This window comes from Flavobacterium melibiosi, assembly GCF_048158545.1.
GTDB classification, from domain to species: domain Bacteria; phylum Bacteroidota; class Bacteroidia; order Flavobacteriales; family Flavobacteriaceae; genus Flavobacterium; species Flavobacterium melibiosi.
The window spans coordinates 1-57,671 of the sequence record NZ_JBLNKU010000010.1 but is presented as its reverse complement, the minus strand read 5'-3'; the positions used below and the strand labels follow the sequence as shown (position 1 = coordinate 57,671).

37 protein-coding genes (1 of these 37 running past the window's edge) are annotated in these 57,671 nt (G+C 36.1%); 13 read left to right on the top strand and 24 right to left on the bottom strand.

The annotated features are described in order from the left end of the window. Together secDF and ACM55F_RS12815 are read left to right on the top strand one after the other, a co-directional pair. Positions 1 to 273: the end of a protein translocase subunit SecDF gene (gene secDF / locus ACM55F_RS12820; protein WP_416854194.1), read on the top strand. Its footprint begins 2,697 nt before the window's first position; the window shows 273 of its 2,970 coding nt (coding positions 2,698-2,970); its start codon lies beyond the left edge, outside the window; it ends in the stop codon at positions 271 to 273. A 451-nt stretch (positions 274 to 724) separates the two neighbouring features. Then, complete coding sequence (locus ACM55F_RS12815) at positions 725 to 2,872, top strand: T9SS type B sorting domain-containing protein (RefSeq protein WP_416854193.1); 2,148 nt, start codon at positions 725 to 727, stop codon at positions 2,870 to 2,872. Positions 2,873 to 2,979: 107 nt separating this feature from the next. Here the strand turns inward: ACM55F_RS12815 and lgt (ACM55F_RS12810) are convergent, their stop codons facing one another. The 5 genes from lgt (ACM55F_RS12810) to ACM55F_RS12790 all read right to left on the bottom strand — a co-directional run bounded on the left by lgt (ACM55F_RS12810) (position 2,980) and on the right by ACM55F_RS12790 (position 8,043). Beyond that, the gene (lgt, locus tag ACM55F_RS12810) at positions 2,980 to 3,912 is read right to left on the bottom strand and encodes a prolipoprotein diacylglyceryl transferase (protein WP_416854191.1); all 933 of its coding nucleotides are present in this window, start codon (positions 3,910 to 3,912) and stop codon (positions 2,980 to 2,982) included. Between the two features lie 65 nt (positions 3,913 to 3,977). Beyond that, on the bottom strand, positions 3,978 to 4,226 hold the full coding sequence (yidD, locus tag ACM55F_RS12805; protein ID WP_416854190.1) for a membrane protein insertion efficiency factor YidD: 249 nt from the start codon (positions 4,224 to 4,226) through the stop codon (positions 3,978 to 3,980). An 81-nt stretch (positions 4,227 to 4,307) separates the two neighbouring features. Continuing rightward, the gene (gene cysS, locus ACM55F_RS12800) at positions 4,308 to 5,786 is read right to left on the bottom strand and encodes a cysteine--tRNA ligase (RefSeq protein WP_416854189.1); all 1,479 of its coding nucleotides are present in this window, start codon (positions 5,784 to 5,786) and stop codon (positions 4,308 to 4,310) included. 123 nt (positions 5,787 to 5,909) lie between these two features. Beyond that, positions 5,910 to 6,581, bottom strand: a complete 672-nt coding sequence (gene folE / locus ACM55F_RS12795; protein ID WP_416836955.1) for a GTP cyclohydrolase I FolE — start codon at positions 6,579 to 6,581, stop codon at positions 5,910 to 5,912. 241 nt (positions 6,582 to 6,822) lie between these two features. Further along, entirely contained in the window at positions 6,823 to 8,043 is a 1,221-nt protein-coding gene (locus ACM55F_RS12790; protein ID WP_416854188.1) for a pyridoxal phosphate-dependent aminotransferase, read from the bottom strand. Between the two features lie 125 nt (positions 8,044 to 8,168). On the opposite strand from ACM55F_RS12790, the gene ACM55F_RS12785 reads away from it, so the two are divergent. Next, positions 8,169 to 9,512: a PDZ domain-containing protein gene (locus ACM55F_RS12785; RefSeq protein ID WP_416854187.1), complete on the top strand. Its 1,344-nt coding sequence runs from the start codon at positions 8,169 to 8,171 to the stop codon at positions 9,510 to 9,512. A gap of 36 nt (positions 9,513 to 9,548) precedes the next feature. Here the strand turns inward: ACM55F_RS12785 and ACM55F_RS12780 are convergent, their stop codons facing one another. After that, a complete protein-coding gene (locus ACM55F_RS12780; RefSeq protein WP_416854186.1) occupies positions 9,549 to 9,938 on the bottom strand; it encodes a DUF1573 domain-containing protein in 390 nt (129 codons plus the stop codon). Between the two features lie 161 nt (positions 9,939 to 10,099). Here ACM55F_RS12780 and ACM55F_RS12775 point away from each other — a divergent pair, with 161 nt between their 5' ends. Beyond that, complete coding sequence (locus ACM55F_RS12775) at positions 10,100 to 12,733, top strand: valine--tRNA ligase (protein ID WP_416854185.1); 2,634 nt, start codon at positions 10,100 to 10,102, stop codon at positions 12,731 to 12,733. 75 nt (positions 12,734 to 12,808) lie between these two features. On the opposite strand, the gene ACM55F_RS12770 is transcribed toward ACM55F_RS12775, so the two are convergent. Both ACM55F_RS12770 and ACM55F_RS12765 read right to left on the bottom strand, forming a co-directional pair. Next, entirely contained in the window at positions 12,809 to 13,603 is a 795-nt protein-coding gene (locus ACM55F_RS12770; protein ID WP_416854184.1) for a hypothetical protein, read from the bottom strand. Between the two features lie 143 nt (positions 13,604 to 13,746). Next, complete coding sequence (locus tag ACM55F_RS12765) at positions 13,747 to 14,001, bottom strand: HIT family protein (protein WP_416854183.1); 255 nt, start codon at positions 13,999 to 14,001, stop codon at positions 13,747 to 13,749. A gap of 430 nt (positions 14,002 to 14,431) precedes the next feature. On the opposite strand from ACM55F_RS12765, the gene ACM55F_RS12760 reads away from it, so the two are divergent. Then, positions 14,432 to 14,809, top strand: coding sequence for a hypothetical protein (locus ACM55F_RS12760; RefSeq protein WP_416854182.1), 378 nt, complete (start codon positions 14,432 to 14,434; stop codon positions 14,807 to 14,809). Positions 14,810 to 15,006: 197 nt separating this feature from the next. On the opposite strand, the gene ACM55F_RS12755 is transcribed toward ACM55F_RS12760, so the two are convergent. From ACM55F_RS12755 to lgt (ACM55F_RS12705), 11 genes are all read right to left on the bottom strand, one after another. Beyond that, entirely contained in the window at positions 15,007 to 17,325 is a 2,319-nt protein-coding gene (locus ACM55F_RS12755) for a TonB-dependent siderophore receptor (protein WP_416854181.1), read from the bottom strand. 601 nt (positions 17,326 to 17,926) lie between these two features. Next, complete coding sequence (locus tag ACM55F_RS12750) at positions 17,927 to 18,928, bottom strand: FAD:protein FMN transferase (protein ID WP_416854180.1); 1,002 nt, start codon at positions 18,926 to 18,928, stop codon at positions 17,927 to 17,929. Between the two features lie 263 nt (positions 18,929 to 19,191). Beyond that, positions 19,192 to 21,390, bottom strand: a complete 2,199-nt coding sequence (locus tag ACM55F_RS12745) for a PepSY domain-containing protein (protein ID WP_416854179.1) — start codon at positions 21,388 to 21,390, stop codon at positions 19,192 to 19,194. 212 nt (positions 21,391 to 21,602) lie between these two features. Further along, entirely contained in the window at positions 21,603 to 22,085 is a 483-nt protein-coding gene (locus ACM55F_RS12740; RefSeq protein WP_416854178.1) for a DUF2271 domain-containing protein, read from the bottom strand. Positions 22,086 to 22,174: 89 nt separating this feature from the next. After that, positions 22,175 to 23,683, bottom strand: coding sequence for an ankyrin repeat domain-containing protein (locus tag ACM55F_RS12735; protein WP_416854177.1), 1,509 nt, complete (start codon positions 23,681 to 23,683; stop codon positions 22,175 to 22,177). A 279-nt stretch (positions 23,684 to 23,962) separates the two neighbouring features. Next, complete coding sequence (locus ACM55F_RS12730) at positions 23,963 to 25,114, bottom strand: PepSY-associated TM helix domain-containing protein (protein WP_416854176.1); 1,152 nt, start codon at positions 25,112 to 25,114, stop codon at positions 23,963 to 23,965. Between the two features lie 64 nt (positions 25,115 to 25,178). Next, complete coding sequence (locus tag ACM55F_RS12725; protein ID WP_416854175.1) at positions 25,179 to 27,551, bottom strand: TonB-dependent siderophore receptor; 2,373 nt, start codon at positions 27,549 to 27,551, stop codon at positions 25,179 to 25,181. A 199-nt stretch (positions 27,552 to 27,750) separates the two neighbouring features. Further along, a complete protein-coding gene (locus tag ACM55F_RS12720) occupies positions 27,751 to 28,230 on the bottom strand; it encodes a DUF6265 family protein (RefSeq protein WP_416854174.1) in 480 nt (159 codons plus the stop codon). Positions 28,231 to 28,438: 208 nt separating this feature from the next. Next, on the bottom strand, positions 28,439 to 30,730 hold the full coding sequence (locus ACM55F_RS12715; protein ID WP_416854173.1) for a DNA topoisomerase 3: 2,292 nt from the start codon (positions 30,728 to 30,730) through the stop codon (positions 28,439 to 28,441). Positions 30,731 to 30,976: 246 nt separating this feature from the next. Further along, entirely contained in the window at positions 30,977 to 31,627 is a 651-nt protein-coding gene (locus ACM55F_RS12710) for a YdeI/OmpD-associated family protein (protein ID WP_416854172.1), read from the bottom strand. A 289-nt stretch (positions 31,628 to 31,916) separates the two neighbouring features. Next, complete coding sequence (gene lgt / locus ACM55F_RS12705; RefSeq protein ID WP_416854171.1) at positions 31,917 to 32,744, bottom strand: prolipoprotein diacylglyceryl transferase; 828 nt, start codon at positions 32,742 to 32,744, stop codon at positions 31,917 to 31,919. 500 nt (positions 32,745 to 33,244) lie between these two features. Between lgt (ACM55F_RS12705) and prfA the strand changes: the two genes are divergently transcribed. The 3 genes from prfA (at position 33,245) to ACM55F_RS12690 (ending at position 36,326) form a co-directional block, all read left to right on the top strand. Next, positions 33,245 to 34,321 carry a peptide chain release factor 1 gene (gene prfA / locus ACM55F_RS12700; RefSeq protein ID WP_416837691.1) on the top strand — a complete coding sequence of 359 codons (1,077 nt, stop codon included), beginning with the start codon at positions 33,245 to 33,247 and terminating at the stop codon, positions 34,319 to 34,321. A 164-nt stretch (positions 34,322 to 34,485) separates the two neighbouring features. Further along, entirely contained in the window at positions 34,486 to 35,313 is an 828-nt protein-coding gene (gene pyrF, locus ACM55F_RS12695; RefSeq protein WP_416854170.1) for an orotidine-5'-phosphate decarboxylase, read from the top strand. A gap of 218 nt (positions 35,314 to 35,531) precedes the next feature. Beyond that, positions 35,532 to 36,326 carry an ABC transporter substrate-binding protein gene (locus ACM55F_RS12690; RefSeq protein ID WP_416854168.1) on the top strand — a complete coding sequence of 265 codons (795 nt, stop codon included), beginning with the start codon at positions 35,532 to 35,534 and terminating at the stop codon, positions 36,324 to 36,326. On the opposite strand, the gene ACM55F_RS12685 is transcribed toward ACM55F_RS12690, so the two are convergent. Further along, the gene (locus ACM55F_RS12685; protein ID WP_416854167.1) at positions 36,321 to 36,470 is read right to left on the bottom strand and encodes a hypothetical protein; all 150 of its coding nucleotides are present in this window, start codon (positions 36,468 to 36,470) and stop codon (positions 36,321 to 36,323) included. The two genes, ACM55F_RS12690 and ACM55F_RS12685, sit on opposite strands and share 6 nt — an antisense overlap. A gap of 108 nt (positions 36,471 to 36,578) precedes the next feature. On the opposite strand from ACM55F_RS12685, the gene ACM55F_RS12680 reads away from it, so the two are divergent. Continuing rightward, positions 36,579 to 37,364: an alpha/beta fold hydrolase gene (locus ACM55F_RS12680; protein ID WP_416854166.1), complete on the top strand. Its 786-nt coding sequence runs from the start codon at positions 36,579 to 36,581 to the stop codon at positions 37,362 to 37,364. 224 nt (positions 37,365 to 37,588) lie between these two features. On the opposite strand, the gene ACM55F_RS12675 is transcribed toward ACM55F_RS12680, so the two are convergent. Continuing rightward, positions 37,589 to 38,311 carry a DUF4197 domain-containing protein gene (locus tag ACM55F_RS12675; protein WP_416854165.1) on the bottom strand — a complete coding sequence of 241 codons (723 nt, stop codon included), beginning with the start codon at positions 38,309 to 38,311 and terminating at the stop codon, positions 37,589 to 37,591. A gap of 136 nt (positions 38,312 to 38,447) precedes the next feature. On the opposite strand from ACM55F_RS12675, the gene ACM55F_RS12670 reads away from it, so the two are divergent. Next, entirely contained in the window at positions 38,448 to 39,104 is a 657-nt protein-coding gene (locus ACM55F_RS12670) for a VOC family protein (protein WP_416854164.1), read from the top strand. A gap of 330 nt (positions 39,105 to 39,434) precedes the next feature. Here ACM55F_RS12670 and purU read toward each other — a convergent pair whose 3' ends face one another. Further along, positions 39,435 to 40,289 (bottom strand): formyltetrahydrofolate deformylase, encoded by an 855-nt coding sequence (gene purU, locus ACM55F_RS12665; RefSeq protein ID WP_416854163.1) that lies wholly within the window; start codon positions 40,287 to 40,289, stop codon positions 39,435 to 39,437. 254 nt (positions 40,290 to 40,543) lie between these two features. Continuing rightward, complete coding sequence (locus ACM55F_RS12660) at positions 40,544 to 41,251, bottom strand: DUF4197 domain-containing protein (protein ID WP_416854162.1); 708 nt, start codon at positions 41,249 to 41,251, stop codon at positions 40,544 to 40,546. Positions 41,252 to 41,541: 290 nt separating this feature from the next. On the opposite strand from ACM55F_RS12660, the gene ACM55F_RS12655 reads away from it, so the two are divergent. Then, complete coding sequence (locus ACM55F_RS12655) at positions 41,542 to 44,994, top strand: methylmalonyl-CoA mutase family protein (RefSeq protein WP_416854161.1); 3,453 nt, start codon at positions 41,542 to 41,544, stop codon at positions 44,992 to 44,994. Between the two features lie 108 nt (positions 44,995 to 45,102). Here ACM55F_RS12655 and ACM55F_RS12650 read toward each other — a convergent pair whose 3' ends face one another. After that, complete coding sequence (locus ACM55F_RS12650; protein WP_416854291.1) at positions 45,103 to 45,321, bottom strand: hypothetical protein; 219 nt, start codon at positions 45,319 to 45,321, stop codon at positions 45,103 to 45,105. Positions 45,322 to 46,671: 1,350 nt separating this feature from the next. Here ACM55F_RS12650 and ACM55F_RS12645 point away from each other — a divergent pair. Together ACM55F_RS12645 and ACM55F_RS12640 are read left to right on the top strand one after the other, a co-directional pair. Further along, on the top strand, positions 46,672 to 50,661 hold the full coding sequence (locus ACM55F_RS12645; protein ID WP_416854160.1) for a T9SS type A sorting domain-containing protein: 3,990 nt from the start codon (positions 46,672 to 46,674) through the stop codon (positions 50,659 to 50,661). A 1,355-nt stretch (positions 50,662 to 52,016) separates the two neighbouring features. Beyond that, on the top strand, positions 52,017 to 57,671 hold a 5,655-nt coding region (locus ACM55F_RS12640; protein ID WP_416854159.1), incomplete at its 3' end, for an HYR-like domain-containing protein.

The following is a 57,671-nucleotide window of genomic DNA, read 5'->3' as shown; positions in this document are numbered from 1 at the left end:
GCTGGTAAAACAAAAGGGACTTTTGCTGAGATTGTAAATCAATCTATTAATACAACGATGTCTAGAACAATCAATACTTCATTAACAATGATTGTGGTTTTATTAATCATGTTTGTTTTTGGTGGGGAATCTATCAGAGGATTTATCTTTGCTATGTTAGTTGGTATCATTGTAGGAACGTATTCTTCATTGTTTATCGCAACACCGGTACTTGTAGATACAATTTCAAAAGAAGATAAAAAAATGATTGAAAAACAACATTTAGAAGTTTAAGATATATTCAACTTATTATAATTGAGAAAAGATCCAACGAAAGTTGGGTCTTTTTTTTGCTTTAAAATATGAGTCTTTATGTCGAATGACTATACAAATAGTACAGTAAATTAAATTGTAGTATCAAAGAAAGCGAAGATGTCAAGCGCGAACTATTAGTTCCGCCAAAACTTAAAAAAGCAAAATCTCAAGAAAGTTTCATCGTATCATAATTAATGACCTTGCACTTCCTAACAAGTGCATATTAAATGTTTTTGAAATGGGATTTCTCATAAAAAGAGCAATATTTCCGATTTATAAATCTTTTGTAATATCATATAATTAGTTGCTGTTTCTAAAATTAGATATTTATTGAAAGTTTATATTATCAAAGTTTCAAATTTTATATATTTACTAAATATTTGTTAAAGCACACTACTTTTATTTTAGATCAAATTAAAACCGACATATAATGGAAAAATTTATCAAGTCTTTCGTCTTTATTTTTTTGATTACTATTTTGTCTGATTTAAGTGTTTACGCTATAAATAGTTTGAATACTATTGAAGTTGCGGGTTGCGTAAAGTTAGTTTCTCCTGCTTTTGTACCGCCCCCGCCTCCTTTGGTCTATCACCGTTATTACTGTTTAAATGACACAGCCGTTCCTTTAACAGCTACAGGAACTAATTTGAAATGGTATACCGCTGCGACCGGAGGGACCTCGTCTTTAACTGCCCCTACGCCTTCAACCGCTGCAGCCGGAGCAACTTCATACTATGTTTCTCAAACAGTAGCAGGAGAAGAAAGTACGCGATCGTTAATTGTTGTTAATGTTAACAAACAATTTGATTTGTTCTGTGCCGGAGTGACTGTAAATTCTGTTAATTTTGATTTTGCAAACGTAGGGCAAGCAAGATTTGATTATAGTTATACTGTAGATGGAGGTCTGCCAGTGACGGGAACACAAATGGCTCCTTCAAGTTTTACAGTTACTGGTTTGTCTGAAGGACAGACGGTCGTTTTAACTGTAACTGCTGTGGGTGCGCCTTCTTGCGTTTTAAATCCAACACTTGTAGCTAGTTGTAAAACACGATGTTCTACAGTACCAGTGCCCAATTTCCCCGCTATAGCTCCTTTTTGTTCAGGGACTTTAGCACCTATTTTACCACCAACATCACCAAATGGAATTACAGGTACTTGGTCACCAGCAATAATAAATAATACAACCACCGGCAGTTATGTATTTACTCCAAATCCAGTACTATTTCCCTGTGCAACCACTCAAACGCTACCCGTAACGGTTACACCATTGGTAACACCAACTTTTGCAGCTATTCCAACGACTGTTTGTCAGGGTGCAACAGCACCAATTTTACCGAGCAGTTCAACTAATTCTCCTGCGATTGCTGGTACTTGGAGTCCGGCCACAGTGAATACGGCCGTTTTAGGTCCGGTATCTTATACTTTTACACCCAATCCGGGTCAATGTACTTCAGCTACATTGACAAGAGTTACGATTACCATTGTACCAGTTGTTACGCCTAATTTTGCGAATATTCCTCCTTTTTGCTCTGGAACTACTGCGCCAATTTTGTCTAATACATCTCCGAATGGAATTGTTGGTACATGGTCACCTTCAACAATCAATAATACAACAGGTAGGAATTATTTATTTACTCCAAATGCAAATCAATGTGCCACGACTCAAACCTTGAATGTAGTGGTAACGGCAAAAACAGCTCCAAACTTTGCAGCTATACCTGCTTTTTGTACTGGAACTACAGCGCCAATATTATCAACTACCTCACCAAATGGTATAACCGGTACCTGGTCTCCAGCAGCAATAAATAATACAGCAAGTGGGAGTTACGTTTTTACACCAAATGCAACTGAGTGTGCAACTCCCCAAACATTAGTCGTAACGGTTAATCCTCTTATTGAACCTGGTTTCTTTGATTTAGCTATTTGTTCGGGTAGTGCAGTACCTATTTTGAATAATGTATCTCCGAATGGAATTACCGGTACTTGGATGCCATCAAATATTGATAATACTACTAGTGGAGCTTATGTATTTACTCCAAATCCAAATCAATGTGCAACCACAAAAACTATTAATGTCACCGTTAACGAATCCACTCTGGTAAATGTGGATTGGACTGTTACAGATGCGTTTTCTAAAAATCAAACAGTGACCATTAATGCAACGGCAGCAGGAGAGTATTTATATCAATTAGATGATGGACCATTTCAAGAAAGTCCTATTTTTGAATATGTTTCTTTAGGGACACATTCGATTACTGTGCAAGACAAAAATGGTTGTAGCCCTCCAATAACAAGGAATAATGTTTTAGTGATTGATTATCCTAAATTTTTCACACCAAATAGTGATGGCTATAATGACTTTTGGAATATTTTTAGTTTAGATGTTCTATCGGGTTCTAAAATTCTAATATTCGATCGTTATGGTAAACTTTTAAAAGAAATTAGACCGAGTGGTCCAGGTTGGGATGGAACGTATATTGGACAACCAATGCCTGCAAATGATTATTGGTTTACTGTTGATTATACGGAACTCGACATTCCAAAAAAATTTAAGTCCCATTTTTCATTAAAAAGATAAAATAAAAAAGCTTCCAAATTTTGGAAGCTTTTTATTTTAATGTATCCCCTCTAAAATAAGTCGATTTTGTGTCAACTTATTTTAGGATGACTCATGATAAAAAGGGTTTAATGTTCTACTTTAACAGGCTTTTCGGCTGTGAAAATAAAATACAATCCTATTAGTATAAAAGGAATGCTTAGCCACTGTCCTGTAGAAAGCAAACCAAGTTCATTTTCAAAGCCACCTTGACTTTCTTTTACGGATTCTACGACAATACGTACAGAAAATAAAAGGACTAGAAATATACCAAATAAATAGCCAGATTTTAGTCTTGCCTCAGTTTTCCAATACAAGAAAAACAAAATTGCAAAAACAAAAATATAGCAAAATGCTTCATATAGTTGTGTAGGGTGCTTAGCAGGAACTTGTTCTAATAATACTGCAAACTTTGGATCAGTTGCAATAGCATTGTAAGCCTCATTTGGATTGGCTATTTGAGTAGCATTTACAGCATCTCTTGGACTAAATTTATCACGGATAAATCGAATTCCAAATGCAGATGTTGTTTCTTGTCCTACAATCTCCGAATTGAAAAAATTTCCTAGTCTTACAAAAATGGCTCCACTGGCAACAGGTATAACGACTCTGTCTAAAATCCACAATTGAGGTCTTTTTAATACGTTTTTGCTGTAAAAATACATTGCGATTATTATTGATATAGCAGCACCATGACTCGCTAAACCTTGATAACCTGTAAATTCAAAAGTAGGAGAGAATCGAAATGGGAGAATTATTTCCATTAAGTGATTGCGATAATATTCCCAATCATAAAAGAAAACATGGCCCAAACGTGCTCCAATTAACGTAGCAAGCACAGTCCAGATAAAAAGGGAGTCTAATTTTTCTATGGATTCGCCTTCACGCTCAAAGATGTTTTTCATAATGTACCAGCCTAATCCAAAAGCGATTACAAACATTAAGCTGTAATACCGAATTATAAAAAAACCTAAATCGATACCTTCTGATGGATTCCAAACGATGTTTAAAGCGTGTGTCATTATTGCTGAATTTTTTATTTGTTGTAAAAATAAAGATTTAAAGTAAATTTCGTATTTAAAAAAAGTTAATGTTTATGATTGCACTTTTTCTCGGGAACAGGATCGTAACCACTTTTTCCCCAAGGATGACAACTTAAAATTCTTTTCGCTCCTAAAAAACTGCCATAAAATAGTCCGTGTGTTTGTAGTGCCATTATCATATAAGAAGAACAGGTAGGTTCAAATCTACATGCTGAAGGCGTAAAGGGTGATATTGCGGTTTGGTAAAACCGAACAAGCAGTACAAACGGGAAAATTAATATTCTCGATAGCATGATTTAGGTTTTCGGATTTAAAACTTCAATATTCAATTTTTTAGTTTTCTAATCGGCTTTCTGCCATCAGAAATTTACTGTCTAGATGCTAAAAGTAGTACCTTCTTTTCCATCTTTCAATTGAATGCCTAAAGCAATTAATTGATCCCGAATCTGGTCAGAAAGAGCGAAATTTTTATTGTCTCTGGCTTGTTTTCGCATTTCAATCAACATATTTACAGTACCTTCTAATTTATCATTAGTATTGTCTGAAACTTTCTCATCTTCTAATCCAAGAACATCAAATACAAAACCAGTAATCGTAACAGTAAATGTATTTAAGTCTTCGGCAGTTAAGGTTTCTTTTCCTTCTTTTAATAAATTGATAAAACGAACGCCTTCAAATAATTGTGCAATTAGAATAGGGGTGTTAAAATCATCATTCATAGCATCATAGCAGGATTGTTTCCAGGCAGCAATGTCTATTGTAGAGTTTGGACTGGCGTTTAAATCTTTTGCAGCATCTATAGCCTCCATTAATCTTTTGTATCCTTTTTCAGCTGCAACAATGGCATCGTCAGAGAAATCAAGAATACTTCTGTAATGTGCTTGTAGCATAAAGAAACGTGCTACTGATGCCGAAAAAGCTTTGCTTAAAATAGTGTTTTCTCCAGTCAATATTTCTCTTGGTAAAATATTATTCCCGGTAGATTTAGCCATTTTTTTGCCGTTTAGTGTCAGCATATTGGCATGCATCCAGTAATTCACAGGCGTTTGACCTGTGCAAGCTTCATTTTGGGCAATTTCACATTCATGATGAGGGAATTTTAAGTCCATTCCACCTCCATGTATATCAAAATGATTGCCTAAATATTTAGTGCTCATAGCGGTACATTCAAGATGCCATCCGGGAAAACCATCGCTCCATGGCGAAGGCCATCGCATAATATGTTGTGGCTCGGCTTTTTTCCAAAGTGCAAAATCTTGTGGATTTCTTTTGTCAGATTGTCCGTCAAGATCTCTGGTATTAGCAAGCATATCTTCAATATTTCGACCGCTTAATCTACCATAATGATTGGTTTCATTGAATTTTACCACATCAAAATAAACAGACCCATTGGCTTCATAACCAATTCCTTTGTCGATAATAGTCTTGATAATTTCAATTTGTTCAATGATATGACCTGTTGCCGTTGGTTCAATACTTGGGGGCAAAAAGTTAAAAGCATTCAAAATATCATGGAAATCGACCGTGTAACGTTGTACTACTTCCATCGGTTCCAGTTGCTCCAAACGTGCTTTTTTTGCAATTTTATCCTCACCTTCATCCACATCATCCACAATATGACCTACGTCAGTAATATTACGAACGTAACGCACTTTATAATCCAAATGCAAAAAATACCTAAATATAACATCAAAAGACATGAATGTTCTCACATTACCCAGATGTACATTGCTGTAAACCGTGGGTCCGCAAACATACATTCCAACATTGCCTTCATGAATAGGTGTAAATGTTTCCTTTTCTCCCGAAAGTGAATTGTATATTTTTAGAGTTTGACTTTTATATAATGGCATTTGTATTTTTTTTGAAGCTTTTTCCTGCTGTTCGCTATATCTTTTTATGGCTAAAAAAGCCATAAAAAGGATGCCGCTTCCATCAGGGCTAGGGCTTTATCGGTTAAATGAATTTATTTGAATTTAGAACTTTGTCTCTAATTTAATATAATCCAAAAACTCTCTCTTAGTTTGAACATCTTTAAATTTTCCTCCAAATTCGGAGGTTACTGTGCTGCTTTCGATATCGCTGATTCCTCTTGAATTCACGCAAAGGTGTTTAGCGTCAATTACACAAGCCACATCTTCAGTACCTAATGCCATTTGTAATTCTTGAACGATTTGCATCGTCAAACGTTCTTGTACCTGAGGTCTTTTAGAATAATATTCTACAATTCTATTCATTTTAGAAAGTCCAATTACTCTTCCATTAGAAATATAAGCTACGTGAGCTCTTCCTATAATTGGTAATAAATGATGTTCACAAGTAGAGTAAAGTGTAATGTTTTTTTCGACTAGCATTTCGCCGTATTTGTAATTGTTGTCAAAAGTAGATGCTTTTGGCTTTTTTGTAGGATTTAATCCTCCAAAGATTTCTTTTACAAACATTTTAGCAACACGATTTGGAGTTCCTTTCATGCTGTCATCTGTCAAGTCCATTCCAAGTGTAATCAGAATATTTTCAACGTCTTTTTTAATTTTTTCTATTTTTTCTTCATCTGAAATAGCAAATGCATCTTCTCTTAATGGATTTTTTGCACTTGTACTAATGTGATTGTTTCCTATCTCGTCTTGAAATTCTTCGTTATTTATCATCAAAAAGGTACTATTATATTGGGTATGTAAATTTAAGGGGTAAAGATAATTAATAAAAACTAAAGAATTTCTATCGTTTATACTATTTAATGATGACTTTATAGCCATTATCGGGAAAGCAGGATTTTCTAATTGCTTCAAAAAAACAAAGGCAATAACTTTTTGGTTACTGCCTTTTGTAATTTATTTAAAATCTTTTGGTTATCAATACAATAACAAAAAAGTATTTTTTAATTTGTAATTATTCTACTTCAATCAACTTTTTCAATCGAGTTGAATTATAAACCGGAATGGCTTCTTTTAGAATGCGAACGGCACTAATCAAATCCTCTTTTTTAAGAACATAAGCAATACGTACTTGATTTAATCCCATTCCTGGTGTCGAATAAAAACCGGCAGCAGGAGCAACCATAACGGTTTCGCCATTCAAATCATAACTTTCTAAAAGCCATTGTGCAAAATCATCCGTATTGTCAACAGGAAGTTGTGCAATACAATAAAAAGCAGCTTTAGGTTTGGTAACGATTACGCCTTCTATTTTATTTAATTCGGAAATTAAGGTATCTCTACGTTCTTTATATTCTGAAATTACTTCAACAAAATAACTTTTAGGAGTATCGATGGCTGCTTCACAGGCTATTTGTTCAATTGTTGGAGGACACAAACGGGCTTGTGCAAATTTCATCGCTGCTGAAATTACCTCTTTATTTTTTGTAACCATGCATCCAATTCTGGCGCCACACATGCTGTAACGTTTGGATACAGAGTCGATCATGATGACATTTTGTTCCAGTCCTTCAAGATTCATTACAGAATAATGAATGTCTTCATCATATATGAATTCTCTGTATACTTCATCTGCAATTAGGAACAAATCGTATTGTTTAGCTAGTCTGCCCAATTGTAAAATTTCTGATTCGGAATACAAATAACCAGTTGGGTTGCTTGGATTGCAAATTAAAATTGCTTTCGTTTTTGGAGTGATTAGTTTTTCAAATTCTTCAATTGGAGGCAATGTAAAACCACTTTCAAAAACAGAATTTACAGGGACTACCGTAGCACCGGATTCTGCCGAAAAAGCACTGTAATTAGCATAAAATGGTTCTGGAATAATGATTTCATCTCCCTGATCCATAATACTTCCTAATGCAAATAAAAGTGCCTCAGATCCACCAGTAGTTATCATGATGTCTTCAAAAGATACTTTTACATCCTGATTGGTGTAAAATTGTGCTAATTTTTTTCTATAACTTTCATAACCAGCAGAAGGCCCGTATTCAATAATAGTTAATTCAATATTTTTAATGGCTTTGATGGCTGCTTCGGGACTTTTTATATCGGGTTGACCTATATTCAAATGGTATACTTTATGACCCTTTTTCTTAGCCATTTCGGCAAAAGGAGCCAATTTTCGTATTGGGGATTCAGGCATTTGTTTGCCTCTGTTTGATATTTCTGGCATGATTTAATTATTGAAATGCAAATTTGCAAATTTTTTTCCAAATTTACTGTAATTAGTAAGTCTATTTGGTATCAAAAATGCATAATTATGTTGTATTTTTAGTAACTTTATAGAAACAATTTTTAATGAAAAAGGCAATTATTTTGTTTTTTCTTCTTTTCAGCTCCTTGACTATTTTAGCTCAGGATGGATTTCAATTTAGCAAAAAGAGTGATAAAGTGAGTATTCCTTTTAAGTTTATAAATAATTTGGTATTCATTCCCATAAAAGTAAATGGCATAGAATTAAATTTTTTATTGGATTCCGGTGTTGAAGAAACTATTCTGTTTAGTTTGAAAGATGATAAAAAAGAAATTAAATTTTCTAATGTTGAAAAAATCACGTTGCGTGGTTTAGGAAGCGAAGATGCTATTGAAGGATTAAAATCTACTAATAATATTTTAGAAATTGAAGGGTTAAAATCCAAAAATCACTTGTTGTATGTTATTTTGGATGATGAATTTAATTTATCATCACATGTGGGAATTCCAGTAAACGGAATTATTGGCTATCATTTTTTTAAAAATAATTTAATAGAAATAAATTATGAAAGAAGAAGGGTGATTATTCATAGGGATAATGAGAGAAATAAAAATAAAATTGAAAAAAAATTCAAGAAAGTTGCCATTACAATAGAAAGATCAAAACCTTATATAATCAACACTATAACTATAGACTCAGTTTCTTTTCCTGCAAAATTATTAATAGATCTGGGTAATAGCGATGCGATTTGGCTTTTTGAAAATCGATCTAAAGCAATTAAGATCCCCTCTAAAAATTTTGAGGATTATTTGGGGAAAGGGTTCAGCGGTGATATTGAAGGGAAAAGAGCCCGAATTGTAAAATTTAAAATGTCGGAATTTGAATTTCTTAATCCACTTGTTGCTTTTCCCGATTCTAGTTCAATAAGAAATGTAAAAATAGTTCCAGGAAGAGTGGGTTCTGTGGGAGGCGAGATTTTGAAAAGATTTTCGGTTATTTTCGACTACACCAATAATTTATTGTATTTGAAGAAAAACAAAGAATATTATGATCCCTTTAATTATAATAGGAGCGGAGTCGAAATTCAGCATTATGGATTACAATGGGTGGAAGAAACAGTACACCTTCAAACTGTTCCTATGGTAATTGTGGACGATCCATTTGGTAAGACTATTAACGGTTTTAAATATAAATTTAAATTAAAACCGATTTATGAAATTTCATATATCAGGAAAAATTCACCAGCTGCATCTAGTGGTCTGCAAAAAGGAGATATAATTGTTTCAATTAACAAAAATCCAGCTTACAGATATTCGCTGCAGGAAATTAATTCTATTTTTAAACCAGAAGAAGAAAAATGGATTACATTAGAAGTTAAAAGAAATGGTCAAATTCTAAAATTCAGGATTCAGTTACAAGATATTCTAAAAAAAAGCGCTTTTGAATGATTCAAAAAGCGCTTCTTATTTTATTTTAAATAGACTTTAATTTGTAATCACTTCCCCTTTTATCTTCAAAGCTACTCTTCCGCCTTCATAATTTACTGCATTTGTTTCTACAGTAATTGTTTTGCGTATAGGCCCAGGAGTCATGTTGTATTTAACTTCAATTTTTCCAGTTTTTCCAGGCAAAATAGGTTCTGTTGGTTTGGTTGGCACGGTGCATCCGCAAGTAGATAATACATTGGTAATAATTAATGGAGCATCCCCGGTATTTGTAAATTGAAATACTCTTATTCCATTATCACTTCCTTTGGAAACCTTTCCATAATCAATGGTATTGTCTTTAGCTGCAAATTCAATTTTAGCTCCAGATTGGGCAAACCCAATACTGCTTGCAAATACAATTGCTATTAAAGTTATTATTTTTTTCATTTTCATTTTTTTAAATTCTGTTTAGTAAAAGTACTTTGTTTTAATTAACGTACAAATTTTTATTTCTCTTTTTATAGTGTACTTAATTATTTACTTTTGTTCCCAATTAGAATTACAAATATCAGACCAAAGTTTAATTTTGGTTTTAACAGTTGCTTTTTATGACAATTCCTGCACAATTTGACGCCAAAACTATTGAGAATAAGTGGTATGACTACTGGATGAAGAATAATTATTTCCATTCGGAGCCAGACCATAGAACGCCATATACCATTGTAATTCCACCACCCAATGTTACCGGGGTTTTACACATGGGGCACATGTTGAACAATACCATTCAAGATGTATTAATTAGAAGAGCGCGTCTTAAAGGGTTCAACGCCTGTTGGGTTCCTGGAACAGACCATGCTTCGATAGCTACTGAAGCTAAAGTTGTAGCGAAATTAAAAGCAGAAGGAATCAATAAAAATGATTTAACGCGCGAAGAATTTTTGGCGCATGCTTGGGAATGGACTGATAAATATGGAGGAGTAATTCTGGATCAATTGAAAAAACTAGGGGCTTCTTGTGATTGGGAAAGAACCAAGTTTACGATGGATCCTGATATGTCAGCATCGGTAATTCGTTCTTTTGTAGATTTATACAACAAAGGTTTGATTTATAGAGGGTACCGAATGGTAAACTGGGATCCCGAAGCGAAAACTACTTTGTCAGACGAAGAAGTAATTTACGAAGAACAACAAGGAAAATTATATTTCTTAAAATATAAAATCGAAGGAAGTGAAGACTTCCTGACGATTGCAACCACACGTCCGGAAACTATTTTTGGAGATACAGCGATTTGTATTAATCCAAATGACGAACGTTTTGCTCATTTGAAAGGTAAAAAAGCGATTGTGCCTATTTGCGGAAGAGTGATTCCTATTATTGAAGATGAATATGTTGATATCGAATTTGGAACGGGTTGTTTGAAAGTAACTCCTGCCCACGATATGAATGACAAAACGCTAGGGGAGAAGCATAATTTGGAGATTATTGATATTTTCAACGAAGATGCGACTTTGAATAGTTTTGGATTGCAGTATCAAGGACAAGATCGTTTTGTAGTTCGTGAGGCAATTGCCAAAGAATTAGAAACGATTGGCGCTTTGGCCAAAACAGAAATTCACTTGAATAAAGTAGGAACTTCTGAAAGAACCAAAGCAGTTATCGAGCCTCGTTTATCAGACCAATGGTTCCTGAAAATGGAAGATTTGGTAAAACCGGCTATTAAATCTGTTTTAGTAGATGGCGAAATTAAATTGCATCCAGCACGTTTTAATAATACGTATGCACATTGGTTAAATAATATTCGCGATTGGAATATTTCCCGTCAATTATGGTGGGGACAACAAATTCCTGCGTATTTCTATGGGGACGGAAAAGAAGATTTTGTAGTTGCTGAAAACATTGAAGAAGCTTTAGTTTTGGCTAAAAAAAGAACCAACAACTTACAACTTACAATTTCAGACTTAACTCAGGATGTTGATGCTTTAGATACTTGGTTTTCTTCTTGGCTGTGGCCAATGTCCGTTTTTGGCGGAATTATGGATCCTGAAAGCGAAGATTTCAAATACTATTATCCAACCAATGATTTAGTAACGGGTCCGGATATTTTGTTTTTCTGGGTAGCGAGAATGATTATTGCGGGTTATGAATATACGGGTAAAAAACCATTTACAAATGTGTATTTGACTGGTTTGGTTCGTGACAAACAAAGACGTAAAATGTCTAAATCATTAGGGAATTCTCCTGATCCTTTGGATTTAATCGAGAAATTTGGCGCCGATGGTGTTCGTGTAGGGTTGCTTTTGAGCGCTTCTGCAGGAAATGACATCATGTTTGACGAAGAGTTGTGCAACCAAGGAAAAGCGTTTACCAATAAAATTTGGAATGCCTTCAAACTGATAAAAGGATGGGAAGTTTCGGATGCAATTCCGCAACCGGAATCTTCAAAAGTGGCGATTGAATGGTATGAAGCCAAATTGCAACAAACACTTTTGGAAATTGAAGATAATTTTGAAAAATATAGAATTTCCGATGCTTTAATGGGAATTTATAAATTGGTTTGGGATGATTTCTGTTCTTGGTTTCTGGAAATGATAAAACCGGCATACCAACAGCCAATTGATAGCGTGACGTTGGAGAAAGCGAAAGAAATGCTTGAAAATAACATGAAATTATTGCATCCGTTTATGCCGTTCTTGACGGAGGAAATTTGGCAAATTCTTGCCGAAAGAACTACGGAAGAAGCGTTAATCGTTTCCTCTTGGCCGGAAATAAAACCTTTTAATGCGGGTTTAATTGTTGATTTCGAAAACACAATTGAAGTGATTTCTGGAATAAGAACGATTCGTAAAGACAAAAATATTCCGTTCAAAGACACGATTGAATTGAAAATTGTGAATAATGATAAAGTTTCGACCTATTTTGATTCGGTTGTGACTAAATTAGGAAACATAACTTCGTTAGCATATGTTTCGGATAAAGTGGATGGTGCGTTGTCGTTTAGAGTAAAATCGAATGAGTATTTCATTCCAATTACCGGAAATATAAACGTTGCCGAAGAAATTGCAAAACTAAATGCGGAGTTGGTGTATACGCAAGGTTTCTTGAAATCAGTTCAAAACAAACTGGCAAACGAGAAATTTGTGGCTGGTGCGCCTGAGAAAGTTTTGACAAACGAAAGACAAAAAGAAGCAGATGCTTTATCTAAAATTGAAACCATCGAACATAGTTTGGCTGGACTGAAATAAAAATTGGATTCTTTTTGAAATATAAAAATCCCAATTCTGAAATTTCAGGATTGGGATTTTACATTTAATGGAATATTAATAATAAGAATATATTTTTTCGACAAGATAAACAGTATCAGTATAATAACTGCGCTTTTCTACTGGAAAGCCATCTGAATTATAATTGTATTTATAGTGGTCTGATTCGGTATGTATTATATTGTTAGTGTTACTAATATCTTGAATGTTAAAATGCCTATTAAAAGTATTTGTAAAAGAACTTGTGAAAAATAATTTATCGAATCCCATTATGTTTTTATAGATATTAGGGCTATTGTCATATTCGTAAACAATAGATGAAACTCCTCCATTAGCAGTGAATTGTTCTCTTTTTGTAATGTTTCCACCACTAAAATAAATTTTCACTTTACTAAAAGGTGTTCTTAACTCCCAATTATTGTTAGAATAAGTATAGATATCAATATCTACACTATTTTCAGACACATATGTGTAAACTAATTTATTTAGATTCATCGCCAGGGAAATAGTTCCACTATTTGTTTCTTTATAAATAACAGTTTTTAGCTTGCTATTTTCATACGTATATTCGGTACTAACATAAAGTACATTATTTATATAACCATCTTCCTGGGTAATTAAATCTCCTGTGTAGGTATAAATAATTTTATAAACTCCCATGTAAAGACCAGCTGAAGCCTGAGTGATTTTATCTCCTTCATAGGTAAATGTAGTCGTAGTGCCATTTGAGGGGTTAATCTCTTGTATTGTTTTGAGCAATGGCTTTTCTTTAGTTGGGATTTCAGTTTTATTTTCTGAACAAGATGTAACAGCTAATAATAAAGCTCCAATTAAGAGTATTAATTTATTCATTTAATTTTATTAAAAGCAATGTAAACATTTATCTATTTTGTAATCAAGAGTTTTACAAATATAACATAAAAAGATAAGGCAAATATTGGTGTTAATCTTAAAAACCACTGCAAGTGAAATCTAATTTAAATAATTTCCATTTGTTATAATCCAGCTTTTATTTTTTCTATGACCTCGTTATATTCGGCATCAGATAGAAGTGTTTTTTGTGGATTCATTTCAAAAACACTTCCAAAGCCATATCCATCTTTGTATTTTGGAACAATGTGCATGTGTAGATGAGATAATGTATCACTATAAGCTCCATAGTTAATTTTGGTTGGATTAAATGCTGTTGCAATTGCTTTTCCCACCGTTGCTACATCACGCATGTAGGCATTATGTTGTTCATCGCTCAATTTATAATAGGATCTTTATAGACTACATTACAGCGACCTAAATAGGATTGTTCTTTAAATATGTATAGTTGAGACACTTCTAAATCACAAATTTTTATCATTAATCATTGTTTTGACAGTATAGACATTCTGAAATAGGTGTTGGCATAATTTTTTATGTAAATAATTAATGGTTGTTTCAAAACTAGTGAAATAGTCATTTAAAATTAAACGTGTAAAAACATTTCTTGTGATAAGAAAAGAAATACAATCTATTTCCTAAAAACCATCCATGAGATTTTGTGGTAGTTATACTATAATATTTTATCGATAAACGTCACTAATATTGCGATTTAAAGAGTATTTCTTCCTTTAAACGATTTTTGTGTATTTACTGATATATTGTTAATATGTTTGATGAATAATTGTCAAATACCACATTAATAAAGAAATGAAAAAAATATTTAGTCCAGCTTATAGACAAGATTATGTTGAAGGATATTCGATTGGTTTGAACCCATTTCAGCAATTTAAAAGCGTAAAAAAAAATGATGCTTTTATTGCTGGGTTTAATTCTGGTAGATCGGATTATGAAAGAATGAACGGATATATTAGTGATGGAATTCCCCAGCGTATTGTTACTGATAAAGTTTTGGAAGATTTTCTTATAGCAGGTTTACTTGGGATACCTATAGATGCTGATGGGTATACTTTACATCAAATCGATATGATAGAGAAATGGTATCAAAGTGGTATTGAGAAATATGATCCGAAACAAAATAGTACCCTTTTTGAAATACTCGAAAATAACGGAATTGAATTCAATTAAATTTTTTTACAGTTTTATTTTTTTTTTTAATAAATAGATCTTTTTGTATAAATGAAAAATCCGTGTGAACACGGATTTTTTTATAGTAAGTTGGTGTGTTTTTAACGAAACAAAATCAAAAACTTTTTCTGCTTTTCAAAAAAATGAAAGAGGCAGAAAAAGTCTTAAAAAAATTAAACTAAGCTGAAAATTTTATATTATAGCTTGTATTTTAAGCTTACCATTACTTGACGTGGCGCAATTGGGTTCACACTGTAATTTTCATGAACGGTATAGTTCAATTCATCAGTAATGTTAGATACTTTGCACAAGATCGATACTTTTTCCCAATCGTAACCTACAGAAGCATCAAAGGTGGTGTAACCTTCTAGTGGAATATCTCGGTCTTCGATAGTAACAGTATATGTTTTTGGAGTAGTAACAGGTTTGTTTTCTGTCCATACATAACGGTCATTCCAACCTCCTGTTCGGTCGCCAATATAATTTCCGATAGCTCCAAAAGTTAGTCCTTTTAATACCCCGCTAGGCAATTTGTAGAAAAAGCTTAAATTGGCGGTATGTTTTGGAGTTCTTGCTAAAAGATCTCCCACTACAAGACTCCCGCTTGTTCCTGAAGATTTTGAAATTTTGGTTTCATTAAAGCTATATCCAGCATTGATGTTCAAACCTACAACTGGTCTGGCAGTAATATCTATTTCAATTCCTTTTCCTTTTGTTCCTCCTACCAATTCTTTTAAATTGGTGTTTACGTTTGGCGAAATTCCATCTGCTCCAAACTGAACTGTTTGAGCCAAATTGCTGTTTTGGATTTGATATACCGTTACATTGGTGCTCAATAGTCCTTTCCAGAAATCTTTTTTGATACCAGCTTCATATTGGTCTATGATAGAAGGGTCTAATGGTGTTAAATCTACCGTTGTTCCAGTATTAGGAGTAAAGGAGTTCGAGTAACTAGCAAACAAAGACAAATCTTTATTAGGTTGAATTACCAATCCTGCTTTTGGAGAGTAGGCTCTGTTTAAGGTTTTGACTCCTGTTGTAGGGATTGCATTTTCAAGAGTAGTTGTGATAGCGTCAACTCCATTAACTTTTCCTATTACTTCTTTGGAGGTTGTAACATCACTTTCTTGCCATGACCAACGCAGTCCTGCCAGAACCTTGATATAATTGTTAATCGAAATTAAATCTTGCGCATATACACCAAAACGCTCTGTATCTGTGGTAGCTAGTTGTGTTGCTCTAGTAGGGTATGGCACATTCAAGCTTTGTGTGCTATAATCATAATTAAAAAGATTTATTGCAGTACTTTCGGTAGTAATAGCCGTTGTACCTGTTGGGGTAGCAAAAAAGCCATACGTATAACTTGGTGCAGAAGAATTTTCATAATCTACTCCTGTGAATATTTGGTGCTTGATACTTCCTGTATTGAAAGTTCCTTGCAAACTCAATTGATCTGCAAATATTTTTTCGGCAGCATCAGCTTGTGTTAAACCACGTTTCCAATTTCCATTGGCATCAATCGTGTTTAACTGTGCAGTTGATTTTTGAGTTCTATGGTACGATTGAAAAGAAGAATTGAAGCCTAATTTCCAGTTGCAGTTAAAATCGTGATTAAACAATATCGAAGCACTTGCAGATTTGGTGTTTCCTGTTGACCACAGCGCTCCAAAATAGGTGTTGCGTGGAATATCTAAAATGGTTTTGCCAAAAATTCCTGTACCAAAATCGGGTGTCCAATCAGCACTTAAATAATCTCCTTGTGCAGTAATTTGAGTTTTGTCTGAAATTTTAAACAAAACCGAAGGATTAATGTAAATACGTTCGTTTTTTACAAAATCTCTAAAACTTTCTGAATTTTCGTAGGAAGCATTAAATCTATAGGCTATAGATTTGTTTATTGGTCCGTAAAAATCAATCGCTGGTTTGTAAAAGGCATAGCTTCCCATTTGCATGGATAGTTGGCCACCCTCTGTAAATTGTGGTGTTTTAGTAACCAAATTCAAGATTCCTCCAGGAGTTACGTTTCCAAATAATAATGCTGAACCTCCTTTTAGAAACTCTACTCTTTCTAAAGAAGATACTTCTGGGATAGAACCTGCATTATAACGAAAACCATTTTTGAACATGTTGTTGGCAGACATGTCATATCCCCTTGACCACAATGACTCTTGAGCTCCACCACGTGCGGAACCTACATAAACACCATTGGCATTTTTTATCACATCGCTTAAACGAATAGCTTGTTGTTGCTCAATAATTTCAGCACCAATAACCTGTACGCTTTGTGGTATATCCATTGGTTTTAAACCTGATCTTAATACAGATACTGGCTTTTTCTCTTTATTAGCTGTAACAATAACTTCTTTAAGTACTTCTCTTTTTTTGTTTTTTACAGTGTCACTTACTGTATCGAAAGTTTCATCATAATTTTTATTATCAGAAGCATTTGCTGACTCTTGTGCTAAACAGGACAAACTAAATAATAGGGTTAATGTTGGGAGTAAAATATATTTCATGATTGTTTATTTGGAATAATTAAAAATAACGATGCAAATATAAAACCGAAGTATGGATTTGCAAAACTTATTTAGATTAAATATTAATAAAAATAAAAATAGTGTTTAACGTGTTGTATTTTAGTTTTTTACATTTTTATAAAACTACTTTTTTGTAGATAACTTCATTTGTTTCAAGTCTTTTTCTTGTTAATATTGCTTTTTTGATCCTTCAAATTCTGAAATTCTGTCTCTAGAAAGAGTTTGAAGATCTTTTATGTTAAATTTTGTTAAATGAATAATGCAAATGTCAGCGCTGTGAGATAACTTTTGGTGCTGTATATTTTCAAGCGGAATACTTGATTTGTGTAATTCGTATGAAAATACGAAGCTTGTTTTTGCCACAAAGGCACAAAGACGCAGATTTCAAATCAAAGAAGTGATTTTTAAGGTATACCATTATGAATTCAAAATAGTCAAACTTAAAGGATCTGATGTGTTTTAAATGGTTAAAAACTATAATGGTTGGACTAATTTATAGGTACAAACGGTATTAATTACTTCGTGTCTTTGTGACTTAGCGGCAATATTATTTAATTTCTTAGTGTAAAGATTAAAGTAATTAAAGCCGAGCCTTAAATTTTTTGATTCGGAAGTTTTTTGATTTCACCACTTTTCCATTATCCGTAATCATTAAACAACTATAATCGGGATATTTGTTGAGCAGAAGAAGTCCTGCTGTTTTTCCTAATACCATTAACGAAGTACTCAAACCGTTTGCCTTTTCAGCATTCGGTCCAAAAACGGTCACACTACATAATCCTGTAGCGGGATAACCCGTTGCTGGATTGATGATATGCGAATAGCGTTTGCCATTAAAAACAACAAATTTTTCATAGCTGCCCGAAGTCGTTACCGCATCTTGTTTTAATGGTACAACAGCTAAAAGTTTTTCAGGATGAAAAGGATTTGTAATGCCGATATTCCAAGCTTTCCCATTAGGCTGTTTTCCCCAAGTGCTCATATCTCCTGATCCGTTTATAATCCCGGCTTTGATGCCTTTTGCAAGCATCATATCCCGGCATTTATCGGTGGCATAACCCTCTCCTAATGCGCCAAATCCAATTTTCATCCCTTTTAGTTTCAGAAAAATGGTGGATTGTACACTATCCAAGATTATATTTTTGTAGCCCACTTTTTCAACCGATTTCTTAATGGCTTCTGCCGAAGGCATCTCCGTCATGGAGCCGTCAAATTTCCAGATTTTATCCATTGCTGCAAAACTGATGTCAAAACCGCCATTGGTCACTTCAGAAAACCGAATCGCTCTTTGCGTTAATTCAAAAACTTCTTTATCCACTTTCACTGGCCGAATACCCGCATTTTGGTTCACTTCAGACACCTGCGAGTCCGGTTTCCAGTCGGATATCAAATTTTCGATTCGTGTAATTTCGGCAATAACTGCATCTATGTTTTGCTCTGCCGATAATGAATCTTTGGCAACAATGGTAATGTCAAATCGACCACCCATAAGTAAGGTGGTTCTTTTTCGTAAGATTTGTGCGTAACTTCCTTGACTCACAAAAAGTATCGCAATCAGCAAAAAGAAGTATTTTCTAGACATAAAATTCAGTGTTAAAATAATTTGGGCGTGACCCTCCGTAAAAACTTCGGGTCGTGCTCTACGTTCCCGCTTTTTTATGAGAGGCAAAAAAAGCCTCTCATAAAAAGAGCTCCACTGCCATCACTCACGCGGAGCAATATGCAACTCATTAATATTTACACAAAAAGTATTATTTTTTCTTATAATTTTATCCAGTTTCGGCTCCCTCTCCTTCGGAGAGTCCCGTCCCGTCTCGACGCTTCGGGATCGGGAGGGGAGAGAATTTAATAACAATCCGTCAGCACTTGTCCATTAGCTTTATAGTCGGCAATTCCCATAGTTGCTCTTGCAAGACAGACAGCATCAAGTGCAATTTCTACGTCCTTTTGCATGGCAAGCGAACCGCAAATCATTATAACGCCTCCTTGTGTTAGCAAATCTATAAAAAAATCAGCATCTCGTTTGATTAAATCCATTACATAATGATGGTTCGCCTCGCGAGATAAAGCCACATGAAAACTTTTAAGCTGCTGTTTTTGAATCATTTCAGCAGCAAATTTTTCATACCCTAAAACAGTTTTAGTTGCTTTTCGAAAACCGCAATACAAATGAATGGCTGTCTTTTTCTTATTTTGTTCCATCATTCCCAGGAAGGGAGCAATACCGGTTCCATTTGAAATTAGCGCCACTTTAAATGCTTTTTTCGGGAAATGAAAAGCAGCGTTCTTGAGGATTCTTGCTTTTATAATCGAACCAGGTTCAACATCATATAAATAGCCTGAACCCAAACCAGAAGGATGTAGTTTTACCACTAATTGTATGTTGCCGTTATGATTTCCGATAGAGTAGAGGCGTTCTCGTGTGTCATTTGCAGGATAAATAGCTAAGAGGTCGCCCGAAGTAAATTTAGCCCTCATACTAGCTCGTAATGTGAGTAAAAAAGTATGTTCCGAATCAGAAATGGCAGTTTTATCAAGTACCATAAACTTTTGTAACCCTTTTGGAACATGATTGTACAATGATGGTGTAGCCGAAAGAGGAATTCCTGTTTTGGCACTCCATAATTTTACCCAACCTACAAATTCTTCAGCCGATTTGTCATTTACAGTTTGTAATTCTAAAAAGCGTTCAGTCCAACTCTGTTTTGCCAATAAGACATCAATGTCACGCGCAAAACCACAAAAATCAGGATAGGCCTTTGAACCAAAACCTACCACCGAAACATTAATTTTTTGATTTTGTTCGGTTTTGTTGACCAGTGCTATAAATTTACTTCCATTAGAAGGAGGATCGCCCAATCCGTGGGTTGAAGTAAATACGATAAGATGTTCTGCTTTTGGATAAACCGAATAATTATTCAATTCGGTAAGAAAAACTTTTTTTCCGTGAGCAAGTAATTGTTTGTGAATAGCATTAGCAAATCGCAATGAACTGCCATTTTCAGAACCTACCAGCAAAATAAATGTACTGTCTTCTGGTTTGTATTTGTTTCTAATGCGACTCGATCTTCGTTTTAACGTCATGGCAAAACCCGAGTAGATAAAAAACAGAATGTTTAAACTCGCTATTCCTAAAATTATAGCCCATAAAATACTACTGCGGCCGGTATGTAAATCAAGACTCCAGTCCGATACTAAAGTTTGCAGCGGAAAAGGAGTTTCACTTACAATTGCCCCGGTAATCTGGTTGACTTCGATTTCTCGGTCTTTTAATGTAATGATATAAGATTCCTCGGGATCATCTGAAAATGGGAATTCAATTTTTTGAACATTAGCCAGAAGCGTGTTTTTAAAAACAGAAGTAGCAGTACTTTTTTTTGAAACAGGCGTGGTTGATGCCATTTCGGTTTTTTCTTCTGAATCTGTTTTTTCGATGAAGAAGTTAAACTTTTCCAAGGTTAAATACGTTCCCGAAAGGGCAATTATCAGAATAGGAATCAGTGATAATCGGCCTAAAAAAATATGGTAATATTGGGCGAAATTTTCTTTTACAATTTTAGAAAATAAACTGCGAAGACTTCTTTGGCGGTTGAGTATCAAAGCAAAACCCGAAATGGAAATCAATACTAACAAAAAGGAAATAAAGCCCACAATAAAACGCCCGGTTTCCTTAAGAAATAAAGAGCGATGGAGCGCAGTAGTCCATTGGATAAACTCACTTTTTTTGATGGGTTCTCCTAGTGTTTTTCCAGTTCTTGGGTCGATGTAAGTGTTGACGTCATTGTCTTCCTGATCAATACCTTGCAGCATAACAAATTGATTGTGGTCAACACTTAATTCCGTTATTTCAGGATACGCTTTTTTTAGTACAGGTAAGGTTTCTCCAAGTGTTATTTTTTCGAAATTTTCTACTCGGTACGGTGGCGTTTTCTCTTGTATTGCATCGACTGCAAGTATGACGCCAGTTACCGATGCCAATACTAAAAATGCTGCAGAAAATATAGCCAAAGCCAAGTGTGAATAACGCCAAAAAGAAAGAGTCATTGATGTAATTGTATTTAGGAATTATTGATTGTTAAAAATAAAACAGATTTGCTTTTCGGATTTTATTTTAAGCTTTTTTACAAAAATATATTTTTCTAAGTTTGTATTAAGCGTATTTATTTTAAAAAAAAATCTGCGAAAATCTGCGAAATCTGCGTGCTACTATTTTCACGCAGATTTTGCAGATTTTGGCAGATAAAAAAGTTCAATATTTAGATTTTGTTTAATCTTACGTAGCGAATATACCCTTTACCTTCTGTTTTTGCAGCAATTCCTTGGGTTGTGAGCGGAATTTCTAAATCAGCTGTGTAATATTTATGATCTTCTACTGCTGTTTCAAATCTCAATTTATACCCTTTGTTGATTTTAGCATCTTCAATTTCTATTGTTGTAATACTGCGGTCACCTCCAGTTACAGAAGCTCCAGTTTTAGCGCTGATGTTTTCTGGTTTTTTAGAGTAGAATTTGTGCCACTCTTTAAGGGTTTTGTACCATTTTTTATCGTCACCCATTACATATAGCGTTTTCACATATTCGCCTTTTGCGTTTACAAGTGAAACTACAATATAGGCGCCTTCTCCCATGTAGTTTGACATTTGGAGCATGCATTTGTATTTACTGGTTTGTGCGGTAGCTTGGAAAGATAAAAGGCATAGTAGCACAGCTGTCAGACCGAATTTTAGTATTGATTTCATATGTAGATAATATTTGTTTTTTTAAAGGAATATGGTATCGCCATTCTTCATTATTATTTGTGATTTTGTATCATGGCGATTTCATAATGCTATTTTAAAAATTCTAGAGATACGTTGTTTTTTGTTAAAGACTCATTTTCTTTTGCTAAGGCGTATGCGCTTTCTTCAAAATCAGTGGTGATTTCTTTTTTGGCACCGATAGACACTAGGTATTTCAAGATAATATCGTCTTTAGAAATCATAGCTGCTTTGTGCAACGCTGTTAAACCATCTTTGTTTTTTGCGTTTACATCGATGTTTAAATCGGTAATTTTCTTTAGCAAAGTTAAATCGTTTTTAACTATAGCGAAATGGTATAGCGTGCTCCCGTCTTTTTGAGGAGTGGCTAAGTTTAATCCTTTATCCTGAAGCAATTTTATTTTAGCCTCAAAAGGATCTTGTTTTGGAGCGTTAGCAGCTTCCGGGCCACGACCCATTTGCGGTCTGTACGATTGTATTAAGTAATATCCTAAGTTGTTTTCATCTTTGTCTTGAACATTTGTGTTAGCACCCTTACTTAAAAGAAGTGTTACTGCTTCAGGAGTTCCTGACTTCACAGCCATCGTTAATGCCGACTCTCCTTTACCATTTTGCAGATTGTTGTTTTTTGCAATTGGCAATAACAGTTCTAATGCAGCAATTTCTCTGGACCCGGCCGCAACCATTAATGGAGTATTCCCTTCGTTATCGGCTTTATTGGCATCTACTCCTTTGGACAAAAAGTAGTTGATGATTTCGGTTTGTTTTGGTTTACTTACTAGAAAATGAAGTACAGTTTCTCCTGTTTTGCTGGTTACTGTCGGTTTTAGTTTTAATTCTTCTACCAAGTATTTATAAGTTTCCAAAGTATTTGCTTCTCTGCGGGAACCTTGTGCAGCAACAATTAACGCATTATCATTGTATTTTACTCCTTTTTCTAATAGGTTTTTTAAAAGTGCTACATTACCCGTTCTAGCGGCATAATTAAAGGCAGTATTACCATCGTCATCAACAGCTGCAAGAGACAATCCTTTAGAAACAAAATAATTAGAAAGGGTAAGGTTTTTGTCAGATGGTATAGCCATAAGCAGTAAGTTTAGACCGTCTCTGTATTTTTTTTTAGGGTCTATTCCTGCTTTAAAAAGTGCCTCATAAACAGCGATATTGTTTTGTCCGCTATTGGCTGCAAATGTAATTGGGGTTGTACCTTGGCTATCTTCTAAGTTTATATCTGATCCTTTAGCTATAAGATATTCTACTATTTCTAGATTTCCTTTATTAGCGGCCCAATGTAAATAAATGCGATTGTCGTGTGTTGATTTAGTGACTTCATTTCCAGATTGTTCCAGTAAGAATTTTATTGTAGCCGCAGGCGCATCATTATTAATAGCAATAACAGTTGCGTCAAAAGCATTTGGGGTCGATGCTGACGGGCTGTTTCCTTTTGCTATTTCAGCTTTAACCGCATTTACATCTGGAGTTGTTTTCCAGAATGACTGCTCCAAAAGTGTGTTTTTTTGCTGCGCACTAACAAATAAAGTAGCGACTAAGGCAAAAGAAATAAAAAGATTCTTTTTCATAAATTTTTTATAAAGGTTCTTATTAATAGGGGATGTGTGTTTATTTAATTAGTTATTTAGAATAAATAAAAATAGCGCAAATGTAAAAATTAATAATATAATACCAATTATTATTTATCCTATTTAAAGAAAAATTTTATTGTTTTTTAGCTTCTCTGGCATATTCTAATTCAAAAAAGCACATTGATTTTTTTTGAATTATTTTATTTAGATATCAAAATAATTGGAAGGTTTAATGCCATTACTTTAAATTATTCAATTATGCTTTTTTATATTGATTTAAAGAGAAGCAATTGTTGTATTTTTCTTTTTTTTGTTTCGTCCCCACCAAATGTAAAACCCGGATATTGGAAGGCTCGCAATAAGTAAACTAAATAGGAATGCGAAAATTTTTCCGGGTAAGCCTAGTATTGCTCCTGTGTGAATGTCATAATTCATTTTCATGAGGTTATCGGCAATTTTAGCTTCTTTTTGTCTGCCCCACAGATGGGAAACATTCATTTCTTTAAGGCTGTATTGATCAAAATAACGGTAATCTATTTTCCAATAGGTTCCTTTGTCTGAATTAGCATTGGCAGCTATTGGAGAAGTGGCTTTTTCTGGCGGATGTATTTCAATGGATTCCGCTTGAGGATATTCTTTTTGCATTTGAAGCCAGATTTTATCCAATGGGTTTGCGATTGTAGTAGTTGCTGTCTTTGTATTTATTTTTGAAAGCGGTTCTTCATATAATAATGATTTTTCACCACCGGATACTTTATAATAAGATTCAGCAAACCATTGAAATCCCCATACTAAACCCGTAATGGCGAAAATAATTCCAATTATTAGCACATAAAAACCGGTGATATTATGTAAATCGTAATTTTTTCTTTTCCACTTTATTCCTTTTTTCCATTTGAACCAAAAGCGTTGTTTTGCTGCATTTTTGTTTTTGGGATACCAAAGAATTAAACCCGAAACCAGCAGTACCAGAAATACTAATGTCGCCGATGCCACAACTGTTTGTCCAATTTCGTGTGGCAACCAAAGGTAGAAATGTCCGTCTAAAATAAAAGGAAAAAATCCTTCCTTATTGTTTACTGTTTTCAAAACCTTTCCTGTATACGGGTTTATAAAGACGGTATAGTAATACGTGGGTTCATAATGAAAAAACTCAGCTTCCGCGGCATTATTTTTTTCATTGTATTTTATGGCATGGAGCAGTTTATCAGGAAGTTCTTTTTTAGCAATTACAGCTAATTTTGAAGGAGGTAAAAAAGTATTTTCCTGTTCTTTTACAAAACGATATTCTTCAGTGATATTTTGTATTTCTTCCTGAAAAGCATATAAACAGCCCGTTATGGCAATTATAAAAACAATTATGCCCGAAGATAAACCAAGCCATAAGTGTATTTTTCCTATTGTTTTTTTGAAATCATTATTTTTCATTAAAAATGGATAAAACTCCTCACCGAAATGAGGAGTTTAGTTAAACAAACAAAACTAACTAACTCTAAAATTTATATCCAACAGATAAGCGCATGTGGGTTCCGGCTTCTGTTTGCCAGTAATACATTGTGTTATAGCTATAATATCCTCCAGAATACAAGTATTTGTTCAAGATATTATTGACAATAAGGTTGACTGATATTTTGTTTTTTTGGTACGTAACACCTCCGTCCAATCGGAAATAGTCTGGAAGCATTCCGCTATTATCAGGAGAAATATACCATGGTGCTCTTTTTACTTGGTATTGGTATCCTAATGAAAAACCAACTCCATTTAGTGTCCCTCTATCTATTTTATAATTCAACCAGGCATTTTGGATGTGTCTTGTAGTTCCGGCTACTTGAGTTCCCACAAGTGATTGATCAGTATCTTTGGTTGTTTTTCCTTCCGTAAAAGCATAGTTTACAATAAGGTCTAAGTTTTTGAAGATTTCTCCTCTAATATCTACCTCAAAGCCTTTTGTTTTTTGCTGTCCACTTTCTCTACTGAATTGTTGTGTTCCGGATGAATGTTCCGGATCTAATGTCAGTACATTGTTTTTGGTAATTTGATAAACAGAAACTACCGAATTCCATTTTCCGTTTAACCAGTCTCTTTTTAAACCGAATTCTATATTTCCTCCAGTTTCAGGTTTAAAAGATTGGCCTTGCCAGTTCGTACCGTAGTTCTCATTAAAAGATTGGTCGTTTACAAAATAGGCAGCCGTGTTTTTATCAATGGAATAACTCAAACCTACTCTTGGTGTAAATTTTTCATTTTTGGTACCCCCAGAGTAAACATTATACGCTTTAAGTATCGTATATCTTCCTGCCAATGTTAATCGAAGTTTATTGTCAAAGAAACCCAATTCGTCCTGTACATATAGCGCTTTATAACTGTTTTGGTATTTTACACCTCTATTTTCCAGACTTTTACTTCTGTCGAAAGTTGGAGAAGCGGCTAGTGTTCCGTGTACCGGATTGTAGATGTCTAAATCTGGCATGGTAAAATATTGGGACCAGTCATGAAAAAATGTTTTATCACTTAAATCCAATCCCGATAGTATTTTGTGGGTAACTGATCCTGTTGTAGCTTCACCATTTACAAAAGCTTGTCCAACATATATTTTTCCTAAAATATCCCAATTTCCACCAGCACGTTTAAGAATTGCATCATTGGTTGGATCAAAGCCGGCAGGCCATAATGACATTCCTTCTTGTTGGTAATTAAGATAAGATGTTTGAGCAGTAAACTTCCATTGGTCACTTATTTTATGATCTAAAATGGCAAGAATATTTCTTTCGGTCATTTTTGTAGGATCTAAATTAGCTTCTGATGTTGAGAAACTTCTTGGTAAATCAGCATATCCTCTGTGCGAAAAAACATAATTAGAACCAACAGCATTTACTTTAGAAAATTGCTGCGTGTATTCCAGTGTTATGGCTGTTTTATCGGTTGCCAAATATTTAAGTACAGGAGCAAAAGTGTAGCGATCATTAAAATCAAAATCACGGTAACTGCCTTTCTTTTCACCCATTACATTAATACGGTACAATAATTTTCCGTTTTTGGTCAGTTTTCCATCAAAATCTAATGTTCCTCTATATCGATCAAAACTTCCTAGCGTTATACTCGCTTCGCCTTTGGTACGTCCGCTTGGTTTTTTGGTAACTACATTATAAAAACCGCTCGGGTTACCGTTTGCTAGCATAAATCCTGCAGGACCTTTTACAAATTCGATACGTTCCACCATACTCATATCCTCTGTAAGTGGTCCCCAAGTGGAACTGATATTCATTCCGTTTCTAAAAGCGGCCACTTGACTCCCTCTCATGGTAATATTGGCATAATTATCCCAGTGTTCCACTCTTGTAGCGCCACTCACATTGCGGGTCACCCCTTCCAGCATATCAAAAATTTGTTGGTCTTGAATAAGTTTTCCTGTTATAACTTGTATGTTTTGCGGAATCTCAATAATAGGCGATTGTAAACGAAGTGTTGATGAAACACGATTCGTTTTGAAAGCGCTCTTGTTACTCAAAACCACCACTTGGTTTAACTCATTGTTCGATAAAGTAAGTTGTAATGCAACAGTAGTAACTTCTCCAGTAGTAATTTTTACTTCTTGCTCCAGGTCATTATAACCAACTAAAGTAATTTTTAGGATATGAACTCCTTCGGATATGTTTTTTAGGACAAAAGTTCCATTGTTATCCGCAATAGTATTTTTGTTCGCTCCTTTTATAGAAACTGAAACTCCTTCGGCGGGTTTGTTATCGCTTGTCAAAATGGTTCCTTTTATGCTACCGGAGTTTTGGGCAAAAGCGGTGGTTATAGAAAGCAGCATTAGACAGGCGAGAAAAATAAATTGAGGTATTCGTTGTTTCAAATATTTCATGATTAAAAATTAAGTTAGTTAAAGCTTATTTAGAATAAATAAGAATAAGTCAAAAATAAAATTTAATTTTTATTTAACAAGTGTTATTTAGATTAATTAAAAATAATATTTTAACAAGATGATTTTCATAATTTTAAGACATAAAAAAACCTTGCTTTTCTAGAGCAAGGTTTTGATTTGAGTATGAAATGTTATCTTTTTATTTGGTCTTTTTCATCGAAAATTGTTCAGAACTTGGTTTCCCTTGTTGAATTCCCGAAATTTTAGCCACCAAACTGTCAGGAGTAATTTGGGTATAACTTATTTTTTGAGGATAATCGTGTTTTGGGTTTTCAAAAACCAATTGTTTTTCGGTTGCGGTTGTTAATTTAAAAGAAACCGGTTTGTCATCGTTTTGTCCTTTTACGGCTGCAGTATACGTTAAATTTTCTCCTTTTTGTTGTAATGTGATAGATTCAAAATGCAAGGTGTCTTTTTCTTTAATATAATAGGATTGTGCTTGAAAAGTACTGTCGTTTACTTTTTCCCAATTTTCCGTTAGATTGCCATCAGCTGATTTGTTTTCCCAATTACCCAAAAGCCAACTTGCCGCTTTGATTTTTTCGTTTTTGTTTGAATCAGAATTTTTGCAAGAAACAATGGCTAACAAAAGCAGTATAAGAGTCGTTTTTTGAAACATTGGTGTAAATATTAAGTTTTATTTTGAAAAGCTAAAGTATGAAAAAGTTAGCCACAAAGGCGCTAAGTCACAAAGAAAAAATAAGATGCAGAAGTCATTAAGTAATCTTTCCTATAATCAGGATATAATCATCTTCTTTGATTTGAAATTTGCGCCTTAGTGCCTTAGTGGCAGAAATTGCCTTAGTGTTTGTAATGTTGAACGGTTCTTAAATACTTTTTTTCAAAATAGTATAAACCAGTTCTTTGGTGGGTTTTTTGTCTTTTAATTTAGCTCTAACCATATCAAAAGTCACTTTGAAATCACAACCCGATTTATAGTGGCTGCAACCATAAGCAGTTTTCCCTTTAAGAACCGTTCCTTTTTGACATTTCGGACAGACTAATGCATCCGGTATTGCTTTCGCCTCCGTTTTCTTCGGTTCTAATTTGAGTTGAAAATTTTCGTCAAAGCGAAGCAAACCCTCCACAACACCGGTATCGGTTTTGAAATCTTTCAAGTTTACGGTAGACCCTTTTTGAAGCAATCGCAAGTATTGGTTCTCAGATATTTTTTTTTCTGCAAAAGTGTAGGGCAATAGAAAAGTGCAACCTGCTTTATATTCGCCACAGCCATAAGCTGCTTTTCCTTTTATGAGCGTTGCTTTTTTACATTTCGGACAGGCTTCCGCCAAAATTCCTGCGGCTTTCTTTTTCTCTACTTTAGCAACTTCTTTTTGGACATTTCCCGCGTGCGAAATATTGGCACGTCTGGTTTCACTTCGTACTTCATACACCAAGACTTCTACCATGCGCTTCATATTGTTGATAAACGCAGCAGCGGTAAAAGTTCCTTTTTCAATATCTTTCAACTGCTTTTCCCAGGAACCCGTAAGTTCTGCCGACTTTACTAAATCATTTTGAATGGTGTCAATCAATTGAATCCCCGTTGGCGTTGGCAATACCTGTTTTTTGTTCCGAACAATGTATTGGCGTCTAAAAAGGGTTTCAATAATATTAGCCCGTGTCGATGGACGACCAATACCGTTTTCTTTCATCAATTCACGCAAATCTTCATCATCCACCTGTTTGCCCGCGGTTTCCATGGCGCGCAATAAGGTGGCTTCCGTAAACTGATTGGGTGGCTTGGTTTCCTTTTCTAAAAATGAGGGTTCGTGTGGTCCTTTTTCGCCTACAACAAAGCTTGGCAATATATCGGCTTCTTTTTCTTTGGCGTTTGGGTCTTCGAAAACTATTCGAAATCCTTTTTTCAGGATTTCTTTTCCGGTGGTTTTGAAAGCTACATCGGCTGCTTTTCCAATTACGGTGGTATTGGCCACCAAACAATCGTCATAAAATGCTGCAATAAAACGCTTGGTAATTATGTCATACACTTGTTGCTGATTATATTGCAAATTGCTTTGAATCCCCGTTGGAATAATTGCATGGTGATCGGTTACTTTTTTATCATTGAAAACCTTGGTCGATTTTTTAATCTTTTTTCCTAAAAGTGGTTGCGTCAACGCCGCATAATTGGTTAAATTTTGCAGGATACCGGGTACTTTTGGGTAGATATCGTTGGGTAAAAACGTAGTATCAACTCTAGGGTAGGTGACTACCTTTTGTTCGTACAAAGTCTGAACAATTTTAAGCGTTTCATCTGCTGTAAAGCCAAACTTGGTATTGCAATATACTTGTAAACCTGTTAAATCAAACAGTTTAGGCGCAAACTCATTACCATTCTTTTTTTCGACAGAAACAATTTCAAAATCACTTTCTTTGACTTTATTGGCTAAAATTTCTCCATCTTCTTTCTTCAAAAAACGTCCATCTTCATAGCTGAAAAGCGTGTCTCTGTATAAGGTTTGCAACTCCCAATACGGTTGCGGCTTGAAATTCTCAATTTCCTTGAATCGGTCCACGACCATCGCTAAGGTTGGGGTTTGTACCCGCCCAATAGACAAAACTTGTTTGTATCCGCCATGTTTTACGGTATACAAACGGGTGGCATTCATACCGAGTAACCAGTCGCCAATGGCTCTGGAAAAGCCTGCGTAGTATAAATTATCGTAGTTGGCCGATGGTTTCAAGTTTTCAAAACCCTCTTTGATGGCTTCGGTGGTCAGGGATGAAATCCACAAGCGTTTTACCTCGCCTTTGTATTGGGCTTCATTCATGACCCAGCGCTGAATGAGTTCTCCTTCTTGCCCGGCATCCCCGCAGTTTATAACAAGCTCAGCTTTGTCAAATAAACTTTTTATAATTTTAAATTGCTTTTGAATACCCGAATTTTCCACCACTTTGGTTTCAAATTTCTCGGGAAGCATGGGCAGGTTGTTCAAATCCCAACTTTTCCAATGGGGTTTGTAATCGTTCGGTTCTTTCAAGGTGCATAAATGCCCAAAGGTGTAGGTTACGGCATAGCCATTGCCTTCGTAATACCCATCGTGTTTGGTATTGGCTCCTAAAACGGATGCGATTTCGCGTGCTACACTTGGTTTCTCGGCAATACAGACCTTCATTTTTTCCTTCTAATTTAAGGGCGCAAATTAGGAATTTAGAAATTGGTATTAAAAAGAAATTGTATGGAGTTATGAACGGGTAGGACTTACTATTTTTTAGGAGCAGGACGAATGTTTTTTTCAAGGACGAACGGTCCTGCTGTCCGCTGTATCTCTGCGCTACGCTGCGAGGATGCCGCTTCCATCAGGGCTATTGATTCCGTTTCATTTTCATAATAACCAAAGTAATAAGATGCTGCTAGATTGTCATTTATTTTCTCCTCGAATGTATTTGTGTGAACCGTCGCAGTTGGGCATTTTTTTAGACATCCCACAAATGCAATCGTTGAATCCTTTTCCGTCAAGAATTCGCGGAATGTAATTTTCTATTCTCGTTTCCCGAGTTTTGGATTGTTTGGCAGCCGAAAAATACAAATTGTAGGCTCGTTGTCGTCCCGGTGTTAAGGCTTTAAAAGCTGTTTTTAAAGAAGGATTTTTGTCTAAAGCAATTTGTAATTCTTCCACCAATTCAAGTTTTGTATTGCTTTTAAAAATCACTTTCAAGCCCGCTTTTTCTAACTCAATGGCTTCATAAATATAGTTTTTTATGATGGGCTCCAGTTCTTGAATTTCCTGCAAATTCGTAAACTTAAAGAAGCGTACTGCCTGACTGTTTTCTCCCGGTTTACTTAGAAGACCATTGCTATCTTGTAACAAAGTCCCTTTGAAAAAACTAAGCGCACAGTATTCTTTAAAACGGCCTATTAGTACAACATTGTTTCCCTGAAAACTGTAACAAGGAGTACGCCACTTGAATTCTTCGGTTAGCCCGCAATCGAGTAGCAATAGTCGCAATTGCCCTATTTCGGGCTGCCATTTTTTGACATTGCTTATAAAGTCATCAACTTTGGGGTTCATTTTATTTGATTTTAAAAACAAAGAAGGTTTTGGTTTTATAAAAGTATTAAAATAAACGCATTGTAAATGCTACGATTTTGCTAAAAATTAAAATTGGTACTCGTTGTAAACAAGCACCAATGGGTATGATAGGTGTTGTGCGATTGTGTGCTTTGCGAAGTCTTCCGACTTCGTACCCATTGCTATATGCCGTTCTAACTTTAGCAACCTTTATTTTCCTGTGTTTGTTGATTATTGGAATTGCTACGAAGTCGCGAGACTTCGCCTTTAGATTTGTAAAGTGGTTTTTTTATTTAGTTTCTTTTTTCATTAAATTTATCAACACAAAATACATTCCAATTATTATAAATGGAATACTCAATATTTGCCCCATATTTAATTTCATTCCTTCTTCAAATTCTACTTGATTTATTTTTACAAACTCAATTAAAATTCTCATTGCGAAAATTAAAGTTATTGCTAAACCAAAGAAAAAACCATTCCCTAATTTTATGTTTTTAGTTTTGTGTGTAATAAAAATTATTAAAAAAATTATAAAATATGAAATTGCTTCATAAAGTTGAGCTGGATGTCTTGGTATATTGTCAACACGTTTAAAAATAAATGCCCAAGGCATTGTTGTTGGATTACCAATCATTTCAGAGTTCATTAAGTTCGCAAGCCTTATGAATGTTGCTCCAAGTGGCGCAACAATTGCAATTAAATCAAGTATTTTAAGATATTTTATTTCATATTTTTTTGAATATAGATAAAGTGAAATGAGCAAACCAATTGTTCCTCCGTGGCTTGCTAAACCTGCAAAACCTATAAATTTGTATTCTCCATTTAGAGTTTTCTTAATAGGTAAGATAATTTCTAATATGTTTTTTGAATAATAATCAAAGTCATAAAATAAACAATGTCCTAATCTCGCTCCAACAAAAATTCCAATTATTCCGTAAACAAATAGTGCTTCGTGTGCGGTATCTTTTAAATTTTCTTCTTTAAAAATTCCTTTAAGAATGTACATACATAAAAGTAAACCACAAGCGAATAAAAGTCCGTAATATTTTAATGGAAACCCTAAAATATTAATTATTTCAGAGTCAAAATCCCAATTTATGTATAATGCAATCATATTTTTTATTAATTTCTATTTTCTGCGTTTTTTTGGAAAACTAGCCACCAACTTGTATATATGTATGCCAAAATCATACAAAGCCATCCAATTTTGGGTAGATATGTATGATAAACGTCAGAGTTTATTTATTTTCAAATATACATCCTTAATACCGAAAATACTGATTAAATAAATTGAGTTTATGTCATTTTTCAAAAGTAGTTCCTTTTGATTCAAGGATTTTATGGAAAACCGTAATCGCCGTTTTTTATTACAAATGCCCTAGCCCTGATTACTTCACTTTGCTTTTATTTTAATTGGAGTTCAGTGAACTTCGTTTGCAGCGGCATCCTTTTTCTTGCTCCTTTAGCAAGGAAAAGATATAGCGCATAGCAGGAAACAGCTCCTGATTGCCACACAATTCGTTCCTCATTGTTCGCAATGACAATCTCAATTAGGAACCTTGCAAACTGAATACTTTTTTCGTATTTTTGCACTCCAATAAAAGGAATAAGAAAATGTTAGATAGACTTCAAATAGTAAAACAACGTTTCGATGAGATATCGGATTTAATCATTCAGCCGGATGTTATCTCTGATCAGAAGCGTTATGTGCAATTGAATCAAGAGTACAAAAGTTTAAAAGCTTTGGCTGAAAAGCGCGATGAATATGTTATTATCATGGCGAATATTGAAGAAGCAAACGAAATAATTGCCGATAACAGTGATGCTGATATGACCGAAATGGCCAAAATGCAACTGGAAGAAGCGAAGGAAAGATTACCGGAACTGGAGGATGAAATCAAATTTATGTTGATTCCTAAAGATCCCGAAGATGCCAAGAATGTCATGGTGGAGATTCGTGCCGGAACGGGTGGGGATGAAGCGAGTATTTTTGCAGGGGATTTATTCCGTATGTACACGAAATATTGTGAGAACAGAGGTTGGAGAACTTCGGTTGTGGATATGAACGAAGGAACATCTGGTGGATTTAAAGAGGTGATTTTTGAAGTTACCGGTGAAGATGTTTACGGAACCTTGAAGTTTGAAGCAGGTGTTCACCGCGTACAACGTGTACCACAAACGGAAACGCAAGGACGTGTGCACACCTCGGCAGCGACTGTTATGGTATTGCCGGAAGCAGAGGAATTTGATGTACAAATTGATATGAATGATGTACGTGTGGATTTCTTCTGTTCGTCAGGACCAGGTGGACAATCGGTAAATACAACCAAATCAGCGGTTCGTTTGACCCACATTCCAACCGGATTAGTGGCGCAATGTCAGGATCAAAAATCACAACATAAAAATAAAGACAAGGCATTTGGCGTTTTGCGTTCCCGTTTATACGAACAGGAATTAGCCAAAAAACAAGCGGAAGATGCTACCAAACGTACGTCTCAGGTAAGTTCTGGTGACCGTTCTGCAAAAATTCGCACCTATAATTACGCACAAGGTCGTGTAACCGATCACCGTGTAGGTTTGACATTGTACGATTTAGGAAATATCATGAATGGTGACATTCAGAAAATTGTTGATGAGCTAGCGTTAGTCAACAACATGGAAAAATTGAAAGAAGCAAGCGAAGTTTTTTAAAAAAATAGATGCAAGAATAAAGAATAAAGAAAATAGAATAAAGAGAAAAGATGCCATACTGAATTAGTTTGGCATTTTTTTAATTTTGAATAAATTACATTGCGCATAACATTAGGTTTAGAAGTGAGGTACCTTAAACTTTAAACTTTAAACTTTTTAATCAAATGACTACACAACAACTTATTGACCAAATCAAAATCAAGAAATCATTCCTGGCAGTAGGACTCGATGTTGATTTGAATAAAATTCCACCCCATTTATTAGAACTGGAAGATCCTATTTTCGAATTCAATAAAGCAATCATTGATGCGACCCATGATTTAGCGGTGGCTTACAAACCCAATACTGCTTTTTATGAAGCCTACGGAATAAAAGGTTGGATGTCGTTGCAGAAAACAATTAATTATATCAACTCAACTTATCCGGATATCTTCACGATTGCGGATGCTAAACGTGGTGATATTGGAAATACGTCTTCGATGTACGCCAAAGCTTTTTTTGAAGATTTGAACTTTGACAGCGTTACTGTTGCTCCTTATATGGGGAAAGATTCGGTAGAGCCGTTTTTGGCTTTCGAAAATAAACATACGATTATGCTAGCTTTGACTTCTAATGAAGGTGCGTTTGATTTTCAGACTTTGAACGTGGACGGAAAAGAATTGTACAAACAGGTGTTAGAAACGTCTAAAACGTGGAAAAATAGCGAAAACCTGATGTATGTTGTCGGTGCTACCAAAGCCGAATATTTTACTGAAATTCGTAAAATTGTCCCTGACAGTTTCTTGCTGGTTCCAGGTGTTGGCGCGCAAGGCGGAAGTTTAGCTGAAGTTTGTAAATACGGAATGAATGCCAATGTAGGATTATTGATCAATTCTTCCAGAGCCATTATTTATGCTTCAAATGGAACTGATTTTGTTGAAAAAGCAAGAGAAGAAGCGTTGAAAATGCAACAGGAAATGGAAGCGATATTAAACGATATTAAACCGAATTAACGTTATATTATCTGTAGAGATGCACTGCTGTGCTTCTTTTATATGGTAAAAAAAACATATTAAATTGGTTAACCATGTAAGGGATATAAGAACATATAACAGATGCCAATTTATTGACTTTGTAACTTAAATGAACTTACATTCCTTATATGGTTTGAATTTTATTTTGCATGCTGCTAATAGAATAGAGCCTTGATGTTTAAGGTTAAAACAAAATTATGAAAACTCTAACTGACCAACTCGGGACTTCCCATTCTTTTGAAACTTCACCAAAACGCATTATTTCATTAGTTCCTTCACAAACGGAATTACTGTATGATTTAGGTTTGGAAGACCGAATTGTAGGGATTACCAAATTCTGCGTGCATCCGTATCATTTTAAGTCAACGAAGAAAATTGTTGGCGGAACGAAGAAAGTGCATTATGAGAAAATCAGATTGCTGCAACCGGATATCATCATTTGTAATAAAGAGGAAAATACACAAGAAATTGTGGAGGAGTTGCGTAAAATTTGTACGGTTTGGGTGACGGATATTATTACGATTGAAGACAATTTTCAGATGATTACCGATTTTGGTCAGCTTTTCAATTGCAGAACTGAAGCCCAGAAATGGAACGATAAATTGGCTTTTGCCTTGAGCGATTTTAAAAACTTCGTTAAAGATATACCCGTTAGAAAAGCGGCATATTTCATTTGGAAAAACCCTTTTATGGTCGCTGGTTCGGATAATTTCATCAATGAATTATTAAAACTAAATCATTTTGAAAATATTTATGAAAATAAATCACGTTACCCGGAAATCGAACTCAAAAAAATGCGCTTGGAAGGTGATCCGGATTTGGTTTTTCTGTCTTCAGAACCTTTCCCCTTCAAAGAAGAAGATGCCTTTGAAATAGGCCGTTTCACGCATCATGCAAAAACGGTATTTGTAGATGGTGAAATGTTTTCTTGGTATGGAAGCCGCTTGCTAAAAGCGTTTGACTATTTTAAAAAAATACATCAAAAATTATAGTTCACATTCTTCCAGAACTAATTCTTCCATAGTAACGGTAGGCTTTGAAGTGTTATTTTCTATTTCGAAATTTTGTTCAGCAAGTATTTGATATTCTCTTTTAAGCTTTTCTATTTCACTTTTCTCTTTCAATAATCCAATCATCGGTGTAATTTTTTTGCAAATTTACGTTTTACAATTGTTAAATTAGCATTAATATATGTTAAGATTGAGATTTAAAATTAAAATCCTATTTTTACAAAAAATAAGAACGTGATTAATTACACCATTTACGAAAATAAAAACACCGATCAGTGGGTAACTTTTGTGCATGGTGCCGGCGGAAGTTCTTCTATCTGGTTCAAACAAATACGCGATTTCAAAAAGCAGTATAATATATTGTTATTGGATTTGCGTGGTCACGGGGAATCAAAACCGACTTTAAAAACGGCTTTCAAACAGAAATATACGTTTTCGGCTTTGGCCAATGATATTCTGGAAGTTTTAGACTTTCTTAAAATAAAAAAATCACATTTTGTTGGAATTTCATTAGGTACAATTCTGATCAGACAATTGGCAGAAATGTATCCGGAACGGGTTCAAAGTATGATTCTTGGCGGTGCAATCCTGAAAATGAATTTCCGTTCTCAAGTATTGATGCGATTGGGGAATATGTTTAAGTATGTATTGCCTTATTTAGTTTTATATAAGTTTTTTGCCTTTGTCATCATGCCTAAAAAAAGTCACAAGCAATCTCGTGTTCTTTTTATAAACGAGGCTAAAAAATTATACCAGAAAGAATTTATTAAATGGTTTAAACTCACTGCCGAGATTAATCCGGTTCTCAAATGGTTTCGTCAGGTCGAATTGAATATTCCTACGCTTTATGTTATGGGTGAAGAGGATTATATGTTTTTACCATCGGTTCGGAAAGTAGTGGAGAATCATTATAAATCTTCAAAACTGTTTGTAATAGAAAAATGTGGACATGTAGTAAATGTGGAGCAACCTAATGCTTTTAACGATGCCGTCCTTTCTTTTATAAATACCGCTAAATAAAAAAATGCCTGCATTATAAATGCAGGCAATTCTTTAACTAACCAAAACCAAAATAATAAATAACCAGTTTATTACCCTGCAAAGGTCACACATAAGCGAGCGTTTTGCTGTTAAGATTTTGTTATTACTTTGTTGTATATACGTTAAGTTTTCTTCTTGAATTTTAAGAATAATAAAATAGGATGAAACACCAATGTTTAATCTGTTTTAGGTGTTGATTGTAATTATTTTTTGTCTTGCAAAGCAAAAACCTTTTTCAGTACATCCGAAGTTCTGGCATTTAGATTGGTTCTGATATTTTTTTCTTCGACAGTAATCATTTTGAAAACCCCATCCAGCGCTTTGTTGGTGATATAATCGGTTATGTCAGGATTCACTTTTGAAACAAGGGGAATAGTATTGTATTTTTTTATAATGGAATTCCAAATTACATCAGCACCCACTTTATTAATTGACTTTTGTACAACGGGACTGAATTTAGCATACAATGGAATAGTTGTAGCAGATTGTAAATAAGTAGTGGCGGCATTATCATTTCCTAGCAAAATGCTTTTGGCATCAGTAATAGTAATGTTTTTAATGGCCGAGACAAAAATTGGAGTTGCTTCTTTTACGGCATCTTCAGCAGCACGATTTAATGCTTTAATCCCATCATCTGCTAAATTAACCATCCCCATTTTTCTAAGTGTTTTGTCAACTCTTGCTAATTCTTCGGGCATTAAAATTTTTACGGTTTCGTTTTTATAAAACCCATCTACTGCTGTTAATTTCGATACTTGTTCAGTCACTCCTTTATTTAATGCCTCTTTTAAACCGGAAGCAATGTCTATGCTTGTATTCGTTTTTGTAAGAGTCGAAGTTTTGTCCGCCGCTTTCTTAATGAAATCTTTAAATTGAGCTGTGCCAATAAATGGAACGAGAAGAAGTAGTAACCCTATTTTTTTCATCTTGTATAATTTGTTCCAAAATTAAGCAAAGATTGGCTGGATGCAAAAGATAAAAACAATCAATTTGATTATGATAGCAAGTGTGTTATCTTTGAGATAAACTTCTAAATTCTGTTTATAACTTAACTAAAATGTGATGAATATCCTTGAACTTGAATTATTGACAGCTAATATAAATGAAACAGAGTTGTTTTATAATGAAGTCATTGGATTTAAAACTGTTTCAAAAAACAATTCGAGTATTTCATTTAGAGCAGGTTTCACAAAACTAACGTTCAGGTCTTCTGAAAACGGAAGTCCAGTATACCATTTTGCTTTTGATATACCAAATAATAAATTGCTGGAAGCTTTTGCCTGGATAGAAAAGAAAACGGAAATTCTAGATGTAATTCCACCCGATAAAATCGCGGATTTTTATAATTGGAATGCAAAGTCCTTTTATTTTTATGACAATAATGGAAATGTTTTAGAATTCATTGCCCGTTTTGGTTTGGATAATGCATCGGAAAAGCCTTTTGATGGATCGTCAATTGTATCTGTTAGCGAAATAGGTTTTGTTTCAAAAAATGTTTCACAGCTCAGTGATGAAATGTTTAATAAATACGGTCTTTCTGTGTTTTCAAAACAACCCAAACTAAATAAATTCATAGTTTTAGGAACAGATACAGGACTTTTTATTCTTGTTGAAGAAAACCGGGATTGGTACCCAACGCATAAAAAAGCAAAATCATTTTGGACTAAAGTAGTATTTGACAACAATGGTAAAGCAATGGAAATTGAAGTTTCAGACTAATGAAATAATACAAATGTTCACTTTGGTGTTATCGTCTGGTCACATCTGAAAAAGAACACAGATAACACGGATTGAACAGATTAACACCGATTTAAATAAGTGTCATAATCAAGTTCGCCTTTTAATATTATAATCAAAAAAATCTGTGACAATCCGTCTAATCTGTAAAATCTGTGTTCTATACTCTGTATAAAAATTTATGCTCACACCGCAGCACTTTGGAGAACATTTTATTATTACAGACAAGATTCTTAAATTCTATGGGGTTTCGGCTCCCTCTCCTTTGGAGAATTCCGTCCCGACCCTTCGGGATCGGGAGGGGTGAGGATTCTAAGAAAACACCACCGTTTTGTTACTAAACACCATCGTTTTTCGCTCCGCATGCAGTTTTATGGCTCTAGCCAAAACCATGCGTTCCAAATCACGCCCTTTCATAATAAAATCTTCTATAGAATGGCTGTGCGAAACTCGGGCAATATCCTGCTCAATAATCGGACCTTCATCTAATCCTTCGGTCACATAATGACTGGTGGCTCCAATAATTTTTACACCGCGTTTAAAAGCAGAATGATAGGGTTTTGCGCCAGGAAATGCAGGAAGAAACGAGTGATGAATGTTGATAATCTGATTTTTGTACTGAGCAATCAAATTAGGTGTGATAATCTGCATGTAGCGTGCCAAAACAATAAAGTCAACATTATACAGCTTCAGTAAATCCAACTGTTTTTGTTCGCCTTCGGCTTTTATATCTTTAGTGAAAGGAACATAATGAAACGGAATAGAAAAACGTTCCGCCACTGATTTTAAATCCTCATGGTTGCTTATAATCAAAGGAATTTCAAGAGGCAATTCACCAGCACTGTACCGTCCTAAAATATCATACAAACAATGGTCGTATTTAGAAACAAACAAAGCCATTTTTGGTTTTTCGTCTTGGGTATACATTTCCCAAGACATCTTAAAAGGATTTGCTAAATTAGCTTGAAAATCGGTCTTTATCGCTTCAATATCCCAATTTTTAGCGCTGAACTCACATTCCAAACGCATGAAAAATACATTTTCATCGGCATCAACATGTTGGTCCAGATAGATTATATTACCGTCAATTGAGGCAATATAATTAGTAACAGAGGCAATAATTGCTTTTTGGTCTTCGCAATGTATAAGTATGGTAATTTTTTGCATTTTATGTATCTCTTTCGACTTGAGTGTTTATGTTTAAAAATAGGTAATCTATTCAGGTTCGTTTTACCACTAAAAAATCAAACACTATTTCCGAAAAGGCGCAAAGTCACAAAGAAAAAATAAGTTTTTGAACGTATTAAATAATTAAATTATCTCAAAAATAGATTCTTTGATTTGTGCCTTTATGCCTTTGTGGCAAAAATTAGCTTAGTGCTTGTGCTGCTGAATGGTTACAAAAATAGCTAATATTCAAATTATATCTTGTCCTGCATCGCAAAAACCCTTTGCAATAAAACAGATGTTCTGGAACTTAAATTGGTTCTGATATTTTTTTCTTCAACGGCAACCATTTTGAAAACGCCATTCATCGCTTGATTGGTAACATAATCAGTCAAATCTGGATTCACTTTGTTTACTAATGGAATGCTGTTGTATTTTGTAATAATGTTAGACCAAACTTTATCGGCACCTACTTTAGTGAATGAATTTTTTATCACTGGATTAAATTTTCCGTACAAAGCTGTTGAGGTGCTATTTTGTAAATAAGTAGTCGCTGAACTTTCATTTCCCATCAAAATCGATTTGGCATCCATAAAAGTCATGTTTCTAACGGCGTCAACAAATATTGGTGTCGCTTCCTTAACCGCGTCTTCAGCGGCACGATTCAATACTTTCAAACCTTCATCAGCCAATGAACTCAAACCAATTTTTCTCAAACCAGCGTCCACTTTTCTCAATTCTTCCGGCAATAAAATTTTTACGGCTTCATTTCTGTAAAAACCATCGGTGGCAGTCAATTTTGTTACCTGTTTCGAAATTCCATTATTCAACGCTTCCTTCAATCCTCCGGCAATATCAACACCGCCAATTCCTTGCGTTTGCGGTAATTGATTCAGAACCTGCTGCATTTCGGCACAACTGGAAAGTGATACCACCGCCACTAAAATTAAAATTTTTTTCATCTTAAATTGTTTTTATAAATTTACCTTATCAATTCGGCCTATGACTTGTGTCAAAAGTACTACTTATTCAAAAATAAAGCCACGATTTTATTTAGGAGCACAAACTTTAGGATTTATTAAGGAACAGTTATCCCGCTGTCCGCTGTATCCTCGCTGAAAAAGCGAGGGATGCCGCTTTCATCGGGGCTAAATAACAAAATCCTTGCTTATTTATCAACAACTATGACCGACATTGAATAATTTTTAAAATAAAATCGTAAATTGCACTCTTAAATTATCATATTCATAAAATGGAGCAAGTAAAACCCTATATACCTAATAATAAAGTAAGAATTGTAACCGCAGCAGCCCTTTTTGATGGTCATGATGCGGCAATCAACATCATGCGTAGGATTATTCAATCTACCGGTGTTGAGGTAATTCATTTAGGTCACGATAGAAGTGTGGAAGAAGTGGTCAATACAGCGATTCAAGAAGATGCCAATGCTATTGCCATAACATCGTATCAAGGTGGTCACAACGAATATTTCAAATACATGTACGACTTGCTTCAAGAAAAAGGAGCAGGGCAAATCAAAATATTTGGTGGTGGTGGTGGTGTAATTCTGCCATCTGAAATTGCCGAATTACAAGCGTACGGAATTACGAGAATTTATTCTCCCGATGACGGACGTGCTATGGGATTGCAAGGAATGATAAATGATTTAGTGGAACGTGCAGATTACGCTATTGGAGATCAACTAAGTGATGAAATCAATCATTTGGAAGAAAAAAATCCAAAAGCCATTGCCCGTATTATTTCATCAGCAGAGAATTTTCCTGATCTAGCGGCCAAAACATTGGAAGCAATTCATAAAAAAAATGAAAATTGTACGATTCCGGTTCTTGGAATTACGGGAACGGGTGGAGCAGGAAAATCATCGTTGGTAGATGAATTAGTGCGTCGTTTCCTTATAGACTTTCCAGAAAAAACGATCGGGTTAATATCAGTAGATCCATCCAAAAGAAAAACGGGTGGAGCATTGCTTGGAGATAGAATCCGAATGAATGCGATCAATAGTCCTAGAGTTTATATGCGTTCCTTGGCCACACGTCAATCGAATTTGGCTTTGTCAAAATATGTTGCCGATGCAATTCAAGTAATTAAAGCTGCAAAATATGACATCATAATTTTGGAGACTTCCGGAATCGGGCAATCCGATACGGAGATTATGGATCATTCTGATGTTTCCTTATATGTAATGACACCAGAATTTGGTGCTGCGACTCAATTGGAAAAAATCGACATGCTTGATTTTGCTGATTTGGTGGCAATAAACAAATTCGACAAACGCGGTTCTCTTGATGCATTACGAGACGTGAAAAAACAATACCAACGCAACAATAATCTTTGGGATGCTAATTTAGATACACTTCCTGTTTTTGGGACGATTGCTTCGCAGTTCAACGATCCGGGAATGAATACGCTTTACAAAGCGATAATGGATAAAATCCAGGAGAAAACGAATTCTGATTTGAAATCAACGTTCCAAATCACTCGCGAAATGAGCGAGAAAATATTCGTTATTCCACCACACAGAACCCGTTATTTATCTGAAATTGCCGAAAGCAACAGAAAATATGATGTGACGGCGGTAAGTCAAGAACAAGTAGCTCAAAAATTATACGGAATTTTTAAAACGATTGAATCGGTTGCTAAAAAAATCCCCGAATTGAACAAGACAGGAATTAATGATGATTCTGTTTTACCAAGCGCTTTGGAATCTGAAAAACCGGGTGTTGCTGAGGATAGAATCTTTTTGAATCTTTTACTGAATCAATTCGATAAAGTAAAAATGGATTTGGATCCGTATAATTGGGAAATCATTTTGACTTGGGACGAGAAAGTAAACAAGTACAAGAATCCAGTTTATACGTTTAAAGTTCGTGATAGGGAAATAAAAATGGCGACGCATACAGAGTCACTTTCACATTCTCAAATCCCGAAAATTGCGTTACCAAAGTACAAAGCTTGGGGTGATATTCTACGTTGGTGTTTGCAGGAAAATGTACCTGGAGAATTTCCTTTTACCGCAGGTTTATATCCGTTTAAACGGGAAGGAGAAGATCCTTCTCGCATGTTTGCTGGAGAAGGCGGACCGGAACGAACCAATAAACGTTTTCATTATGTAAGTGCTGGATTGCCTGCAAAACGATTGTCAACGGCTTTTGACAGTGTAACTTTATATGGGAACGATCCTCATGTACGTCCTGATATCTATGGAAAAATCGGGAATGCAGGAGTTTCGATTTGTTGTTTGGACGATGCTAAAAAATTATATTCTGGTTTTGATTTGGTTCATGCGATGACTTCGGTGAGTATGACTATTAATGGTCCGGCACCCATGTTGTTAGGATTTTTCATGAACGCTGCTATAGACCAGCAATGTGAGTTTTACATCAAAGAAAATGCTCTTGAAAAAGAAGTCGAAGAAAAAATCAATAAAATTTACACCAAAAAAGGAGTTGAAAGACCGCATTATCAAGGCGATTTACCCGAGGGAAACAACGGTTTAGGGTTGCTGCTTTTGGGCGTTACCGGAGATCAGGTTTTACCTTTGGAAGTGTATAATGATATCAAAGCAAGAACCTTATCTCAAGTTCGTGGAACGGTTCAAGCTGATATTTTGAAAGAAGATCAAGCGCAAAATACTTGTATTTTCTCCACTGAATTTGCATTGCGATTGATGGGGGATGTACAGGAATATTTCATTACTAAGAATGTGAGGAACTTTTATTCGGTTTCCATTTCGGGGTATCACATTGCCGAAGCGGGTGCAAATCCTATTACGCAATTGGCTTTCACACTATCGAATGGTTTCACGTATGTGGAATATTATTTGAGTCGAGGCATGAATATCAATGATTTTGGACCAAATTTATCCTTCTTTTTCTCGAATGGAGTAGATCCGGAATATGCCGTTATAGGTCGTGTGGCACGTAAAATTTGGGCGAAAGCCATGAAAAATAAATATGGAGCTAACGAACGCGCCCAAATGTTGAAATACCACATTCAGACTTCCGGGCGTTCTTTGCACGCACAGGAAATAGATTTCAATGATATTCGTACGACTTTACAAGCGTTGTATGCTATTTACGATAACTGTAATTCCTTGCATACCAATGCGTATGACGAAGCAATCACAACACCTACGGAAGAATCTGTACGTCGTGCGATGGCGATTCAATTGATTATTAATAAAGAATTAGGTCTGGCTAAAAATGAAAATCCAATTCAAGGTGCTTTCATCATCGAAGAATTAACAGATTTAGTGGAAGCTGCAGTTCTTCTGGAATTCGATAGAATTACCGAACGTGGCGGCGTTCTTGGTGCCATGGAAACGATGTACCAACGAAGTAAAATTCAAGAAGAAAGTTTGTATTATGAGACTTTGAAACATACAGGTGAATTTCCAATTATTGGTGTGAATACATTCTTGAGTTCCAAAGGTTCTCCAACAGTAATTCCAGCCGAAGTAATTCGTGCCACCGAAGAAGAAAAACAATATCAAATTGATATGTTGAACCACTTACACCAATCCAATCAGGATTTAGTGAATGAGCATTTGAATACGCTTCAGGAAGCTGCTATTAAAAACGAAAATTTATTCGAACATTTGATGGAAGCGACAAAGGTTTGTTCTTTGGGACAAATTACTGCTGCATTATTTGAAGTGGGTGGGCAATACAGACGTAATATGTAATTACAACTCTATTTGTAATTACTGCTATATAAATTATATGATAAAGAAAAAAACAGCTCAATTTGAGCTGTTTTTTAGTTAATACAATAAACTTTTTTTTCTCAAAGGTTAATCTACATTTGCCAATTTAATGTTTCTATTCGTTGGCTTGTAAACTTCCGAAATTGCTTTGTTTGTTAAAATCGACTTTTCTTCAGAAATAATAATTTCATGTTTTACTTTTTTTAGATTGTTTTCCACAACCAAAAAATAAGTTCCAACAGGTAATTCATCTAAATTATATCTTCTTACGATTCCTTTCTCACCTGTTGCATTTTCGGTGTAGATTAAGTTATCCTTATCATCATAAAAAGATACAGTAACTTTCTTGATTTCATTTAGAGAAAAGCTAATTACATTTCCTTCACCTTTTTTACATTAAGTAAAAAATCACCGTCGATTGCATACGAACTCATACTAGTCATTGCCACTACCAACAATACACTTAATTTTAAAATCTTTTTCATAATACTAATTTTTAAATTAATAATTAAAATTTATAAGGCTAAATTACTTCAATGAGATGTGCTGGAACACAGCTGGTTTTTCTGATTTATGCACTATTTTATCATTTACGAAAACGATTTCTGTTGAAAACACAAGTGTTCTATGTGTCTGTATGTTAGTATTTTATAAATTAAAAAAAATGAAATATTAATTTTAATGACTGAATCTACCAAAAAATAGAGACTAATCAGTACCCGATATTTGCATTAGAATCAAAGCCATCTCAACACTAGTGAGGTGGCTTTATTTTATCTGGCATGAATGTTTTTTTGGGAATATTTGACTACTAAATAATCTTTATGAAAAGGACTTTGGAGTAATTAAGAGTCTTTTTTAATATCATTTTCAGTTTGTCCCAAGATTTCTGTAGAATAAAAATTAACGTTTTGAAATCCTTGAGATATTTCTAAAATCTAAAGAAAGGGAACATTTTTAATATTATCAATAATTGTCCAAATTGTTCATCAAAAAATCAATAGAATTGTAATAACGTGATTAAAGTGTAAGAGCTATTTATTGCTTTTAACATTGTTTTTTAATTAACAAAAATTATGTAATAAAAATATTAAATACTTGATAATCAGACTATTAACAAGTGTTTGAGTATTAATATTTTATTGCCGTAAAGCTTTTCTTAGCGAACAGTGTTCTTTATCGGGAATAATAGAATGTTGTCTTGTTTAGGCCTGTTTTTTTTCCTTTTTTTGGTGTAATACCTAACTTTGGTTTAACAGAAATTTATTTGATTTAGGTTGTTTATCAAGCAACTCTAAGGTTAATGAAAGGATTTTTTTGTTCCCCAAAATAAAATATCCTTTGGATGATGGACTACTTCATTAAATTATTTTTTGAAGATGTTTCGTTTTTCTGCAAGTTTTCTCCCCCGAGTCTGAAAACTTTTGCTCTATACCTATTTCGTTAATTTCAATGCTAATTGTTTTAGTGTATCTTTTGTAATTGACTATCTGGTTGATAAAGAATTTAGTTATTGTTTCCCACAATAAAAATCCTTTGAATGATGGTGTACTTCATAAATGTATTTATGAAGGTGATTTGTTTTATCTACAAGTTTTCTCCTCAAGTCTGTAAACTTCTTTTTTTTCTAATTTATGACGTAAAAATACTTTTATCATGGAAAAATTTATTTTTTATAAGATAAAAAGTGTGCGAGAATATTGTCTCACTTTTTCCTGGCGTTTTAATGCAGGTTTTTCAAAGTTTAATTTTAGAACTCCCATTAATCGACTATCATTGCGATGCCTCAATTGTTGGAGTCAATCGCTTGCTTTGTCCCTTATGTTGGGAGTGATTCTTATGACGGGTTATACGTCTAATGCACAGTCGATTACGGGTATAGTTCCCGTACAGACTCCCGCTGGAGGTTCTGGGGTTGATGGAGATGCCTTTGCTCACACTCCTGTTACTGCTCCTTTTGGTAATGGTACTAGTAGTACTGTTGGCGACTTGTTTGACGGTGTTCATCCTACCGGTACTCATGGTGTACTTGACTTAACAACCGGTGATCTCCTGTACCCCGGCTTCACCTTTTTCCTGCAGGATCCTTATATAAATGATAAAACTATATTCACCCTTTCTAATAAAATTGATGATAACCCCGGTGATCCAGATGGGTCAGGTCCTTTAAAAGGAGGCTATACTTGGGGAGCAGGATCATCGCCTAACAAGAATGAAATCCAAAATTGCGGGGCGCATTTTTCTTATGGTGCGCCGGCATTGGGAGGATCATTGACTGATTTGTGGTGTCTTTTTGCCGGTGACCGTCAGGTAACCAATGGAAGCAGTTACATTGATTTCGAGTTTTTACAGAAACCTTTAATTATTACCGGTGCCATCTTAGGTGATTTTAATCCCCAAACAGGTACTACACCAATCACTGGTGGAAGTGGCGGATTTATTTCTGACCCAACACTCATTGGCGGTGTACTTGTTTCTAACCCAGCCATCATGGCTACTGGTGGTCGTACTGAGGGTGACGTTTTGGTCACCATCGAATTTCAACAAGGTGGTGGCGATGCTAACGCTTCGATTCGAATATGGACAGAAACAGCACCCGGGGTTTTTAAATATGTGATCCATCCCAACTCTGAGTTTTTGGGTGAAATTTTTATTACCCAGAATACTGCGATTACCCATGTGCCCTTTGACGTATATGGAAGCGACCCTCCTGGTCTCCCTAATACTGGTGGTGATTATGCCGTGAATCAATGGGCCGAGGGTGCCGTTAATCTTACGCAAGTGTTCGGTGGGGTGGTTGATGAGTGTTTTGTAATCAGTACTTTGTTTATTAGAACAAGGTCTTCGGGAAATTCAAATCAATCAGAATTAAAGGATTTTCCGGGAGCTCCCATTCAATTGAATTTGTGTACGGACCAAACTGATCCGACGATTTCAGCATTGCCAGGGCCAACAACTGTTGAGTGTCCCGGTACCCCATCTTTTGCAACACCGACAGCGGATGATAATTGTGGAGTTAAATCACTAACTTTTGCCGATGTAAGAACTCCAGGCAGTTGTCCTCAGGAATACAGTATTACAAGAACCTGGACAGCAACTGATAACTGTGATAATACTGCAACAGCTTCACAAACGATAGGTGTGACAGATAATACAGCACCGGTGCTTTCATCATTGCCAGCGCCAAGTACTATTGTATGTCCAGCAACCCCGTCATTTGCAACCCCAACCGCAACCGATGCGTGTGATGCAAGTATTACACCGACTTTTGCCGATGTAACTACACCAGGTGCTTGTCCACAGGAATATTCAGTAACCAGAACCTGGACCGCTACTGATGATTGTGGCAACAGTTCCACTGCTTCGCAAACCATTAGTGTAGAGGATAATACCGCTCCAGTGCTTTCAGCATTGCCAGCACCAAGTTCTATAGAATGTCCTGCAACTCCAGTATTTACTATACCAACCGCAACCGATGCGTGTGATGCAAGTGTTACACCAACTTTTGCTGATGTAACTACACCTGGCAGTTGTCCTCAGGAATATTCAGTAACCAGAACTTGGACCGCTACTGATGATTGCGGCAACAGTTCCACTGCTTCACAAACCATCAGTGTAACGGATAATACCGCTCCAGTGCTTTCAGCATTGCCAGCACCAAGTTCTGTAGAATGTCCTGCAACACCAGTATTCACTACACCAACCGCAACCGATGCGTGTGATGCAAGTGTTACACTGACTTTTGCCGATGTAACCACACCTGGCAGTTGTCCACAAGAATATTCAGTAACCAGAACCTGGACCGCTACTGATGATTGTGGCAACAGTTCCACTGCTTCACAAACTATTGGTGTAACGGATAATACCGCTCCAGTGCTTTCAGCATTGCCAGCACCAAGTTCAGTAGAATGCCCTGCAACGCCAGTATTTACTACACCAACCGCAACCGATGCGTGTGATGCAAGTGTTATACCGACTTTTGCTGATGTAACTACACCTGGCAGTTGTCCACAGGAATATTCAGTAACCAGAACCTGGACCGCTACTGATGATTGTGGCAACAGTTCCACTGCTTCACAAACTATAGGTGTAACGGATAATACCGCTCCAGTGCTTTCAGCATTGCCAGCCCCAAGTTCTGTAGAATGTCCTGCAACACCAGTATTTACTACACCAACCGCAACCGATGCGTGTGATGCAAGTGTTACACCGACTTTTGCCGATGTAACTACACCTGGCAGTTGTCCACAGGAATATTCAGTAACCAGAACCTGGACCGCTACTGATGATTGTGGTAACAGTTCTACTGCTTCACAAACTATAGGTGTAACGGATAATACCGCTCCGGTGCTTTCAGCATTGCCAGCCCCAAGTTCTGTAGAATGTCCAGCAACACCAGTATTTACTACACCAACCGCAACCGATGCGTGTGATGCAAGTGTTACACCGACTTTTACTGATGTAACTACACCTGGCAGTTGTCCACAGGAATATTCAGTAACCAGAACCTGGACCGCTATGGATGATTGTGGCAACAGTTCTACTGCTTCACAAACTATAAGTGTAACAGATAATACAGTGCCAACAATCACTTGTGTAGCGGATAAAACAATTGAATGTAATGCAGCATTTAATTTTGATCCGCCAACAGCTACTGACAGTTGTAGTGGTACTGCCACTATTAGTATTGTTAGTACGGTGACCAATGCGAATGGAAGTCAAACGCGAACTTGGAAAGCAACAGATGCCTGTGGTAATGAGTCTGCTCCTTGTAGCCAAACCATTAGTGTGACTCCTTGTGCTCACATCTTCCCAACACAGACTACTTGTTGCCATTATAGTACTGGAACAGCTATTGGATTATACAATGTATGTACAACTGTTAGCGGTACAACAGTAACTAATGCTATACCGGGTGTGTTCTTCTACTATTCAAATGTTACTGCACCAGCAGCTAACTTTACAATTGTAGTGAAACAATCCAATGATGGTGATTTAAATAAACTGTTTAGTATTCAAAACTCAAGTCAGCTTCGTTTGTTTACAAGCAGTTGTGAAAGCGTGACCTTTACAGGAAGTCTTATTAATGGAGGAAAAGATGCAAGTTATTCCGTGACAGGAGCTACTCCGGGAGCAATCTATATTGTTTCGGTGAAATACGATGTGAAATCAATCATTGGTGCTGTTTATACTGGTGCTGATTTGGTTAGCAAATATACTTTCGCAAGCTTCATTAATGGCTCACTTACAGCTGCCCTAGGAAGTACTGGAACTATAGATGCTGTTGCAGGTTGTTCAGACAATACTCCATTACCTGGAAGTTGTTCAATTACAGCAAAAGCTCCTAGTACTATAGATGTCGCTCCTATAGACGCAAAAATAGAAAATGTAGGTTTTGACGCTTATCCAGTTCCTTTCAAAGACCAGCTTACCATTAAATATAAATTTGATTATACATCTGATGTGAAAATCGAACTATTTAATGCCCAAGGTATTTTGGTACTTTCAAAAACTGATACTCATAGTTATTTGAACAAAGAAATTACGCTAAACCTTAAAGCAAATAAAGGACAAGAGCAAGTTTATATTGTAAAAGTAACTACTAACAGAGGAATCAGTACGAAAAAAGTAATGTCTTCAAAATAGATTTTAAATAATTGTCTAATCCTTAAAAAAGGAATCAAAGGGATTAGGGTATAAAAGTAAACCTCGAAAGTTTTTATTTTCGAGGTTTATTTTTGCTGTTTTTAATTGAGTTTTAAAATGTTTTTATGAAACAAATTTTTTAGTTGATAAAAATATTTTTTTGTTACCCGAAATACAATAACCTTTGGATGATAGAGTATTTCATAACTATTTTGTATCATTTCTATTATACCAAAGCAAACGGATTATTCGTCAATATTTGTATTAAACTTAAAACCATCCCAATTCTTTTGAGGTGGTTTTGATTTTAGCTTTAATATAAATTTTGGTTTTTTATTATCATTTTGTTCCTATATTTTGAAAAAATGAAATCAATATTTTAATTTTTTTATGATTGTTTCTTAAACCTTAAAAAAGCGAATCAATTTTAATAATTTAAAGATTATCAATAATCTCGTGAAATTGTTATTAAAAAATCAGTATAAATGCAATTAATTCGATTAATGTACTAGGGTAATTTGTCGCTTTTAACATTATTTTTTAATTAACAAAATTTAAGTAATAAATTTATTAATTAATTGAAAATCAATTAGTTAACGAGTTGTTTAGTATTAATATTTTATTGCTGTAAAGCTTTTCTTAGCGAACCATGTTCTTTGTCGGGTATAATAGAATGTTGTCTTGTTTAGCTTTGTTTTTTTTTCATTTTTTAGTGTAATACCTAACTTTGATTTAACAAAAAATAATGATTAAGTCATTTTATATGAGTGACTTATGGTATTTATAAAAGGATTTTTTTGTTCCCTACAATAAAATATCCTTTGGATGATGGAGTACTTCATAAAATTGTTTATTGAAGATGTTTCGTTTTTTGCAAGTTTTCTCCCCGAGTCTGAAAACTTTTGTTTCATCCTATTTTTTTAATTTCAATGCCAATTGTTTTAGATTAAGTTTTTAGGATTGTTTTTTTAAGCGACTATTCTGGTTGGTAAAAGAATTTAGTTATTGTTCCCCGCAATAATAATCCTTTAGATGATGGAGAACTTCATAAATGTGTTTATGGAGGTGTTTTATTTTTCTGCAAGTTTTCTCCCCGAATCTGAAAACTTTTGTCTCATCCTAATTTTTTTAATTTCAATGCTAATCGCTTTAGATTAGAGTTTTTGGACTGCTTTTTTAAACGTTATCTAGTTTGATAAAAGAATTTCGTTGTTGTACCACGCAATAATAATCTTTTGAATGATGGATTACTTCATAAACGTGTTTATGAAGATGTTTTATTTTTCTACAAGTTTTATTCCCAAGTCTGTAAACTTCCGTTTTTTTCTAATTTATGATATAAAAATACTATTATTATGAAAAAGAGTACGATTTTCGATTTTTTCGATTTTTTATTCTGTAAAATAATTAATTGCTTTATAACGAAAGGCGTTATTTCCAAATTAGATTTTTTAAAATTTAAGGAGAGCGTTTCAATTGATTATTTGTCAGAATTGCGACCTTATCGTTGGCGCCAGTGGTGTGTTTTACCTCTTGTTTTAGGGGCAATTCTAATGACGGGCCATACGGTTAATGCACAGGGGTCTATTCAAGGGATAGTACCTGTACAACATCCCATTGGCGGTTCAGGAGTTGATGGCGATGCCTGGGCCCATGAACCTATTAGTTCTATATATGAAAATGTAGGAGACTTATTTGACAGACTTTACGATCCTGTCAGCAACCCAACTCATACGGTTAATCATGGTGTACTTGATTTAACAACTGGAGCACTTCTTTATCCTGGCTCCACTTTTTTCCTACAGGATCGTTATCAAAATGATCTAACCATATTCACCCTCTCCAATAAAATAAATGATAATCCCAGCACTTATACATGGGGTGCAGGATCTTCGCCAAACAAAAATGAAATCCAAAACGCAGGTGCTCATTTTAGTTATGGTGATAGCACTATACGGGGGGGTGATGGTACTGGTGCATTTGGAGACCCAGATGATTTGTGGTGCCTTTTCGCCGGAGATCGCCAGGTAACTAATGGGAGCAGTTATATTGATTTCGAGTTCTTACAGAAATCCTTAACGATTAATGGTGCCACATTCGGTCCTATAGATCCAGCTACTGGCACTGCCCCAATTACTGGTGGTAGTGGTGGATTTACGACTGAAGGAACACAGGGAGGTCGAACAGTAGGCGATATTTTAGTTACCATCGAATTTACCCAAGGGGGTGGTGACGCCAATGTCGTGATTCGGAAATGGACAGAAACAGGGGCGGGATCATATGAATATATAATTGTGCCCAACGATGCTCCCGGTGTTGTAGGTAATATTTATTGTACCAATAACACCGTTACTACTACGGTTCCTTTTGATGCATATGGAACTAATCCAGGGACTTATGCTCCAAATCAATGGGCTGAAGGCGCTATCAATCTTACAAAAGTGTTCGAAGCGACTAATAATCCCTGCCTAGTTATCAGTACGCTGTTTATTAGAACAAGATCTTCAGGAAGTTCATCCCAATCGGAGTTAAAGGATTTTCCTGGAGCTCCAATTCAATTGAAATTGTGCACAGATAAAATTGCGCCAGTAATTGCTGCTTTACCAGCTCTATCAACTATCAATTGTCCAGCACTGCCTGCCTTTGCGCAAGCTACTGCAACTGATAATTGTGAAGTTGTTTCTTTAACTTTCAATGATGTGACTACCCCAGGCAACTGTGCCGGAAATTACAGTGTAACCCGAACATGGACTGCTACAGATGATTGTGGAAACTTCTCCACCGCTACGCAAACCATCAATGTTCAGGATATTACTGCGCCGGTAATCGCTGCTTTACCAGCTCCATCAACGATCAATTGTCCAGCACTGCCTGCCTTTGCGCAAGCTACTGCTACTGACACTTGTGATGCATCGGTAACGTTGACTTTCAATGATGTGATTACCCCAGGCAACTGTGCCGGAAATTACAGTGTAACCAGAACATGGACTGCTACAGATGATTGTGGAAACTTCTCCACCGCTACGCAAACCATCAACGTTCAGGATATTACTGCGCCGGTAATAGCTGCTTTACCAGCTCCATCAACGATCAATTGTCCAGCACTGCCTGCCTTTGCGCAAGCTACTGCTACTGACACTTGTGATGCATCGGTAACGTTGACTTTCAATGATGTGACTACCCCAGGCAACTGTGCCGGAAATTACAGTGTAACCCGAACATGGACTGCTACGGATGATTGTGGAAACTTCTCCACCGCTACGCAAACCATCAATGTTCAGGATATCACTGCGCCGGTAATCGCTGCTTTACCAGCTCCATCAACAATCAATTGTCCAGCACTTCCTGCCTTTGCGCAAGCTACTGCTACTGACACTTGTGATGCATCGGTAACGTTGACTTTCAATGATGTGACTACCCCAGGCAACTGCGCCGGAAATTACAGTGTAACCAGAACATGGACTGCTACAGATGATTGTGGAAACACAACTACCGCTACGCAAACCATCAATGTTCAGGATATCACTGCACCGGTAATCGCTGCCTTACCAGCTCCATCAACAATCAATTGTCCAGCACTTCCTGCCTTTGCGCAAGCTACTGCTACCGACACTTGTGATCCAGAGGTAAGGCTGACTTTCAATGATGTGACTACACCAGGCAACTGCGCCGGAAATTACAGTGTAACCAGAACATGGACTGCTACAGATGATTGTGGAAACACATCTACCGCTACGCAAACCATCAATGTTCAGGATATCACTGCGCCGGTAATCGCTGCTTTACCAGCTCCATCAACGATTAATTGTCCAGCATTGCCTGCCTTTGCGCAAGCTACTGCTACTGACACTTGTGATGCAGAGGTAAGGCTGACTTTCAATGATGTGACTACACCAGGCAACTGTGCCGGAAATTACAGTGTAACCCGAACATGGACTGCTACGGATGATTGTGGAAACTTCTCCACCGCTACGCAAACCATCAATGTTCAGGATATCACTGCACCGGTAATCGCTGCTTTACCAGCTCCATCAACGATCAATTGTCCAGCATTGCCTGCCTTTGCGCAAGCTACTGCTACTGACACTTGTGATGCAGAGGTAAGGTTGACTTTCAATGATGTGACTACCCCAGGCAACTGTGCCGGAAATTACAGTGTAACCCGAACATGGACTGCTACAGATGATTGTGGAAACACATCTACCGCTACGCAAACCATCAATGTTCAGGATATCACTGCGCCGGTAATCGCTGCTTTACCAGCTCCATCAACAATCAATTGTCCAGCACTGCCTGCCTTTGCGCAAGCTACTGCTACTGACACTTGTGACCCAGAGGTAAGGCTGACTTTCAATGATGTGACTACACCAGGCAACTGTGCCGGAAATTACAGTGTAACCCGAACATGGACTGCTACGGATGATTGTGGAAACACATCTACCGATACGCAAACCATCAACGTTCAGGATATCACTGCACCGGTAATCGCTGCCTTACCAGCTCCATCAACGATCAATTGTCCAGCACTGCCTGCCTTTGCGCAAGCTACTGCTACTGACACTTGTGATGCAGAGGTAAGGCTGACTTTCAATGATGTGACTACACCAGGCAACTGTGCCGGAAATTACAGTGTAACCAGAACATGGACTGCTACAGATGATTGTGGAAACACATCTACCGCTACGCAAACCATCAATGTTCAGGATATCACTGCGCCGGTAATCGCTGCTTTACCAGCTCCATCAACGATCAATTGTCCAGCACTGCCTGCCTTTGCGCAAGCTACTGCTACTGACACTTGTGACCCAGAGGTAAGGCTGACTTTCAATGATGTGACTACCCCAGGCAACTGCGCCGGAAATTACAGTGTAACCAGAACATGGACTGCTACGGATGATTGTGGAAACTTCTCCACCGCTACGCAAACCATCAATGTTCAGGATATCACTGCACCGGTAATCGCTGCCTTACCAGCTCCATCAACGATTAATTGTCCAGCATTGCCTGCCTTTGCGCAAGCTACTGCTACTGACACTTGTGATGCAGAGGTAAGGTTGACTTTCAATGATGTGACTACCCCAGGCAACTGTGCCGGAAATTACAGTGTAACCAGAACATGGACTGCTACAGATGATTGTGGAAACACATCTACCGCTACGCAAACCATCAATGTTCAGGATATTACTGCGCCGGTAATAGCTGCTTTACCAGCTCCATCAACGATCAATTGTCCAGCACTGCCTGCCTTTGCGCAAGCTACTGCTACCGACACTTGTGATCCAGAGGTAAGGTTGACTTTCAATGATGTGACTACCCCAGGCAACTGTGCCGGAAATTACAGTGTAACCAGAACATGGACTGCTACGGATGATTGTGGAAACTTCTCCACCGCTACGCAAACCATCAACGTTCAGGATATCACTGCACCGGTAATCGCTGCCTTACCAGCTCCATCAACGATCAATTGTCCAGCACTGCCTGCCTTTGCGCAAGCTACTGCTACTGACACTTGTGACCCAGAGGTAAGGTTGACTTTCAATGATGTGACTACCCCAGGCAACTGTGCCGGAAATTACAGTGTAACCAGAACATGGACTGCTACAGATGATTGTGGAAACACATCTACCGCTACGCAAACCATCAATGTTCAGGATATCACTGCGCCGGTAATCGCTGCTTTACCAGCTCCATCAACAATCAATTGTCCGGCATTGCCTGCCTTTGCGCAAGCTACTGCTACTGACACTTGTGACCCAGAGGTAAGGCTGACTTTCAATGATGTGACTACACCAGGCAACTGCGCCGGAAATTACAGTGTAACCCGAACATGGACTGCTACAGATGATTGTGGAAACTTCTCCACCGCTACGCAAACCATCAATGTTCAGGATATTACTGCGCCGGTAATCGCTGCCTTACCAGCTCCATCAACGATCAATTGTCCAGCACTGCCTGCCTTTGCGCAAGCTACTGCTACTGACACTTGTGATGCAACGGTAACGTTGACTTTCAATGATGTGACTACACCAGGCAACTGCGCCGGAAATTACAGTGTAACCCGAACATGGACTGCTACAGATGATTGTGGAAACTTCTCCACCGCTACGCAAACCATCAATGTTCAGGATATTACTGCGCCGGTAATCGCTGCTTTACCAGCTCCATCAACAATCAATTGTCCGGCACTGCCTGCCTTTGCGCAAGCTACTGCTACTGACACTTGTGATGCATCGGTAACGTTGACTTTCAATGATGTGACTACACCAGGCAACTGCGCCGGAAATTACAGTGTAACCAGAACATGGACTGCTACAGACGATTGTGGAAACACATCTACTGCTACGCAAACCATCAACGTTCAGGATATCACTGCACCGGTAATCGCTGCTTTACCAGCTCCATCAACAATCAATTGTCCAGCACTGCCAGCCTTTGCGCAAGCTACTGCTACTGACACTTGTGATGCATCTGTAACGTTGACTTTCAATGATGTAACTACGCCAGGCAACTGCGCCGGAAATTACAGTGTAACCCGAACATGGACTGCTACAGATGATTGTGGAAACTTCTCCACCGCTACGCAAACCATCAATGTTCAGGATATTACTGCGCCGGTAATAGCTGCTTTACCAGCTCCATCAACGATCAATTGTCCAGCACTGCCTGCCTTTGCGCAAGCTACTGCTACTGACACTTGTGATGCATCGGTAACGTTGACTTTCAATGATGTGATTACCCCAGGCAACTGTGCCGGAAATTACAGTGTAACCCGAACATGGACTGCTACAGATGATTGTGGAAACTTCTCCACCGCTACGCAAACCATCAACGTTCAGGATATTACTGCGCCGGTAATTGCTGCTTTACCAGCTCCATCAACGATCAATTGTCCGGCACTGCCTGCCTTTGCGCAAGCTACTGCTACTGACACTTGTGATGCATCGGTAACGTTGACTTTCAATGATGTGATTACCCCAGGCAACTGTGCCGGAAATTACAGTGTAACCCGA

Excerpts from the sequence above, each read along its gene's own strand:
- ACM55F_RS12735 (WP_416854177.1), bottom strand. The coding sequence starts at position 23,683 with ATGAAAAAGAATCTTTTTATTTCTTTTGCCTTAGTCGCTACTTTATTT.
- lgt (WP_416854191.1), bottom strand. The coding sequence starts at position 3,912 with ATGACACACGCTTTAAACATCGTTTGGAATCCATCAGAAGGTATCGAT.
- ACM55F_RS12645 (WP_416854160.1), top strand. The coding sequence starts at position 46,672 with ATGGAAAAATTTATTTTTTATAAGATAAAAAGTGTGCGAGAATATTGT.
- ACM55F_RS12690 (WP_416854168.1), top strand. The coding sequence starts at position 35,532 with ATGAAAACTCTAACTGACCAACTCGGGACTTCCCATTCTTTTGAAACT.
- ACM55F_RS12730 (WP_416854176.1), bottom strand. The coding sequence starts at position 25,114 with ATGAAAAATAATGATTTCAAAAAAACAATAGGAAAAATACACTTATGG.
- ACM55F_RS12675 (WP_416854165.1), bottom strand. The coding sequence starts at position 38,311 with ATGAAAAAAATAGGGTTACTACTTCTTCTCGTTCCATTTATTGGCACA.
- ACM55F_RS12790 (WP_416854188.1), bottom strand. The coding sequence starts at position 8,043 with ATGCCAGAAATATCAAACAGAGGCAAACAAATGCCTGAATCCCCAATA.
- ACM55F_RS12770 (WP_416854184.1), bottom strand. The coding sequence starts at position 13,603 with ATGAATAAATTAATACTCTTAATTGGAGCTTTATTATTAGCTGTTACA.
- ACM55F_RS12710 (WP_416854172.1), bottom strand. The coding sequence starts at position 31,627 with ATGAACCCCAAAGTTGATGACTTTATAAGCAATGTCAAAAAATGGCAG.
- ACM55F_RS12655 (WP_416854161.1), top strand. The coding sequence starts at position 41,542 with ATGGAGCAAGTAAAACCCTATATACCTAATAATAAAGTAAGAATTGTA.
- ACM55F_RS12780 (WP_416854186.1), bottom strand. The coding sequence starts at position 9,938 with ATGAAAAAAATAATAACTTTAATAGCAATTGTATTTGCAAGCAGTATT.
- folE (WP_416836955.1), bottom strand. The coding sequence starts at position 6,581 with ATGATAAATAACGAAGAATTTCAAGACGAGATAGGAAACAATCACATT.
- ACM55F_RS12815 (WP_416854193.1), top strand. The coding sequence starts at position 725 with ATGGAAAAATTTATCAAGTCTTTCGTCTTTATTTTTTTGATTACTATT.
- yidD (WP_416854190.1), bottom strand. The coding sequence starts at position 4,226 with ATGCTATCGAGAATATTAATTTTCCCGTTTGTACTGCTTGTTCGGTTT.
- ACM55F_RS12715 (WP_416854173.1), bottom strand. The coding sequence starts at position 30,730 with ATGAAGGTCTGTATTGCCGAGAAACCAAGTGTAGCACGCGAAATCGCA.
- pyrF (WP_416854170.1), top strand. The coding sequence starts at position 34,486 with ATGACTACACAACAACTTATTGACCAAATCAAAATCAAGAAATCATTC.
- ACM55F_RS12755 (WP_416854181.1), bottom strand. The coding sequence starts at position 17,325 with ATGAAATATATTTTACTCCCAACATTAACCCTATTATTTAGTTTGTCC.
- lgt (WP_416854171.1), bottom strand. The coding sequence starts at position 32,744 with ATGATTGCATTATACATAAATTGGGATTTTGACTCTGAAATAATTAAT.
- ACM55F_RS12745 (WP_416854179.1), bottom strand. The coding sequence starts at position 21,390 with ATGACTCTTTCTTTTTGGCGTTATTCACACTTGGCTTTGGCTATATTT.
- purU (WP_416854163.1), bottom strand. The coding sequence starts at position 40,289 with ATGCAAAAAATTACCATACTTATACATTGCGAAGACCAAAAAGCAATT.
- cysS (WP_416854189.1), bottom strand. The coding sequence starts at position 5,786 with ATGCCATTATATAAAAGTCAAACTCTAAAAATATACAATTCACTTTCG.
- ACM55F_RS12660 (WP_416854162.1), bottom strand. The coding sequence starts at position 41,251 with ATGAAAAAAATTTTAATTTTAGTGGCGGTGGTATCACTTTCCAGTTGT.
- ACM55F_RS12760 (WP_416854182.1), top strand. The coding sequence starts at position 14,432 with ATGAAAAAAATATTTAGTCCAGCTTATAGACAAGATTATGTTGAAGGA.
- ACM55F_RS12725 (WP_416854175.1), bottom strand. The coding sequence starts at position 27,551 with ATGAAATATTTGAAACAACGAATACCTCAATTTATTTTTCTCGCCTGT.
- ACM55F_RS12785 (WP_416854187.1), top strand. The coding sequence starts at position 8,169 with ATGAAAAAGGCAATTATTTTGTTTTTTCTTCTTTTCAGCTCCTTGACT.
- ACM55F_RS12720 (WP_416854174.1), bottom strand. The coding sequence starts at position 28,230 with ATGTTTCAAAAAACGACTCTTATACTGCTTTTGTTAGCCATTGTTTCT.
- ACM55F_RS12670 (WP_416854164.1), top strand. The coding sequence starts at position 38,448 with ATGAATATCCTTGAACTTGAATTATTGACAGCTAATATAAATGAAACA.
- prfA (WP_416837691.1), top strand. The coding sequence starts at position 33,245 with ATGTTAGATAGACTTCAAATAGTAAAACAACGTTTCGATGAGATATCG.
- ACM55F_RS12685 (WP_416854167.1), bottom strand. The coding sequence starts at position 36,470 with ATGATTGGATTATTGAAAGAGAAAAGTGAAATAGAAAAGCTTAAAAGA.
- ACM55F_RS12750 (WP_416854180.1), bottom strand. The coding sequence starts at position 18,928 with ATGTCTAGAAAATACTTCTTTTTGCTGATTGCGATACTTTTTGTGAGT.
- ACM55F_RS12740 (WP_416854178.1), bottom strand. The coding sequence starts at position 22,085 with ATGAAATCAATACTAAAATTCGGTCTGACAGCTGTGCTACTATGCCTT.
- ACM55F_RS12775 (WP_416854185.1), top strand. The coding sequence starts at position 10,100 with ATGACAATTCCTGCACAATTTGACGCCAAAACTATTGAGAATAAGTGG.